This window comes from Streptomyces sp. 11-1-2, from assembly GCF_003595545.1.
In the GTDB taxonomy this organism is placed as follows: domain Bacteria; phylum Actinomycetota; class Actinomycetes; order Streptomycetales; family Streptomycetaceae; genus Streptomyces; species Streptomyces hygroscopicus_B.
The window spans coordinates 6,972,634-7,030,304 of sequence record NZ_CP022545.1 but is presented as its reverse complement, the minus strand read 5'-3'; the positions used below and the strand labels follow the sequence as shown (position 1 = coordinate 7,030,304).

47 protein-coding genes (2 of these 47 only partly in view) are annotated in these 57,671 nt (G+C 71.0%); 18 read left to right on the top strand and 29 right to left on the bottom strand.

The annotated features are described in order from the left end of the window. The 5 genes in view from CGL27_RS30220 to CGL27_RS30200 are tightly spaced (at most 26 nt apart) and all read right to left on the bottom strand, a layout consistent with a single transcriptional unit that may run on beyond the window. Window positions 1–864, bottom strand: the 5' portion of a protein-coding gene (locus CGL27_RS30220) for a CpaF family protein (RefSeq protein ID WP_119991294.1). It extends 573 nt beyond the left edge of the window; only the first 864 of its 1,437 coding nucleotides appear in the window; its start codon is at window positions 862–864; its stop codon lies off the left edge, out of view. Beyond that, a complete protein-coding gene (locus tag CGL27_RS53620; RefSeq protein ID WP_346345750.1) occupies window positions 861–1,538 on the bottom strand; it encodes a TadE/TadG family type IV pilus assembly protein in 678 nt (225 codons plus the stop codon). Before CGL27_RS53620 ends, CGL27_RS30220 begins: the two co-directional genes overlap by 4 nt. Before the next feature lies 1 nt (window position 1,539). Further along, the gene (locus CGL27_RS30210) at window positions 1,540–3,282 is read right to left on the bottom strand and encodes an AAA family ATPase (RefSeq protein WP_119991292.1); all 1,743 of its coding nucleotides are present in this window, start codon (window positions 3,280–3,282) and stop codon (window positions 1,540–1,542) included. A gap of 16 nt (window positions 3,283–3,298) precedes the next feature. Continuing rightward, a complete protein-coding gene (gene cpaB / locus CGL27_RS30205; RefSeq protein WP_119991290.1) occupies window positions 3,299–4,003 on the bottom strand; it encodes a Flp pilus assembly protein CpaB in 705 nt (234 codons plus the stop codon). Window positions 4,004–4,029: 26 nt separating this feature from the next. After that, a complete protein-coding gene (locus tag CGL27_RS30200) occupies window positions 4,030–4,935 on the bottom strand; it encodes a hypothetical protein (RefSeq protein ID WP_119991288.1) in 906 nt (301 codons plus the stop codon). Between the two features lie 281 nt (window positions 4,936–5,216). On the opposite strand from CGL27_RS30200, the gene CGL27_RS30195 reads away from it, so the two are divergent. Both CGL27_RS30195 and CGL27_RS30190 read left to right on the top strand, forming a co-directional pair. Continuing rightward, window positions 5,217–6,929: a glycoside hydrolase family 18 protein gene (locus tag CGL27_RS30195; RefSeq protein WP_119991286.1), complete on the top strand. Its 1,713-nt coding sequence runs from the start codon at window positions 5,217–5,219 to the stop codon at window positions 6,927–6,929. A gap of 217 nt (window positions 6,930–7,146) precedes the next feature. Next, a complete protein-coding gene (locus tag CGL27_RS30190) occupies window positions 7,147–8,157 on the top strand; it encodes a chitinase (protein WP_119991284.1) in 1,011 nt (336 codons plus the stop codon). A gap of 84 nt (window positions 8,158–8,241) precedes the next feature. On the opposite strand, the gene CGL27_RS30185 is transcribed toward CGL27_RS30190, so the two are convergent. After that, the gene (locus CGL27_RS30185; RefSeq protein WP_078643259.1) at window positions 8,242–9,084 is read right to left on the bottom strand and encodes a serine protease; all 843 of its coding nucleotides are present in this window, start codon (window positions 9,082–9,084) and stop codon (window positions 8,242–8,244) included. Window positions 9,085–9,209: 125 nt separating this feature from the next. Between CGL27_RS30185 and CGL27_RS30180 the strand changes: the two genes are divergently transcribed. Continuing rightward, window positions 9,210–10,565, top strand: coding sequence for a M14 family metallopeptidase (locus CGL27_RS30180; RefSeq protein WP_205587772.1), 1,356 nt, complete (start codon window positions 9,210–9,212; stop codon window positions 10,563–10,565). A gap of 94 nt (window positions 10,566–10,659) precedes the next feature. Here the strand turns inward: CGL27_RS30180 and CGL27_RS30175 are convergent, their stop codons facing one another. Then, complete coding sequence (locus CGL27_RS30175) at window positions 10,660–10,911, bottom strand: hypothetical protein (protein ID WP_119991282.1); 252 nt, start codon at window positions 10,909–10,911, stop codon at window positions 10,660–10,662. Beyond that, entirely contained in the window at window positions 10,904–11,233 is a 330-nt protein-coding gene (locus tag CGL27_RS30170) for a hypothetical protein (RefSeq protein ID WP_119991280.1), read from the bottom strand. The genes CGL27_RS30175 and CGL27_RS30170 overlap by 8 nt, the downstream gene beginning before the upstream one ends. A gap of 276 nt (window positions 11,234–11,509) precedes the next feature. Between CGL27_RS30170 and CGL27_RS30165 the strand changes: the two genes are divergently transcribed. After that, the gene (locus tag CGL27_RS30165) at window positions 11,510–12,334 is read left to right on the top strand and encodes a helix-turn-helix transcriptional regulator (protein ID WP_119991278.1); all 825 of its coding nucleotides are present in this window, start codon (window positions 11,510–11,512) and stop codon (window positions 12,332–12,334) included. After that, entirely contained in the window at window positions 12,321–12,554 is a 234-nt protein-coding gene (locus CGL27_RS30160; protein WP_119991276.1) for a DUF397 domain-containing protein, read from the top strand. Before CGL27_RS30165 ends, CGL27_RS30160 begins: the two co-directional genes overlap by 14 nt. 83 nt (window positions 12,555–12,637) lie before the next feature. Here CGL27_RS30160 and CGL27_RS30155 read toward each other — a convergent pair whose 3' ends face one another. The 7 genes from CGL27_RS30155 to CGL27_RS30125 form a co-directional block, all read right to left on the bottom strand. Continuing rightward, on the bottom strand, window positions 12,638–15,388 hold the full coding sequence (locus CGL27_RS30155) for a phosphoesterase (RefSeq protein ID WP_119991274.1): 2,751 nt from the start codon (window positions 15,386–15,388) through the stop codon (window positions 12,638–12,640). A 5-nt stretch (window positions 15,389–15,393) separates the two neighbouring features. After that, a complete protein-coding gene (locus tag CGL27_RS30150) occupies window positions 15,394–16,770 on the bottom strand; it encodes an ABC transporter permease (protein ID WP_119991271.1) in 1,377 nt (458 codons plus the stop codon). Beyond that, window positions 16,767–17,708, bottom strand: coding sequence for an ABC transporter ATP-binding protein (locus CGL27_RS30145; RefSeq protein ID WP_119991269.1), 942 nt, complete (start codon window positions 17,706–17,708; stop codon window positions 16,767–16,769). The genes CGL27_RS30150 and CGL27_RS30145 overlap by 4 nt, the downstream gene beginning before the upstream one ends. A gap of 316 nt (window positions 17,709–18,024) precedes the next feature. Further along, window positions 18,025–19,497, bottom strand: a complete 1,473-nt coding sequence (locus CGL27_RS30140; RefSeq protein ID WP_119991267.1) for a gluconate:H+ symporter — start codon at window positions 19,495–19,497, stop codon at window positions 18,025–18,027. A gap of 177 nt (window positions 19,498–19,674) precedes the next feature. Next, entirely contained in the window at window positions 19,675–20,088 is a 414-nt protein-coding gene (locus CGL27_RS30135; protein WP_014054565.1) for a RidA family protein, read from the bottom strand. Next, window positions 20,085–20,918 carry an IclR family transcriptional regulator gene (locus CGL27_RS30130; RefSeq protein ID WP_119991265.1) on the bottom strand — a complete coding sequence of 278 codons (834 nt, stop codon included), beginning with the start codon at window positions 20,916–20,918 and terminating at the stop codon, window positions 20,085–20,087. The genes CGL27_RS30135 and CGL27_RS30130 overlap by 4 nt, the downstream gene beginning before the upstream one ends. Then, window positions 20,915–22,135 carry a sugar kinase gene (locus CGL27_RS30125; protein ID WP_119991263.1) on the bottom strand — a complete coding sequence of 407 codons (1,221 nt, stop codon included), beginning with the start codon at window positions 22,133–22,135 and terminating at the stop codon, window positions 20,915–20,917. Before CGL27_RS30125 ends, CGL27_RS30130 begins: the two co-directional genes overlap by 4 nt. A gap of 147 nt (window positions 22,136–22,282) precedes the next feature. On the opposite strand from CGL27_RS30125, the gene CGL27_RS30120 reads away from it, so the two are divergent. The 3 genes from CGL27_RS30120 (at window position 22,283) to CGL27_RS30110 (ending at window position 26,517) form a co-directional block, all read left to right on the top strand. Continuing rightward, window positions 22,283–23,572, top strand: a complete 1,290-nt coding sequence (locus tag CGL27_RS30120) for an amino acid deaminase (RefSeq protein ID WP_119991261.1) — start codon at window positions 22,283–22,285, stop codon at window positions 23,570–23,572. Window positions 23,573–23,617: 45 nt separating this feature from the next. Next, a complete protein-coding gene (locus tag CGL27_RS30115) occupies window positions 23,618–25,228 on the top strand; it encodes a D-aminoacylase (protein WP_119991259.1) in 1,611 nt (536 codons plus the stop codon). 629 nt (window positions 25,229–25,857) lie between these two features. Beyond that, on the top strand, window positions 25,858–26,517 hold the full coding sequence (locus CGL27_RS30110; RefSeq protein ID WP_119991257.1) for a hypothetical protein: 660 nt from the start codon (window positions 25,858–25,860) through the stop codon (window positions 26,515–26,517). A 278-nt stretch (window positions 26,518–26,795) separates the two neighbouring features. On the opposite strand, the gene CGL27_RS30105 is transcribed toward CGL27_RS30110, so the two are convergent. The 6 genes from CGL27_RS30105 to CGL27_RS30080 all read right to left on the bottom strand — a co-directional run bounded on the left by CGL27_RS30105 (window position 26,796) and on the right by CGL27_RS30080 (window position 35,338). Further along, window positions 26,796–27,434 carry a TetR/AcrR family transcriptional regulator gene (locus tag CGL27_RS30105; RefSeq protein ID WP_240450692.1) on the bottom strand — a complete coding sequence of 213 codons (639 nt, stop codon included), beginning with the start codon at window positions 27,432–27,434 and terminating at the stop codon, window positions 26,796–26,798. Beyond that, window positions 27,431–29,443, bottom strand: coding sequence for a CocE/NonD family hydrolase (locus CGL27_RS30100; protein WP_119991253.1), 2,013 nt, complete (start codon window positions 29,441–29,443; stop codon window positions 27,431–27,433). The genes CGL27_RS30105 and CGL27_RS30100 overlap by 4 nt, the downstream gene beginning before the upstream one ends. A 519-nt stretch (window positions 29,444–29,962) precedes the next feature. Beyond that, window positions 29,963–31,801 (bottom strand): ABC transporter ATP-binding protein, encoded by a 1,839-nt coding sequence (locus tag CGL27_RS30095; protein WP_119991251.1) that lies wholly within the window; start codon window positions 31,799–31,801, stop codon window positions 29,963–29,965. After that, window positions 31,801–32,727, bottom strand: a complete 927-nt coding sequence (locus CGL27_RS30090; protein ID WP_119994617.1) for an ABC transporter permease — start codon at window positions 32,725–32,727, stop codon at window positions 31,801–31,803. Before CGL27_RS30090 ends, CGL27_RS30095 begins: the two co-directional genes overlap by 1 nt. A 17-nt stretch (window positions 32,728–32,744) precedes the next feature. Beyond that, window positions 32,745–33,704 (bottom strand): ABC transporter permease, encoded by a 960-nt coding sequence (locus CGL27_RS30085; RefSeq protein ID WP_119991249.1) that lies wholly within the window; start codon window positions 33,702–33,704, stop codon window positions 32,745–32,747. A 5-nt stretch (window positions 33,705–33,709) separates the two neighbouring features. Continuing rightward, window positions 33,710–35,338 (bottom strand): ABC transporter substrate-binding protein, encoded by a 1,629-nt coding sequence (locus tag CGL27_RS30080; protein WP_119994616.1) that lies wholly within the window; start codon window positions 35,336–35,338, stop codon window positions 33,710–33,712. Between the two features lie 265 nt (window positions 35,339–35,603). Between CGL27_RS30080 and CGL27_RS30075 the strand changes: the two genes are divergently transcribed. Together CGL27_RS30075 and CGL27_RS30070 are read left to right on the top strand one after the other, a co-directional pair. After that, window positions 35,604–36,815, top strand: a complete 1,212-nt coding sequence (locus CGL27_RS30075) for a pyridoxal phosphate-dependent aminotransferase (protein ID WP_078647628.1) — start codon at window positions 35,604–35,606, stop codon at window positions 36,813–36,815. Window positions 36,816–36,886: 71 nt separating this feature from the next. Next, the gene (locus CGL27_RS30070; protein WP_119991247.1) at window positions 36,887–37,309 is read left to right on the top strand and encodes a hypothetical protein; all 423 of its coding nucleotides are present in this window, start codon (window positions 36,887–36,889) and stop codon (window positions 37,307–37,309) included. Between the two features lie 53 nt (window positions 37,310–37,362). Here CGL27_RS30070 and CGL27_RS30065 read toward each other — a convergent pair whose 3' ends face one another. Beyond that, entirely contained in the window at window positions 37,363–39,252 is a 1,890-nt protein-coding gene (locus tag CGL27_RS30065) for a phosphoenolpyruvate carboxykinase (GTP) (protein WP_205587771.1), read from the bottom strand. 255 nt (window positions 39,253–39,507) lie between these two features. Here CGL27_RS30065 and CGL27_RS30060 point away from each other — a divergent pair, with 255 nt between their 5' ends. Together CGL27_RS30060 and CGL27_RS30055 are read left to right on the top strand one after the other, a co-directional pair. Beyond that, window positions 39,508–40,209, top strand: coding sequence for a hemolysin III family protein (locus tag CGL27_RS30060; RefSeq protein ID WP_240450689.1), 702 nt, complete (start codon window positions 39,508–39,510; stop codon window positions 40,207–40,209). 1 nt (window position 40,210) lies between these two features. After that, the gene (locus tag CGL27_RS30055; protein ID WP_119991243.1) at window positions 40,211–40,876 is read left to right on the top strand and encodes a TetR family transcriptional regulator; all 666 of its coding nucleotides are present in this window, start codon (window positions 40,211–40,213) and stop codon (window positions 40,874–40,876) included. Between the two features lie 504 nt (window positions 40,877–41,380). Here the strand turns inward: CGL27_RS30055 and CGL27_RS30050 are convergent. After that, window positions 41,381–43,417 (bottom strand): thioredoxin domain-containing protein, encoded by a 2,037-nt coding sequence (locus CGL27_RS30050; RefSeq protein WP_119991241.1) that lies wholly within the window; start codon window positions 43,415–43,417, stop codon window positions 41,381–41,383. A 588-nt stretch (window positions 43,418–44,005) separates the two neighbouring features. Beyond that, a complete protein-coding gene (locus tag CGL27_RS30040; protein WP_119991240.1) occupies window positions 44,006–45,397 on the bottom strand; it encodes a mercuric reductase in 1,392 nt (463 codons plus the stop codon). A 213-nt stretch (window positions 45,398–45,610) separates the two neighbouring features. On the opposite strand from CGL27_RS30040, the gene CGL27_RS30035 reads away from it, so the two are divergent. The 3 genes from CGL27_RS30035 to CGL27_RS30025 all read left to right on the top strand — a co-directional run bounded on the left by CGL27_RS30035 (window position 45,611) and on the right by CGL27_RS30025 (window position 50,957). Next, a complete protein-coding gene (locus tag CGL27_RS30035) occupies window positions 45,611–46,468 on the top strand; it encodes an NAD-dependent epimerase/dehydratase family protein (protein ID WP_119991237.1) in 858 nt (285 codons plus the stop codon). 45 nt (window positions 46,469–46,513) lie between these two features. After that, the gene (locus tag CGL27_RS30030; RefSeq protein ID WP_119991235.1) at window positions 46,514–47,452 is read left to right on the top strand and encodes a LysR substrate-binding domain-containing protein; all 939 of its coding nucleotides are present in this window, start codon (window positions 46,514–46,516) and stop codon (window positions 47,450–47,452) included. Window positions 47,453–47,669: 217 nt separating this feature from the next. Beyond that, entirely contained in the window at window positions 47,670–50,957 is a 3,288-nt protein-coding gene (locus CGL27_RS30025) for a tetratricopeptide repeat protein (protein ID WP_078643225.1), read from the top strand. Between the two features lie 110 nt (window positions 50,958–51,067). On the opposite strand, the gene CGL27_RS30020 is transcribed toward CGL27_RS30025, so the two are convergent. After that, window positions 51,068–51,316, bottom strand: coding sequence for a hypothetical protein (locus tag CGL27_RS30020; RefSeq protein ID WP_119994614.1), 249 nt, complete (start codon window positions 51,314–51,316; stop codon window positions 51,068–51,070). 7 nt (window positions 51,317–51,323) lie between these two features. Then, window positions 51,324–52,196 carry a mycothiol conjugate amidase Mca gene (gene mca, locus CGL27_RS30015; protein ID WP_119991234.1) on the bottom strand — a complete coding sequence of 291 codons (873 nt, stop codon included), beginning with the start codon at window positions 52,194–52,196 and terminating at the stop codon, window positions 51,324–51,326. 97 nt (window positions 52,197–52,293) lie between these two features. Here mca and CGL27_RS30010 point away from each other — a divergent pair, with 97 nt between their 5' ends. Further along, window positions 52,294–52,698, top strand: a complete 405-nt coding sequence (locus CGL27_RS30010; RefSeq protein ID WP_119991232.1) for a DUF4307 domain-containing protein — start codon at window positions 52,294–52,296, stop codon at window positions 52,696–52,698. 187 nt (window positions 52,699–52,885) lie between these two features. Continuing rightward, window positions 52,886–53,383 carry a transcription elongation factor GreA gene (greA, locus tag CGL27_RS30005; protein ID WP_078643222.1) on the top strand — a complete coding sequence of 166 codons (498 nt, stop codon included), beginning with the start codon at window positions 52,886–52,888 and terminating at the stop codon, window positions 53,381–53,383. Window positions 53,384–53,518: 135 nt separating this feature from the next. Here the strand turns inward: greA and CGL27_RS30000 are convergent, their stop codons facing one another. From CGL27_RS30000 to ilvA, 3 genes are all read right to left on the bottom strand, one after another. Next, on the bottom strand, window positions 53,519–54,382 hold the full coding sequence (locus CGL27_RS30000) for an ABC transporter permease (RefSeq protein WP_014054532.1): 864 nt from the start codon (window positions 54,380–54,382) through the stop codon (window positions 53,519–53,521). Next, window positions 54,382–55,368 carry an ATP-binding cassette domain-containing protein gene (locus tag CGL27_RS29995; RefSeq protein WP_078643221.1) on the bottom strand — a complete coding sequence of 329 codons (987 nt, stop codon included), beginning with the start codon at window positions 55,366–55,368 and terminating at the stop codon, window positions 54,382–54,384. Before CGL27_RS29995 ends, CGL27_RS30000 begins: the two co-directional genes overlap by 1 nt. Window positions 55,369–55,605: 237 nt before the next feature. Further along, window positions 55,606–57,069 (bottom strand): threonine ammonia-lyase, encoded by a 1,464-nt coding sequence (ilvA, locus tag CGL27_RS29990; RefSeq protein WP_240450688.1) that lies wholly within the window; start codon window positions 57,067–57,069, stop codon window positions 55,606–55,608. Window positions 57,070–57,297: 228 nt separating this feature from the next. Between ilvA and CGL27_RS29985 the strand changes: the two genes are divergently transcribed. Further along, window positions 57,298–57,671: the 5' portion of a MarR family transcriptional regulator gene (locus CGL27_RS29985; protein WP_203348515.1), read on the top strand. The gene runs 127 nt beyond the window's last position; only the first 374 of its 501 coding nucleotides appear in the window; the start codon lies at window positions 57,298–57,300; the stop codon falls past the right edge of the window.

Sequence of the window (57,671 nt, the reverse complement as noted above, 5' to 3'; positions counted from 1 at the left end):
GCGCATCCGCAGCGAGTTGCGGACCAGGTCGCGGATGGTGATACGGCCCTTGCCCTCGACGTTGGGCGGCCGGGACTCCAGCCGGATGACATGGGTCTGCTGCAACTGCAGCTCGGCGGCATCCTCGACGGTGATGATGCGCTCCCCGTCGGGGATCAGCCCGGAGAGGGCGTTGAGCAGCGTGGTCTTGCCGGAGCCGGTGGGGCCGGAGACCACCACGTTGAACTTGGCCCGCACCAGCGCCGCGAGCAGCATCAGCATCTGCTCGTCCAGCGTGCCCATGCCGATCAGCTCATGAAGGGTGTACGCGCGGGGGAAGCGGCGGATGGTGAGCGTGGCGCCGGTGAGGGCGAGCGGCGGGATGATCACGTTGACCCGCTCGCCGGACGGGAGCCGGGCGTCGACCATCGGATTCGACTCGTCCACCCGGCGGTTGACCGTGGAGACGATGCGCTCGATGGTCTGCATCAGCTGCTCTTCGGAGGCGAAGCGGACGGGGACCTGCTCGACCCGGCCGGAGCGCTCCACGAAGATCTGGTCCGGGCCGTTGACCATGATCTCGGTGATGGAGGCGTCTTCGAGGAGGGGTTCGAGCACCCCGAGTCCGAGCGCCTCGTCCACCACCCGGCGGATGAGCTGGGAGCGCTCGGTGGTCGAGAGCACCGGGCCCTCGCGGCTGATGATGTGGCCGAGCACGCGCTCCAGCCGGGAGCGGCGCTCGGCGGTGGAGAGCGAGGACATCTCCGCGAGGTCGATCTCCTCGAGCAGCTTGGCGCGGTAGGCGGACACGAGGTGGCCGTCCTGGCGTCCAGCGCCGCCCTCGCCGGGCCCCTCGGGCGCGGTGATACGGGCCCGCAGGCTCATCGGTCGCCTCCCATCGCCGCCGCCTCCGGACTGTCCGTACCGCCATCTCCGTCGTCGCAGGGCATCGTGGCGCTCTTCTCGGCGCTGCCGAAGTCGAAGCCGGGGATGACGGAGGGGATCTCCACGGTCGCGGTGGCCCGCGCCTCCCCGCCGCCGCAGCCGCCGCTGCTGATACCGGCGCCGTCGGCCAGCCATCCGCTCATCGCCGCCTTCCCGGCGGCCTGCGGGCTGGTCCGCGGCTCGTCCAGCGACGCCGTGCGCGCCGCCGCCCGCGCCGCGGTCCCGGCCTGCTGCGCGGTGTACGCGGCGATGCCGAGCTGCGCGGCGGCGAGTGCGACGAGGATGAGGATCGGCAAGAACCCCAGGAACTCGATCGACGCCGACCCGGCGTCGGCCCGCCACCGGCGCGACGCACCGGGGCGCCACGCACCGGGGCGCCGGTCCGCCCGGCCGAGGATCCCGCCGGGCAGGTGCCGAGCCCTCGCCCGTTCGCCCAACGGCGCGCCCGCCCCTGGGCGGTCGGCCGCCCCGGTGAGCCCGGGGGCCGCGGGCCGATCGCCCGGAGGCACAAGTCCGTCGCCCGGCACCGTGGAAGCCCCCGGGTCGTGGCGGCGGGGGGCCGTCGCGGGGCCCGCGAAGCCGGTCCGGGTGCGTGCGCGGTGACGACGGGTCATGTCACTCCCCTCCGCCCGCCAGGTCGCTCTCGTCCGCCGCCCCCGCCGTACCCGTGACCGTCCACGGGAAGTCGGCGGCGCCCGGGAAGAGGATCGGGACGTGGAGCTTGACCGTGGCCTTGTAGACCGAGCCGTCGCCGCCGGCGCAGTCGATGTCGGCGCTCCAGGAGCCGGGGATGTCCTTGCTCGCCGCGTCCTGGCAGGCGCCCGCGCCCTTGGTGGCGCCCGCGCGGGCGCCCTTGTCGGCCGAGTTGCCCGCCAGCGAGTACGTATAGCCGACCAGCACCACCTGCCAGACGACCGCGAGCACGATCAGCGCCAGCGGCAGAACGCCGAGGAATTCGACCGTCACCTGGCCGCGGTCGCCGCCGCGCTTGCGCAGGAAGCCCTTGGTGGACGGCGGGGCGATCTCGTTCAGCGCGTCGGTGCCGTCGCCCACGCTGCCCTGCGCCGGGTCGCCGCCCGCCTCTATGGCATGGCGCCGCCGCAGCCCCGACACGGCGCGCTCGCCGCCGCCCCCAGCCGCGTGGCCGCCGCGGTGGGCGGCGCGGCGACCGCCGCCCGGGGGCGCGGCGTCCACCAGGCCCAGTTCACCGGCCAGCCCCCACAGCGCCTGCTTGACGGCCGACTTGGCGTCCAGGTCCTGCATCCGGCCCGAGTCCACGGCGGGCTGCAGCTCCTTGAAGCCGGCCGGGATGGCTGTGCGCGCCACGGTCGTCCCGGTGGCCCGCTGGACGAGCTGCGGCTGGATCTCCGCGCTGCGGGTGTGCCGGTTGACCACGGTCACGGTCTCCTCCGCCTTGCGGATCTGGAGCCGGTCCCACAGCCGGACCATGCGCTTGGCGGCGCGCACCGCGACCACGTCCGGGGTGGTCACCAGCAGCGCGATGTCCGCGGTCTCCACGGCGGCGGCGCCCGCGGAGGTCATCTGCGTACCGCAGTCGACGACCACCAGCTCGAAGCGCGACCGCAGCGCGCCGATGACCTGGCGGGCGGTGCGGTCGGTCACCTCCTCGCCGCGCTCGCCCTCGCCGGGCGCGAGCAGCAGCCCGAGCCCGGTCTGGTGGGTGAACACCGCGTCCTGCAGCACCCGTGGCGAGATGTCGCTGATCTGCGCCAGATCGGCGATCGAGCGCCGGAACTGGACGTCGAGATACGAGGCGATGTCCCCGGACTGCAGGTCCAGGTCGACGAGCGCGACCTTACGGCCCGCGGCCCGCGCGGCGAGCGCGAGCTGCACGGCGGTCACGGTGGTGCCGACCCCGCCCTTGGCCCCCGCGACCGCGACCAGCTTGCCGCCGGGCTCGGCGGCCAACGGATCGCCGCCGCCCCCGAGATGGCGCCGCACGCCCGTGGCCCACTGGGCGGCGCCCTGGACGCGGGCCGCCAGCTCGTCGTGCGACAGCGGTATCCCGGCGATGCCGCGGGCCCCGGCGTCCATGGCGGCCGAGTACAGCGCGGGCCCCGCGTCGGCGGTCACCAGCACCACGCCCACCGCCGGGAAGCGCAGCGCGATCTCGCGGATCAGCTCCAGCGCCGGGGCCGGGCCGATGCGCTCATGGACGAGGACGACCTCCGGCAGCTCCTCCAGGGAGGCGGCGGCCAGCGAGGCGAGGGTGTCGAGCAGCAGGGTCGAGTCGCCGACCGGCGCCGACGGTTCGACACCGGGCAGCTGGCCGAGCAGCCCGCTCAGGGAGCGGGCGGCGTCGGGGTCGCCGGCGGCCGGCAGAATCCTGATCGTCACCGCGGCACCTCCTCACTCATTTGTCGCCGTCGAGGGTGTAGGTGCGGTCGCCGGGGCCTATGGAGGTGCCTCCGCCGGGGGCGACCAGCGCGAGCCGCACATGCGAGGCGAAGGACTCGGCGTAGGCCACGCGCTGTGCGTTCTTGGTGTCGAGCGCGAAGGTGATCGGCACGGCCTCGTCGCTCCGCCGCTTGTCGTCCTGGTTGGGCTCCAGGGCGGTGATCTTGCCGAGGTCGAGCACCTCTGCGCCCGCGACGATCAGCTTGGAGACCGCTTCCTCGCCCTGGGAGTTGCCCTCGAAGGTCGCGTAGATGTTGACCTTCGCACCGGGGGTGATCTTCCCGGCGACGCCGGTCGCCGCGTCGATCATGATGGCGATCTCCTGTTGGCCGGGCTTCAGGGCGGGCCGGTTCGCGATCATGTCCCGCTGCAGCAGCGACCCCTTGGCGAGCTGGGTCACCGCGATCTTCCCGCGTAGCTCGTCGAGATCGGTGACGGCGGTGGAGGGCACATAGCGCTTGGGCATCGAGACCTTCTCGAACTCCCCCGCGTCCAGCGCCTTGTAGGGCTTGACGTCCGAGGTGAGCTTGTAGGCGGTGGTCTCGGGGCCGACCTTCGACTCCACGTCGTTGACGACGGAGAGCACTCCGGCGAAGGCGCCGACGGCGCACAGGACCGACAGGAGCAGCAGGATGACTCCGCGGCGCTGGCGTGAATTCATGGGACGCACAACCTCGTTCGGGGACGTTACCGGCTGGTCAGGGCGGGACGTTGGGACGTGAGCAGTGCGGGGATCTCATCGCCGCGTGCCACCGGGCAGGAGCAGAAGGCACAGCGGTCGCCGATGAGTTCGAAACCGCACCAGTGGCATTCCTCTCTCCGTACGGAGGCCACGAGCTGGTAGAGGACCGAGAGGTCGGGGATGGCCGCGGCGAACTCGATCAGCTTCGGGGTGCCCCACCAGCGCGCCGACTCGGCGGGCAGCGGCACCTCCTCCACGCCCCGTACGCCCCAGGCGGGGGCGAGGGCGCCGGCGACCCAGTCGTCGTGGCCCGCGCCGCCGCCCCCGTAGCCATGGCTGTTGAGCTGGCCCCGGGCGACGGTCATGGAGGTGGCGTACCCGGGGGCGGGCAGCTCGGACGCACCGCCGACCTTCACCAGCCGCGGGGTGGGATGGGCGAGCACCCCGAAGTGGGCGCCGGGCACCCAGGACTTGACGTGCGAGGTGAGGCTGACCGGGACCCGGTCCAGCCGGGCGACGCTGCCCAGGAGGGCGCCCGCGTGGATGTAGTGGGAGAGCAGCCGGGCGGCGCACGCCAGAACGCCGGGGCTGAAGTCGGAAATGGAAAGCTGACGTAACTGACGGGCCAGTACGGCCACGGCCAGCGGGGGCAGTTCGAGCGGCAGCAGCGCCATCCGGTCGCTCTCCAGGACGGAGCGCACGATATGGAGCCGGCGGACCACGGCCGCGGGGGTGGCGGCGGGATAGAGCACGACGAGGTAGCCCTGCTGGTCGAGGAGGTTCCCGACCTCGGCGAGGGCGTCGTCGAGTGACTGTGCGTCCGGCGGGCGGAGCACGACGGCCGACGGGGTCTGCCCGTCGGGCGGCGGAAGCACCAGCTCACGGCCGGTGACTGCTATCGCGGTGGGCACGTCGGCTACCCCGTCTCACATCGGCGCCGAGCGGCGGCGGCCACAGGTCTCTACTGCCCCTGTCTCATTACTGCCCCTGTCCTGGTCGGTCGTCACTTTATCCACGAAAGCGGCGTGAGAGAACAGTTCCTCTGGGTTACGCCACCCGCGTCCGATGCGGAGTCCGCGCATCCCCTTGACAAGGTTATTGGTCTGGACCACTTTACGTTCATACGGTGGCCACCGTCCGCAATCTCCTCCTTCACACCGGCTTCCCAACGGATTCCCCCACGGAGGCAGTCATGGACCGCGCCCCACACCCCCGCCCCACCCGACTCAGACGCAGCTTCGCCCGACTGACCAGCGCATTCGCCGCAATCGCCCTGGGCGCCACCGGTCTGGTCGCACTCGGCGGCACCGCCGCGGGCGCCGCCGCCGCCAACCTCGCCCAGAACCCCGGCTTCGAGTCCGGCCTCAGCGGCTGGACCTGTTCCGCCGGGAGCGGCGCCACGGTCGCGAGCCCCGTCCACGGCGGCTCGGCCGCGCTCAAGGCCACCCCGGCGGGCGCGGACAACGCCCGCTGCGCCCAGACCGTGGCCGTCAAGCCCAACTCCTCGTACACGCTGAGCGCCTGGGTCCAGGGCAGCTATGTCTACCTCGGCGCGAGCGGCACCGGCACCACCGACGTCTCGGCCTGGACGCCCTCCGCGCCCGGCTGGCAGCAGCTCAGCACCGGCTTCACCACCGGTGCCAACACCACCTCGGTGACCGTCTACACCCACGGCTGGTACGGCCAGCCCGCCTACTACGCCGACGACATCAGCCTGGCCGGCCCCGGCGGCGACCCCGGCGACCCGGTGCCGGGCGCGCCGAGCGGGCTGCGGACCGGCGGCGCCACCTCGTCGTCCATCGATCTGTCCTGGTCCCCGGTCACCGGCGCGACCGGCTACAACGTCTACCGCGACGGCTCCAAGGTGCAGTCGGTGGGCGGCGCTTCGGCGACCGTGACGGGTCTCGCGGCCTCCACCTCGTACCAGTTCCAGGTCACCGCCACCAACGCGGCAGGCGAGTCGCCCAGGTCGTCCGCCGTCACGGGCACGACCACGTCCGGAGGCGGCGGGGGCGGCGGTGCCGTACCCAAGCACGCGGTCACCGGATACTGGCAGAACTTCAACAACGGCGCGGCCGTGCAGAAGCTGCGCGAGGTCCAGGACCAGTACGACATCATCGCGGTCGCCTTCGCGGACGCCACCGGCACCCCCGGAGCCGTCGACTTCACCCTCGACCCCGCCGTCGGCTACGGCAGCGAGCAGCAGTTCAAGGACGACATCAAGGCCAAGCAGGCGGCCGGGAAGTCCGTCGTGATCTCGATCGGCGGCCAGAACGGCACGGTGTCCATCAACGACTCGGCCTCCGCGAACAACTTCGCCAACTCGGTCTACGCCCTGATGCGCGAGTACGGCTTCAACGGCGTCGACATCGACCTGGAGAACGGCCTCAACGCCACCTATATGACCCAGGCGCTGCGTTCCCTGTCGGCCAAGGCCGGATCCGGCCTCGTGATCACCATGGCCCCGCAGACCATCGACATGCAGTCCACCTCGGGCGCCTACTTCCAGACGGCGCTGAACATCAAGGACATCCTGACGGTGGTCAACATGCAGTACTACAACAGCGGCTCGATGCTGGGCTGCGACGGCAAGGTCTACTCCCAGGGCTCGGTCGACTTCCTCACCGCCCTCGCCTGCATCCAGTTGGAGGGCGGTCTGTCGCCGTCCCAGGTCGGCCTCGGCCTGCCCGCCTCGACGCGCGGCGCGGGCAGCGGCTATGTCTCCCCGGCGATCGTGAACAACGCCCTGGACTGCCTGACGCGCGGCACGAACTGCGGCTCCTTCAAACCGGCCAGGACCTACCCGGGTCTGCGCGGCGCGATGACCTGGTCCACCAACTGGGACGCGACCGCGGGCAACGCGTGGTCGAACGCGGTGGGCCCCAAGGTCCACGGTCTGCCCTAGCGTGACGCGGCCCCTCCCGCTGGGATGGGCCAAGGGGGCCGGGGCGCAAGCGCTCGGCCCCCTCATCCGCATTTTTCACCCTCATGGACAGGGAAGATGTCGCCTGGGCTTGACAACGGCATTGGTCTGGACCACCTTATATGCACGCCACAGGGGCCCCTGAACGCACACTCGCATCACCACCCCCACACCTCTCCCCCCACGTACGGAGGCTGTCGTGGTACGCGCACAGTTCACCAAGCGGCTGCTCGGAGCCGCCGCAGTCGTCGCCATCGCCGCCGGAGGACTGATATCCGCCGGCTCGGCCAACGCGTCGGAGGACCACCCCGACGCCAAGCAGCACGCCGCCGCCGTCCCCGAGCACGCCGTCACCGGGTACTGGCAGAACTTCAACAACGGCGCGACGGCCCAGAAGCTCTCGGACGTCCCGGACGACTACGACATCATCGCGGTCGCCTTCGCGGACGCCACCGGCTCGCCCGGTGCGGTCGACTTCAAGCTCGACCCCGCCACCGGCTACAGCGACGAGCAGCAGTTCAAGGACGACATCAAGGCCAAGCAGGCGGCCGGGAAGTCCGTGATCATCTCCGTCGGCGGCGAGAAGGGCACCATCTCGGTCAGCGACGACGCCTCGGCCGACGCCTTCGCCTCCTCCATCACCGGCCTGATGGACAAGTACGGCTTCAACGGGGTCGACATCGACCTGGAGAACGGCGTCAACTCCACCTACATGACCAAGGCCCTCAAGGCCGTCCACGACAAGAAGAGCGATGTCGTGGTCACCATGGCGCCGCAGACGATCGACATGCAGTCGGCGTCCACCGAGTACTTCAAGACCGCCCTGGGGATCAAGGACTTCCTGACGGTGGTCAACATGCAGTACTACAACAGCGGCTCGATGCTGGGCTGCGACGGCAAGGTCTACTCCCAGGGCTCGGTCGACTTCCTCACCGCCCTCGCCTGCATCCAGCTGGAGAACGGCCTCGACCCGTCCCAGGTCGGCATCGGCGTGCCCGCCTCCACCAGCGGCGCCGGCTCCGGCTACGTCGAGCCGGGCGTCGTCAACAACGCGCTCGACTGCCTCGCCAAGGGCACCGGCTGCGGCTCCTTCAAGCCGTCCAAGACCTACCCCGGCATCCGCGGCGCGATGACCTGGTCCACCAACTGGGACGCGGCCAGCGGGAACGCCTGGTCGAAGGCGGTCGGCCCGCACGTTCACGGGCTGTAGACCCTCAAGGCGCGAACGACAGTTCGATGTACGCCGGTGCGCCCCGCTCACGCCATGCGGGGCGCACCGGCGTACTGGTGTTCGCTACGGCTTGGGCAGCGCACACCCCGCCAGGTTCAGGTCGATCTTGTTGCCGGTGGTCACGCACTTGGTGATGCCGTAGGTCTCCTGGGCGTAGTTGATGCCCTGGCGCACCGTCACCGCGCCGTTCTCGTCCACCTCGCACGGGTTGTTGAGGGTGCAGCGGCCGCCATCCTCGTTGCCCGTGTTGTTCACGGCCACGACCTTGCCGGACGCCGGGTCGACGACGGGAGAGCCCGAGGTTCCGCCGATCGTGTTACAGGCGGAGGTGTAGCGGACCGAGTCCTTCCAGGTCCAGTCCCCCTCCTTAAGACGGTATGCAAATCCGTCGATATTGCAGGAGTAGATCTTCTTCCAGTAGCCGGAGACCACATTGATGGCGGAGCCCTGGGTCGGGTGGCTGTCCGACAGCGGCAGCGCCTTGATGCCGTACGCCGACTGGATCTGGGCGTATGTCGACGTGAGCTGGTACAGCGAGATGTCGGTGTCGGTCATCGTCGCGTACGCGACCTTGCTGGCCCGTACGGTGCCGGCGCTGCCACCCGAAGCGGTCAGCAGGGTGAAGCTCCGGGTCGACGGCTTGTCGACGATCACCTCTCCCGCGCCGGGGAAGCCGCTCTCCAGGCAGTGGCCGTTGGAGAGCACGAGCGCGGGGTCGGTGTCGGCCGAGCCCGGCGTCCGGACGACGGAGCCGGAGCAGTTGCTGAGCGCCACCGTGCCCGCGAAGGTGACGGCCTTGGGGGCCTTGGCGGGGGATGCCGCCGCCGCGGGCGCCGCGCCCGCGCCGACGAGGGTCGCGCCGCCCAGCAACAGGGCCGAGAACGCGCCGACGAGAGATCTGTTCATGCGGGGGGTTCCTTCCCTCGATGAGAGATTCCTTCGGCTTCGACCATTTCCCACCCTTGCGCATGTCATGCGCATGGCCGAACACTGGCGCAGCAGTCGCTCGCCCCTCACCCCCAGGAGATGTCATGCGACGTCGCATCCGCGGCAGACGGGCCACCGCCCTCACCGCCTTGCTCACCCTCGCACTCGCCGCCCCCATGGCAGCTCAGGCCGACGATCCCGCTCCACGGCCCGGCACCGACCGCACCGCATCACCCATTACTGCCCAGGGCGCCGACGAGAACGTGCGGCAGTACGAGGTCTCCGGCCCCGCCACCCGGGCCGACCGCTCCGCGGTCGCCGCCACGGGCGTATCCATCGACGAGGTGGACGCCCGCTCCCTGGTCGTCACCGCCGACGCGGCGCAGGCCAAACGGCTGCGCGCACTCGGCTACCGGCTCACCGCGCTCCAGGGCCCGCCCGACCGCGCCGAGGGCAGGTCCGCCAAGCCGTTCGACTTCCCGTCGGCCGATGCGAAGTACCACAACTACGCCGAAGCGAACGCCGAGATCAACGCGGCGGTCGCCAAGTATCCGTCGATCCTCAGCAAGCGCGTCATCGGAAAGTCGTACGAGGGTCGCGACATCATCGCCCTCAAGATCAGCGACAACGTGGCCACGGACGAGAACGAGCCCGAGGTCCTCTTCACCGCCCATCAGCACGCCCGTGAGCACCTTACGGTCGAGATGGCGCTCTATCTGGTGCGCCAGTTCACCGAGGGCTACGGCAGCGACTCCCGGATCACCAACGCCGTCAACGGCCGGGAGATCTGGATCGTCCCGGATGTGAACCCGGACGGCGGCGAGTACGACATCGCCACCGGCTCCTACCGAAGCTGGCGCAAGAACCGCCAGCCCAACTCCGGCTCCTCGTCCGTCGGCACCGACCTCAACCGCAACTGGGACTTCAAATGGGGCTGCTGCGGCGGCTCCTCCGGCTCCCCCGGCTCGGAGACCTACCGCGGCCCCAGCGCCGGCTCCGCCCCCGAGGTGAAGGTCGTCGCCGACTTCGCCCGCAGCCGCGTCGTCGGCGGCAAGCAGCAGATCAAGGCCGCCATCGACTTCCACACCTACAGCGAACTGGTGCTGTGGCCCTTCGGCTGGACGTACGACGAAACCACCACCGGCATGACGCGGGACGACTACGACGCCTTCGCGGCGGTCGGCAAGAAGATGGCCGCGAGCAACGGCTACACCCCTGAGCAGTCCAGCGAGCTCTACATCACCGACGGCGCGATCGACGACTATCTGTGGGGCACCCAGAAGGTCTTCGCCTACACCTTCGAGATGTACCCGACCGACTCCGGCGACGGCGGCTTCTACCCGCCCGACGAGGTCATCGACCGCGAAACCAGCCGCAACCGCGACGCGGTGCTCCAACTCGTGGAGAACGCGGACTGCATGTACCGCTCGATCGGCAAGGAAGCCCAGTACTGCACCTGAGCCTGGGCCTGGGCCGTACGGCACGACGCGGGCGCCGCCCCGGCGGGGAGACCGTCGGGACGGCGCCTCGCGAAGACCCTGAGGGGGATCGCCTTCAGTACCGCTGTCGGCCGCCCGGGTAACGGACGGGCTGACGGCACTCGGGCGCATCGGGAGGCGGGGGCCGCTCACCGAGCGCGTAGCACAGGGCCGCGTGCAACTGCTCCGCCTCAGCGGGGGTCAGCTCCAGCTCGGCGATCGCGTGATGCCGCCCGCCCCTGCTGATCTGGAGCGGCAACGCGAGTTCCCCACCGTGCACCCGGCGCAGGCCCCGGCCCGGAACGGGACCGATCTGCCAGTCAGTCACAGCCGCCCCCTCCGGGCGCCGGACCGTCGCCTTCGTCGCACGGGGGCAGGCGGGCGCCCCTGCTCTCGGCGACCCGCAGCACATCGCGCAGCGCCTCACACAGCCGGTCCGCGAGGTAGCGAAGTTCTCGCGCGTCGGCCTTGGGGGCGGCCAGCAGCGCCCGAGCGTGCCGGAGGAGTTCCACCCCCATGGACATCTGTACGGCCTCGATCGCGTCAGCACGTCGGCTCAGCGGACTGTGCGCGTCGTCCGACGACAGGTAACACGGCTTGCCGTCGGGGTCCGTCCACGGCAGCAGGCGCAGACCGGTCATCGCGCTCATCCGGACGCCTCCACATCGTGGAGCACCCGATGACGACCGGACGGCCGTAAGGCGAAAAGTGCACTCCCCCATGCGAACAGCCACCCGATAGGTTCCTTCATGTTCATCAGCTCCGTTTAGCTGGTGGGCCACGCCCTCGGGCCGGTGCACCCCGGTCGCGAGGGTCTTGCGTTTCTTCACGCTGTGTGGCGCTTCCCTCACAGAGTGGGGGTCGTTCTGGCTACGCTGCTAGGAGGGCGGGTCTGACAGCACAGCTTTCAACTCAGGGAGTCACCCATGGAGATGGATCGGAGGCCACGCACCCCGAGGGAGAAGTACGGGGAGGAGTTGAGGATCCGGCGCACAGCGGCCGACATGACACAGGAGGCGCTGAGTGAGCGCGTGGTGTGCTCGCCCACGTTGATCAGCCATTTCGAGGCGGGCAGGCGGTTACCGAAGCCCGACGACGCGGCGCGGATCGACCGGGCACTGGGGACGGACGGGTTCTTCGCGCGGTGGCTGGAGGATCTGGAGTCGAAGTTCGCGGACCACTTCGCGGCCATGGCCGAGCTGGAGCAACAGGCCACGGTGATCCAGCAGTTCGCGCTGTCGCTGGTTCCTGGCGTGCTTCAGACCGACGACTACGCGCGCGCTCTCTTCGGTGCCTATCGGCCGAACTACACGGCCGAGGAACTTGACGAGGCGGTTGTCATCCGAACTAAACGCCGCCGCATCCTCGACGGACCCGCTCAGCCCGTCGTCTGGACGCTGCTCGACGAGGCCGTCATCCGGCGTCGCGTCGGCGGCTCACAGGTCATGGCCGAGCAGTTGCGCAGGATCGGGGACATGGCCGAGGCGGGACGGATCCGGCTGCACGTACTGCCGTACGACGTGGGGGCGCATGCGCTCCTGGAGAGTCTGCTCACGCTCATGAGCTTCCCGGACTCCGCTCCGGTGGGTTACGTCGAAGGCTTTCTCACCGGCAACTTGATGGACGATCCTGCGCTGGTGGCCGCCAGCCAGACCGCCTACGCTCTTGCCCTGAGCGACGCGTTGTCGCAACAGAAGTCACTGGCCCTCGTCAGGGCGGCAGCGGAGGAACACGCACATGGTCAGCAGTGAGCACACCGTCTCAGACGCGTCCACTCTCACCGGGTGGCACAAGTCCAGCTACAGCGGCGGAAGTACGCCTCAGGGCGAATGCCTCGAAGTAGCGCGTGGCCACGCCGACATACCCGTCCGCGACAGCAAAGACCCGCACGGCCCGGCGCTCGTATTCGAGCCGTCCGCGTGGTCGGCGTTCGTCTCCGCAGTCAAGCGCGGGGAGTTCCCCACCACCTGATCCGAGCATTCCGCCGTTCAATGCAGGCGGGCCCCTGACCGGCGATGATGCCGACCAGGGGCCGCCCTGCACGTGGGCCCGCGTCAGCCGTCGTTCTCCGCCGACGGGATGTAGGCGCCCGGCACGTCCTGAGGAGCGTAGATCTTCTTCTCACCCGGGTACGGCTTCGCCCAGTTGTGCGTCTCGTACCACGTGAGGTGGTTCATCTGGGCGGGGGGAGCGTAGTCCGGGACGGCGTTGGGACCGGTCAGCCGCTGCTTCGACTTCCACTGGTCCCACTCGGCGGCGACGTTCTTCATGTCCGTCGGCACCGAGGCCGACGGCACGGCCGCCGCCTTCAGGCTCTGCGCCGCGGGGGTGTCCAGACCACAGGACGGCGCGGTCTTCACACCGTCGGTCAGCGAGGTCCGGTTGGGCAGCACCTTGAACGGCGTGAAGTCCGGGTGCCGAGTGAACGCCGAGGCCATCGGGGTGGCCGCGGTGTCCTTCTGGTTCATCGGCTGGATCCCGAGGATCTGCTCGATGGTCCGCGCCATGTTGATCTGCGAGTAGTAGTGGCTGTCCACCGTGGAGTGCTTGGCCCAGGGGCTGATGATCTGAACCGGGGCACGGTGGCCGTCCACATGGTCGAGGCCCGCCTGGGAGTCGTCCTCGACGACGAAGATCGCCGAGTCCTTCCAGTACTTGCTGTGCGAGATCTCGTCGACGATCTGGCCCACGGCGAGGTCGTTGTCCGCGACCTGGGAGGCAGGGCTCACCGGGCCACCGGTGTGGTCGCTGGAGAGCCAGAACATGTTCAGGTTCGCCGGTCCGTTCTTCTCGAAGTCCTTCTTCCAGATCTGTGCCCGGTAGACGTCCGGGACGCTGGTGTCGAACTTCGGGAAGCCGTGCACCGACACGTCGTTGAGCGACGGGATCGGCGAGGTCGAGTTCAGCGGGTAGGCGGTGTCCTGACCGGTCGCCGCCATGTTCTTGGTGTCGCAGTACAGGTTCTGCCAGCTTGCGCCCGACGGCTTGGTCAGGAACTGCTGGAACTCACCGAAGTTCCGGACGGACTTGCGGGCCGCCTGCGCACCGGTCCAGATGAAGCCGGTCTTCTGGTGGCCGAGGGCGTCGTCCTCGGTGTCGTAGCTGCGGGTGTACTCACCGGCCGAGGACTCGGTGTACTCCGGGTCGTCGGCCTGCATCAGCCAGTTGTGACCCTCGGCGGAGTTGGTGCCGATGTCGTACGTGTTGTCGTACAGGCCGAACTGCTTGGCCAGGGCGTGCTGGTTCGGCGTGACGTTCTCACCGAACTGGGTCAGCGACGGGTCGCCGTTGCCCTCCGGCACGTCACCCAAGACCTGGTCGTAGGTCCGGTTCTCCTTGACGAGCAGGAAGACGTGCTTGATCGTCGAGGTGTCGCCGAGCTTGACCGGGACCGGCACAGGCTTGGCCGGGGTGCCGTCGGTCTTCTTGAGGGACTCGCCGTTCCAGCCGTTCTGCTTGAAGACCTTGCCGGTGTAGGACCTGATCACTCTGTCGTCGGGCAGCGTGAACTTCTGCACGCTCGACGTCGTGTCGTGGGTGCCGTGCCCGCCGGTGGCCTTACGGCGGGCGTCGACGCCACGGGTGTTGGAGACGTACACCTGGTTGCCGGAGGTGGTGATCTCCGAGGGGAAGTAGTCCGTGGGGAGCAGGCCGACATAACTGACCGGCTCCTGCGCGGAGGTGAACTTGTAGACGGCGACGGCGTTGGCGCGGCCGAGGGTCACCAGCAGGTGACCGTCGTCGGTGAGGGTCACCGCGTCGGGCTCGTAGCCCACCTTGGCCTTGGCCCACGGCTGGGTGGAGATGGTCTGGACGACCTTGTCCTTCGCCGTGTCGATGACCGACACATTGTTGTCGGCGGTGTTGGTGACGAAGACCACGCCGTTCTTGGCGTACACGGCGGTCGGGTGCAGACCGACCTCGATGCTGGAGACCGCGGCGTCCTGGTTCGCCAGGTCGATGACGCTGACCGTGCCGCTGGTGGTGGCGGCGGTCTTCTGATCGGCGAGTACCTGCGTACCGTACGAGTTGATCGTGGGCTCGCCGGGCTTGGCCGGGCGGCCACCCTCGTTGCTGACGTAGAGCTTGTCGCCGACGACGACCATGCCGCGCGGGGCGTTGCCCACGTTCCAGCTCTGCTTGATGGTCCCGGTCGCCGCGTCGATGGAGACGACCCGGTTCTGGCCGTTGACCGCGGAGTACACGGTCTTGCCGTCGGCCGAGAACGCCACCGCGCCCACCAGGGCGTGCTTGGACCCCTGCGCCGGGATGCTGACGGTCCGCGGGCTGGAGACGGTGCCGTCCGCGTTCACGGTGAACACGGTGTAGCCGTCCGGCTGACCCAGCCACAGCTCCTTGCCGTCGGGCGAGTACGTCGGGCCCTCCTGGCCCACGTTGTTGCTGCTGATGCGGGGGTTCGACGACGCGGCGTTGCTGACGAGCTGCTGCGTCTTCCAGTTCTTCAGGTCCACGATGGCCAGGGCCGCGCCACCGTCGGTGACCGACGCGGCCATGTGCGTGCCGTCCGGGCTGACCGAGGAGGACATGATCTTGCCCTGGTTGATGACAAGACGGTCGCCGTACGGGGCGATGTACTGGTTGCTGGAGACGACCTGGCCATTCTCGGTGACCTGACCGACCTGGTCCGTGCCGAACTGGTGGGTCTGCGCGAGCGCCGTGCCGGCGGCCACGAGGGCGACGGCGGTGGTGCCCGCCGTCAACAGCGGTATCCGGCGGCCGATGCGTCTGCTGATGAGGCTGATCCGGGCTTCCTCGACGAGTTTGCGGCGGCGAGTTACCTGCATTGAGGTTATCCCTTCGGGGTGGTGTCGAGCAGTTCGACATTGCCGTCGAACTGCCACAGCGGGTTCGGTGCGTCCCCATCGGGGGTCCGCACCAGGAAGTAGCCGTTCACTTCCTTCGGTCCATCGCCATCGGCCATGAACCGCCCGTCCGGAGTGACGTCGAGTTGGTAGATGGCCTGTCCTGTGGCCTCGACGCCGGGAAGATGCCAGGTCACAACGCAGCGCCAGTCATTGCCCGGGCCTTGTGCCGCGACCCTGACGCTTCCCTTGTTGCACGACGCCGTGGCCTTCAGCCGGGCCTCGGTGACGGCGGGTCGGTTGAGTTGGTCGGTCTGCATGCGATACAGGTGCGCGAACGCCGTGGCGAGCGAGCGCTGCACCTTGTCCTGCTCGATGCCGGAGCCCGTCGCCGAGGTCGTCGCGGCGACGACCGCGAACGACGCGGCGGCCACCCCGACGAGCGGCAGGACTCCGACGGTGATCGCACGGCGGCCCGAACCGTCGTGGGCCAGGTTGGTGAAGTCGCGCCGTACGAAGAGCACATACGCCAGCGCCGTCGCGACCACGGCCCATACGAGGCTGACAACGATGCCGATCAGCAGCGGGCCGAGTTGCTGGGGGCTGGTGAACAGACCGTTCCAGGAGATGAAGGCGTAGCTCGGCAGGGCGACGCGCACGGCCACCGGAAGCGGCAGCATCTGGGCGACCGCCATCGCGAGCGAGACGAGCACGGGCACCAGCAGCCCCATCGGGGACCGTCCCAGCGTGACCGACCCGAGAAAGCCGAGTGCGGCGAGCGCCAGGGTCGGAGCGAGGACGCAGACCCAGGAGAGCAGGACCTGAACGGCGGCGTCCGACGGTGCCAGGAGATGGCCGTCGAGACCGACCAGCGGCTGGTTGCCGACCACGAGGAGGCCGCCGACGGTGCTGGAGACCGCGAGCCCGGCCACGAGCAGCAGCAGGACGGTGAGACTGGCCACCGCCTTCGCCACGAAGATCCGCCGAGGCGAGCGGACCGCGACGAGCAGATGGCGCCAGGTGCCGAGCCGGTCCTCGGAGGCGAACACATCACCGGCCACGACCGAGGTCAGCAGCGGCAGCGCCCAGGTCCCCGCGAAACCGAGCATCACCAGCGGCCCGGCCCACCCGGAGGCGAGCATCCAGCGCCCGAAGAGGGTGTCGACGGGAAGCGTGCTCTGCTGGCTCACCCCGGCGACGAAGAGGGCGGGAACGACCCAGCAGGCGAGCACCAACAGGCGGATCCGCCACTGGGAGACGAGCTTGACGAACTCGAAGCGACAGGCACGGGTGACGGGGACGCGACGGCCCCCGGTCACCTGCTCGTGTTCCTGCTCCCGGCTCCGGGTGAGAGGCTCGGTCATCTGTCGGCCTCCTGCCGCTCGGTGAGAGCGAGAAACGCGGCTTCGAGCGGCGACACCACGGGAGTGAGCTCGCGCAGCGCGACGCCCCCCTCCACGAGCCGCACCACGAGTTGGTCAAGGGCGGGCATCAGGGCCCGTACGACGAGCAGTTCGGCGTCCTGCCGTACCCCGGCGTCGTCGACGACCTGGATCCCCGGCGCGTCGTCCGCCAGCCGGCGCGCGGCCTGCGGGTCGGAGGTGAGCAGCCGGTAGTCGAGTTCACGGTTCTCGGTGGCCAGCTTGGACAGCGGGCCGGAGAAGACGACGCGTCCGGCGGCGAGGATGGTCACCTCGGAGCAGAGCGCCTCGAGGTCGTCCATGTTGTGGCTGGAGAGCACGACGGCGGTTCCGTCGGCCGCGAGCCCGTTGAGGACACCGTGCACGTGCTTCTTGCCCGCCGGGTCGAGGCCGTTGGACGGTTCGTCGAGCACGAGCAGCCGGGGCTTGGTCAGCAGGGCGGCGGCGAGCCCGAGCCGCTGGCGCATGCCGAGGGAGAAGCCGCGGGTACGGTCGTCGGCGACGTCGGTGAGACCGACCTCGGCGAGTACGTCGTCGATCGCCGCCGTGCGCGCGTCGTGGCCGCGGAGTGCGGCCAGCGCGGCGAGGTTCTGCCGTGGGGTGAGCGAGGGGTAGAGAGCGGGGCCGTCCACGAAGCCGGCGACACCGTCGGGAGCGTCGAGTGCCCGCTCGACCGGTGTACCCAGGACCTCCAGGCGACCGCTGTCGGCCACCGCGAGCCCCAGCAGAAGGCCGAGCAACGTCGTTTTTCCGGCGCCGTTCGGTCCGACCAGGCCGTGGATCTGACCCTGCGTCACCTCGAGATCGATGCCGTCCAGGGCGACGACATCACCGAAGCTCTTCGTGATACCGCGAGCCCGGATTGCGCGGAGTTCTTCCATGGGTCCCTTCCTTCAAATGCCTCAAGGACCCTATGGATTGATCATGCTGCTCAGGAGGATGGAGAGTTGAATCTACGTAGAACATGAAACGACTTGGTATTCGCGACGTCGTCGCCGAGCGGGATCCCTCCCTTTCGATCAGCATTCTTTGCCATTATTTGATCAAACTTGGATGCTCCCATGAATGAGTTGCGATGGTGAATGTCGCGGTGAATGCCAACTGGGCACGGAGCGGAATTGAGCCAGAAGCGACGGCCCCCGAATCTCGGCAGTTTCTGCCGAGATTCGGGGGCCGTCGTCCTGCGGGCACCGTCCGCTAGATGACGATGCTCAGCAGGGCCGCCACCACGAAACCGGCCACCGACAGCACCGTCTCCAGCACCGTCCAGGACTTCAGCGTGTCGCTCTCGGAGATGCCGAAGTACTTCGCCACCATCCAGAAGCCGCCGTCGTTCACATGCGAGGCGAAGATCGAGCCCGCCGAGATGGCCATGATGACCAGCGCCAGATGGGCCTGGGAGTAGTCGCCTTCGGAGAGCATCGGGGTGACGATGCCCGCCGTCGTGACGATCGCGACCGTCGCCGAGCCCTGGGCCACCCGGAGCACCACCGAGATCAGCCAGGCCAGCACGATGACCGGCAGGCCCGCGCTGTCGAACGCGTCGGCCAGGGCCTGGGCGACACCGCTGCCCTTGAGGACCGCGCCGAAGACCCCGCCCGCGCCGACGACCAGCAGGATGTTGCCGACGGGCTTGAGCGAGGCGGTGGAGACGGTCTCCAGGGACTTGCGGGACCAGCCGCGCCGGATGCCCAGCAGGTAGTAGGAGAGGAACAGGGCGATCGTCAGCGCCACGAAGGGGTGGCCGAAGAACTCGATGACCGAGCGGCCGGTGCTCGGGTCCAGCGCGACCGAGGAGAAGGTGGCGCACAGGATGAGGACGAGCGGGGTGCCGATGATCGCGAGCACCGTGGCCACCGAAACCGGCCGCTCGGCCGGGGTGACGCCGGAGGCGCGCTGCTGGGCCGCGACCGCCTCCCGGGACTCCTCGGCCGCCTCGACCATGTCCTGCGGTACGGGGACGAAGATGCGCTTGCCGATCCAGGCGGCGTAGCCCCACGCGGCCAGCACCGACGGGATGCCCACGACGATGCCCATCAGGATGACCCAGCCCAGGTCGACATGGAACAGTCCGGCCGCGGCCACCGGGCCGGGGTGCGGCGGCAGGAAGGCGTGGGTCATGGACAGGCCCGCGAGCAGCGGCATCGCGTAGAGCAGGATCGACTTGCCGCTGCGCTTGGCGGCCGCGTAGACGATCGGCGCGAGGACGAAGATGCCGACGTCGAAGAAGACGGGTATGCCGAAGATCAGGCCGGTCAGCCCCATCGCGAGCGGTGACCGCTTCTCCCCGAAGATGCCGAGCAGCCGGGCGCTGAGCGCCTCCGCGCCGCCGGAGACCTCGAGTATCGCCCCGAGCATGGTGCCCAGGCCGATGATGATGGCTATGTGGCCGAGGATGCCGCCCATACCGGATTCGATGAGCGAGACGGCGTCCGACTTCTGGACCGTGCCGAAGAGTTCGGTGACCGAGAGACCGGCGGCCAGGCCGACCGCGATGGAGACGCCGAGCAGCGCCACGAAGGGCTGCAGCCGGACCTTGATGATCAGGTAGAGCAGTAGCGCGATGCCGAGGGCGGCGACGGTCAGCAGACCGGCGGTGCCGTCGATGAGCGCGAGCAGACCACCGGTGTGGGGTGGTGTCTCGGCAGCGGGAGCGGCCGCGAGCAGCATGGGGAACTCCGGGTGTGGGTAGGGGGTATCGCCGCACGGCGGGGGGCCGCGCGCTGGGTGAGCGTGGGTGCGGTTGATCAGGGCTCGAGCTTCCGACGGCGGGGACGGTGAGGACGAGTCAGGGGTGGAACCCGCGGCGGGCGGGAGGTGATCCCGCCCGCCGCGGGGTTTTCGGGGTCAGCCCAGGACGGCGAGGGCGTCGATCTCGACGAGCAGTCCGGCGGGGAGGCCGACGTAGACCGTCGTACGCGCGGCCGGGGCCTCCTTGAGGTCGGCGAAGAACTCGTTGTAGATCTCGTTGAATTCGGCGAAGTGGCCGGTGTCGGTGAGGTAGACGCGCACCATCATGGCGTCCTCCCAGCTCGCGCCGCCCTCCTCCAGCACGGCCTGCACATTGCGCAGGGTCTGCAGGGTCTGCTCGCGCAGGGTCGGCCCGACGGGGGTGGGGGCCTGGCCCGCGACGGCGGGGCCGAAGCCGACCTGACCGGCGACCTGGAGGACGTTCCCCTTCTTCACACCGTGGGAGAACTTGGCGGGCGGGGTGGTGTGCGTGGCCGGGGTGATCGGGGTCTTCTGCAGCTTCTCGGTCATGAGGAGGACTTCTCGGCTTTCTTCTCGGGTGTTTCCGCTGTTACTTGAGAGGGGTTCTGCGAGGCGTCGGACACCGGTGCCGACACCGGGGCGCCACCCGAGTATTCCCGGCTGATCTCCTCCGCCGTGCGGCGCACCAGCGGCAGCAGGGAGAGGAGTTCCTCGGCGCTGACGACGACGTTCGGCGCCGACACCGAGCAGGCGGCGACGACCCGCCCGTCCGTTCCCCGGATCGGCGCCCCGACGCAGTTGATCGACTCCTCGTGGCCGCCGAAGTCGGTGGCCCAGCCCTGTTCGCGCACGGTCGCCAGCTCCTTGAGGAACGCGGCGGCGTTCGGCGTCGAACGGGGCGTGTACGCGGGGTAGGTGAGCCGCTCGGCCAGCGTCCGCCGCTCGGGCTCGGGCAGATCGGCCAGCAGCAGCTTGGCCACGGCGGCGACGGTGATGGCGACGGGCTTGCCGATCCGCGAGTACATCCGCACCGGGTAGCGGCTCTCCACCTTGTCGATGTAGAGCACCTCGTTCTCCTCGTACACCGCGAGGTGGACGGTGTGCCCGCACCGCTCGTTGAGCGCGATCAGATGGGGGTGGGCGATCTCGCGGACGTCCAGGTTCTCCACCGCCTCCTGCGCGAGCGCGAAGAGGCGGGCGCCGAGGCGGTAGCGCTGGTCCTGCTGGCGGTAGACCATGCCGTGCTCGTGGAGGGTGCGCAGCAGCCGCAGCGCGGTCGACTTGTGCACGCCCAGTCGCGTGGCGACCTGCTCCAGATTGGCCGGGCCCTCCGCCAGCAGCGGCAGGATGCTCAGCGCTCGGTCGACGGTCTGGCTCATAGGTCGGATACCTCCACCGCTGCGGTCTCGGCCCACTTTTCGGCGGGAGTCGGCAGTTCTGTCCAGCCGGGGCCGAATCGCAGTGTCCCCCACCGCGTGGCATCGAGTGCCACCAATTGGTCGGCGTGCTCACGGGAGGGTGGGGTGCCGAGGTCGCCGGGGACGGTGAGGGCGGCGGCGGCCATGAGGTGGCCGTGGCGCAGCCGTTCGGCGACGGGCAGTCCGCGCAGGGTGCCGGAGAGGAAGCCGGCGGCGAAGGCGTCACCCGCGCCGACGGGGGCGACGACATCGACGCGCGGGGCCGGTTCGAAGGTGACGTCGTCGGTGCCGTCCGGGCGGCGGGCGTAGGCGGTGGCCCCGGCGCCGCCCTGCTTGACGACCAGCACCGCCGGTTCGGGCAGCGCCGCCCGGATCGCCGCCGGGCCGCTCACCCCCCAGACCGCCTCGGCCTCGTCCTCGCCGACGAAGACGAGGTCGCAGCCGCGGGCGAGGCCGAGCAGGACGGCGGGGCCCCGTTCGGCGTCCTCCTCCCGCTGCCAGAGGGAGACCCGGTAGTTGAGGTCGAAGGAGACGAGGGGGCGGCCGGGGGCGCGGGCGGTCAGCTCGCGCATCAGCGTGCGGCAGTCGGCGGAGAGGGCCGGGGTGATCCCGGTCAGATGGAGCACCCGGCCGGACCAGGCCCGCTCCCGGGGGATGAGCGCCGGGGACATGGCCGCGGCGGCGGATCCGGCCCGGTAGTAGACCACCTCGGCGAGCGGCTCCGGCGGCTCCGGCGACTGTGCGGCGCCCTTCCCGTCGGCGGCGCCGTCCTCATCGGCGGGTCCGGTGCTATCGGCGCCACCGGACCCGTCCACCGTCTCGGAGCCGACGGCGCGCTCGCCCGCCGTGCGGAAGTAGATGCCGGTGGGGCGGTGCGGATCGCGCTGGACGTAGGCCGTGTCCACGCCGGTGGCCGCGATCTCCCGTACGAGGTGCTCGCCGAAGCCGTCCGTGCCCACCCGGCTGATCCAGCGCGCGCGGTGCCCGGCGCGGGCCAGGCCACAGGCGACATTGGACTCGGCGCCGCCGATGCCCCGGGCGAAAGAGGGGACGTCCGCCAGCCGGCCCGGACGGGACGGCACGAAGGTCACCATCGACTCGCCGAGGCAGACGACGTCGATGTCATCGACGACATCAGCGACGCCGTCGGCGGTCTCGACGCTGGGGAGAGGGGACACGTTTGGTCTCGCTCCTCGTGGGTGGACGGATGAGGGTCAGCCACACACCGTTGACCCGGTGCTGGGCGGGATGTTAGACAGCGCTAAGCGATATGCGCAATGAACGTTGCAGAGATTGCAACCAGAATCCGTAATGGAGGCGCCTCCATGGCCACCGACCACAGCGACCAGGCTGTCGCCGCTCTCGCGCGAGAGCGCGTGGACCACCGCTTCAAGGGGCTGCCCGCGAGCGCCGAGGGCCTTACGGTCGGCGAGCTGGCCGCCGAGCGGCGGTCCCTGTTCACCGGCGGCTTCACCACGCCCGTCCTGGCACTGTCGGCCGAGGCGCTGGAGCACAATCTGGTGGCGATGGAGCGCTACTCCGCCGCCCATGGGCTCGCCTTCGCCCCGCACGGCAAGACCTCCATGGCCCCCCAGCTCTTCGAGCGCCAGCTCGCCCACGGGGCCTGGGGCATCACCGCGGCCGTCCCCACCCAGGTGCGGGTCTACCGGGCCTTCGGCATCCAGCGGATCTTCCTCGCCAACGAGGTCGTCGACGCCGCCGCCCTGCACTGGCTCGCGGCCGAGCTCGACGCCGACCCCGATTTCCGCTTCATCGCCTACGTCGACTCGGTGCGCGGCGTCGAGCTGATGGACGCGGCGCTGCGGGAGGCGGGCGCGCGGCGGCCGGTCGAGGTGGTGGTCGAGCTGGGCGGCGGCGAAGGAGCGCGTACCGGGGTCCGTACGGAGGCGGAGTGCGCGGCGGTCGCCGACGCGGTCGCGGCCACCGGGACCCTGCGGCTGGTCGGCGTGGCCGGCTACGAGGGCGAGGTGCCCAAGCCGGACGGCGAGCGGGTACGGGCATGGCTGCGCCGGCTCACCGCGCTGGCCGCGGACTTCGACGCGGCGGGCCGCTTCGAGGGCGTGGACGAGGTGGTCGTCAGCGCGGGCGGCAGCGCGTGGTTCGACGCGGTGGCGGACGTCCTCGCGGAACTGCCCACGCTGTCCCGGCCGGTGCTGAAGCTGCTGCGCTCGGGTGCGTACGTCTCCCACGACGACGGCCACTACCGGCACCTCACCCCCTTCAACCGCGTCCCGGAAGAGGGCGAGCTGCACCCGGCCTTCCGCCTGTGGGCCCAGGTCGTCTCCCGCCCCGAGCCCGGCCAGGCGTTCCTCAACGCGGGCAAGCGGGACGCGGCCTACGACCTCGACCTGCCCGCACCCCAGCTCATCCGCTCCGCCCGCGACGGCGCCACCCGCCCCGCCACGGGCCTGGCCATCACGGCCCTCTCCGACCAGCACGCCTGGGTCACCGTCGCGGACGGCACGGAGCTGGAGGTCGGCGACTGGGTGGCCCTGGGGCTCTCGCATCCGTGCACCAGCTTCGACAAGTGGCAGCTCATTCCGGTGGCGGAGGCGGACGGCACGGTCACGGACTACATCCGCACCTTCTTCTGACCCCTCCGGGGCCCCGCCCCACTCCGCGCACAGGGAGACGCACCCATGGACCTGGTCATCCGCGACGCACGCGTCATCGACGGCACCGGTGGTGCCGCCTACCGGGCCGACGTGGCCGTGGACGGCGGCCGGATCGCCGCCGTCGTCCGTGAGGACGGCGGCGGGCCGCGCCCCACCGCCCGCCGCACCGTGGACGCGGACGGCCTCGTCCTCTCCCCCGGCTTCATCGACATGCACGCGCACAGCGACCTCGCGCTGCTCCGCGACCCCGACCACTCGGCGAAGGCCGCGCAGGGCGTGACCCTCGAAGTCATCGGCCAGGACGGGCTCTCGTACGCCCCCGTGGACGACCAGACCCTCGCCCAGATCCGTACCGCCATCACCGGCTGGAACGGCGACGGTTCCGACATCGACTTCACCTGGCGCACCGTCGGCGAGTTCCTGGACCGCCTGGACCACGGCTTCGACGGCCAGGGCATCGCGGTCAACGCCGCCTACCTCATCCCCCAGGGCACCGTGCGGATGCTCGCGGTCGGCTGGGAGGACCGCGACGCGACACCGGCGGAGGTCGCCCGGATGAAGGAGCTGGTGGCGGAGGGGCTTCAGCAGGGCGCCGTCGGCCTCTCCTCCGGCCTCACCTACACCCCCGGCATGTACGCCTCCGACGCCGAACTCACCGAGCTGTGCCGGGTCGTGGCCGCGTACGACGGCTACTACTGCCCGCACCACCGCTCCTACGGCGCCGGCGCCCTGCGCGCGTACGAGGAGATGGTGGCCCTCACCCGCGAGGCCGGCTGCGCGCTCCATCTCGCCCACGCCACCATGAACTTCGGCCTCAACAAGGGCCGCGCCCCCGAACTCCTCACCCTCCTCGACACGGCCCTCGCCGACGGCGCCGACATCACCCTCGACACCTACCCCTACCTCCCCGGCTGCACCACGCTGGCCGCGATGATGCCGAGCTGGGCGGCCGAGGGCGGCCCCGACGCGGCGCTCGCGCGGCTGCGCGACGACGCGACGGCCGAGCGCATCCGCCACGTGATGGAGGTGGAGGGAGCGGACGGCTGCCATGGCGTACCGATGGACTGGGACACGATCGAGATCTCCGGCGTGAACGACCCGTCCCTCACCGGTTACGTCGGCCGGACCATCGCCACGAGCGCCCGCGAACGGGGCGAGGCCCCCTGGGTCACCGCCCGCCGCCTCCTCCTGGACGACCACCTCGGCCCGACGATCCTGCAGCACGTCGGGCACGAGGAGAACGTCCAGGCGATCATGCGGCACCCCGTCCACACGGGCGGCAGCGACGGCATCCTCCAGGGCGCCAAGCCCCACCCCCGCGCGTACGGCACCTTCCCGCAGTACCTCGGCCGCTACGTCCGCGAGCTGGGCGTCCTCACCCTGGAGGAGTGCGTCGCCCACCTCACCTCCCGCCCCGCGGCCCGCCTCCGCCTCCCCGACCGCGGCCGGATCCACGAGGGCTACCGCGCCGACCTCGTCCTCTTCGACCCGGAGACGGTGGCGGCGGGCTCGACCTTCGACACCCCGCGCACCCTGCCGACCGGCATCCCCCACGTCCTCATCGACGGCCGCTTCGTCATCGAGAACGGCCGCCGGACGGACGTCCTGGCGGGGCGTTCGGTACGGCGTGCCTAGGTCCTGATATCCGATCGCCGCCGGACTCGGCGCTCAGTCGCACCGCTGGCACAGATTCCCACGCCGCACAGCGGACCGAGCCACGACCACTCCCGGCACCGGCGCCCACCGCCCGCGGTGCGCCCGCCGCGGCGGTGGACCGTACGGCGACTGCCAGGCCGGCCGATCGCGCCGTACGACCGGGTCGGGCTCGGTGATGTCTCGGCGCCTGGTGCACAGCGCGAGGGACCAGGCGTTGATCGGGAGACAGGTGGGCACGACAGCCCAGTTCTTGGCCACAGAGTGAACCGCTTCCAGTGAGAAGACCGCAACGAAAAGCAGCACGCCGCATATGCGCGACGCGCGACGGATCAGCGCTTGGGGGGTCTCACTTGGTGTACAACGGCATGTCCTTGACAGAGCGACTGTGGGCGGGAGCACGGTAACGGCACACGGGAGTGTGGCTCCACCGATTTTCGGGCGGATGGCGACGCTGACGAGTCGAGGCAACATGCGCGTCGTTCCCCCGCCCCCGCTAACAGCCGTGTTAGCGGGGTGTTAGCGGAGCGGCAGGCTTGCGGTAGCGGCCCCGACCAGAGTGGGTGACGTACCGAGAACAACGTCACCGGCTGCCCCTGGGGGGACTCGAAATGAACGCCAACACCACTGTCCGCACCGCTCGTCGCCGCACCATTCGCATTGCCGCCGCAGCCCTGATCGCAGCCGCCAGCTTCAGCCTGACCGCCTGCAACAACGACACGGACGACACCGGCACGAAGAAGCCCGTGGCCTCCGCCGAGTCCAGCAGCGGGGGTTCCTCCTCCGGAGCGCAGGGCTCCGACGCCAAGCCCGACGCCAAGACGGGCGGGAAGACGGGCGATACGGACAAGGCGCCATCCTCGACCGGCGGCCAGAAGTTGGCGGACGGCAGCACGGCCAAGATCGACAAGCTCGGTACCCAGCACTACCGCCTCAAGATCATCAATGACGGTGCCGTCCTGGCCACGCTGGAGGCGAACCAGCGCGATGCCGGCCTCGACGCCAACGGCATGTACGTCGTGTTCACGCAGAGCGGCGAGGTCCACTCCTGGATGGGCGGCGAGCACAGCGGACCGGGCACATACAAGCTCGCGGGCGGTTGGACGGCCAAGGTCACGAAGGTCGGCGACGCCCACTTCCGCGCGGACATCATCGGCAACGAGGGCTCGGTGGACGGCACCCTGGAGGCGAACCAGCACGACGACGGGATGGACGCCAACGGCGTGTACATCGTGCTCAGCGCCGGCGGTGTGATCAGCGCCCACGAGTAAGCCCCTGCCCTGACCGCGGCGGTGGAGTTGCCTACGGCGGCTCCACCGCCGCCGCGTTTGCCACCCGTCCCGGACCCGTCGCGCGCCTCGCCCTGTGACCCAGCTCTCATCGTGGCCATGCAGCAGATGAGCGGGCCTCCCCGTCAAGGAGGGGTGACAGGAAGGGAGGACGTGTGGATCTGGCAACTGAGTGGAAGCTTGACCTGAGGCGCCCTGTCCCCGTTCCTCCGGGCACCGGTGCCGGTGCTGGTGCCCGGAGGAAACGGGGCACTTCCCGTTCAGCCCTCCAGCTCCGCCGCCACGAAGCGGCGCAGGTGACGGCGGGCGTCCGCCACGGTCAGGGCGGGGGCCTGGCGCAGGCGGCGCAGGGCCAGGCCGTCGGCCAGGGCGGAGAAGCGGAGGGCGAAGTCGGCCGGGTCGTCGCATACGAAGTCGCCCTCGTCCCGGCCCCGTTCGACCAGGGACCGGATCTCGCCGTGCCATGCCTCGTAGCGCTCGGCCTGGCCACGGGCGAAGGACTGGTCGCGTTCGCCCGCGTTCCAGTAGTCGAACCACATCCGCCAGTGCTGGTCCGTGTCGTCCGTGAAGAGCGCGTCGATGAGCAGCCGCAGCCCCTGCGCGCCGCTGGTGGCCGTCGCCGCGGCCTCGCTCAGCGCGGCGTAGTAGCGCTCTATGTGCAGCACCATCGCCTCGGAGAGGACTTCCTGCACGCTCTCGAAGTGGTACGTGACCGTGCCGACCGAGACCTCGGCCGCGGCCGCCACCTCGCGCACCCCGACCCCCTTGGTGCCGCGCTCCGCGATGAGCGGAACGGCAGCCTCCACGATGAGGCGGCGGCGCACCTCGGTGGGCTGCCGGGTGCGGCGCGAGGCGTCGACGGCGCGGCGCGGGGGGCGGCGTCCGGAGGCGGACGTCACGCGGATGTCCTCGGCGTGGTGTGGTGCCATGCGCGCGTGGCCACTGTCTCTCCGTTCGCCCGTGCCTCGATGCTGCTGTCCATGATGAATTCCTCCGCCGTGGCACGCAGTTCCACGGCGGTGATGACCTCCGTGTCCCAGGCCCCGCGTCGCAGCCGGATGGTCCACCGAGAGCTTGCCACGGCCGACAGCGGATCGTCGGAGCGGATGCGGTAGATCTCGCGGGCGCTCTCCTCGTAGCGCAGACCGTCGGGATAGGTGCGGGAGCCGCCGTAGTTGGGGTCCACGTCAAGCACCCACTCGCCCGTCGCCACGTCGTGGGTGACGGTCCGCTCGGGGCGTGGTTCAGCGGGCGGGTCGACGGTCACGGCGAGCGGCGCGGCCTGCTCGGGCTCCTCGAAGACGATGGGCGGGCGGCCCGCGTCGGCGCCCGGATCCCGTACGGGCAGCAGCAGGGCGCTGTCCCCGGGCCGTACGGTCAGCCGGCCGCGCTCGCCGTGCGGCCAGACCCACGGCCAGTACGCGTCGGAGACGGCGACCCTGATGCGGTGGCCGGGCGGGAAGGCGTAGCCGGTGGCGTTCAGCTCGAACTCCACGTCCTCTTCGCGCCCTGGCCGCCACTCCACGCCCTTGTCCCGCCCCTTCCTCGACAGGAGGTTGAGCACCCCACGGGTGACCAGGGTGGACGAGCCGTCGGGCGCCACATCGCAGACCCGGGCGATGACATGGGCGCGCGGGGTGGCGCTGTCGAGGCGTAGCCGTACGCGGGGACGGCCCAGGATCTCGACCCTTCCGGTCAGCGGCGCCGAGTCGAAGCAGACCGAGCGGCCGTCCTCCGCGCGCTGGTCGGGCGGCAGATCGGTGGCGTTGCCGAACGGGAAGAAACGGCCCGCGTCCAGCCCGGTGTGCAGCGGCGAGCGTACGATCACCGGCTCGTCGGCGGGGCCGCCGAGGGGGCGTTCGTCCCAGGCGACGGACGGCGACGGCCAGGCGTCCTCGCCGACCCAGCGGCCGGGCATGGTGTCGTACGAGGTGGCGGGCGGTACGGGGTCGTTGATCCAGGCGCGCAGCGGCGGCTCGTCCAGCACGCCGGTCGTCTCGTCCTTGAGCCAGTGGTCCCACCAGCGCAGGGTCTCCTGCAGGAAACCGATCGCCGGGCCCGGCGGCAGTCCCCGGTCCGGGTACTGATGTGACCAGGGGCCGATGAGCCCGCGCACGGGCGCGTCGAGGTGTTCCAGCAGGCGCAGCACGGTGTCCCGGTACGGATCGGCCCAGCCGCCGACCGCGAGCACGGCGGCCTCGATCGCGCCGTAGTCCTCGCAGACGCTGCCGTGCCGCCAGTAGTCGTCCCGCTCCTGGTGGGCGAGCCAGGTGTGCAGATACGGCTCGAGCGCGTCGAGCCGCTCCCGCCACATGGGCAGCCAGCGGTCCTCGCCGACGGAGGTGGGGTGCGGGGGGCGGGCGGTGAACGCCAGCATCGTCCCGGCCCAGGCGAGCATGTCGATGCCGAGGACGGCGCCGCCGGTGTAGTGGACGTCGTTGTCGTAACGGTCGTCGGTGGAGCAGACGGTGACGATCGCCTTCAGCGGCTCGGGGCGCAGGGCGGCGATCTGGAGGGAGTTGAACCCGCCCCAGGAGATCCCGAACATCCCCACCTTGCCGGTGCACCAGGGCTGCTCCGCGAGCCAGTTGACGACGTCGACGCCGTCGGCGAGCTCGGTCGCGGTGTACTCGTCGAGCATCACGCCCTCGGAGTCGCCGCTGCCGCGCAGATCGACTCGTACGGAGGCGTAGCCGTGCCCGGCGTACCAGGGGTGGCGCTGGGCGTCGCGGGGTGCGGTCCAGTCGCTCTTGCGGTACGGGAGGTATTCGAGGAGGGCGGGGACGGGGGCGGTCTCGGCATCCGCCGGGCGCCAGATGCGTGCGTGCAGCCGCGTTTTCCCGTCCCGGGTGGGGATCCATACGTCCTCGACGCGCACCTCGCGGTCGAACGTCTCGCGGTACTTCACGCCTGTCCTTACGTGGTGGATTGTCTGCGGGTCGGGGGTGGGTTGTCTGCGGGTCGGGTGCGCCTGCGGGTCGGGGGCGCCTGCGGGTCGGGTGCGCCTGCGGCGGGCAAGCCCCCACCCCGCCCCTTCCCGATACCGGGGCTCCGCCCCGGATCCCGCTCCTCAATCGCCGGAGGGGCTTGAACTGCGCCGCGCGCAGCTCGCTCAGAGGCTGAAGGCCCCGCCCAGCGAGGCTCTGGACACAGGTCCGGGGCAGTGATGCAGCCCCGGCAAGGCCCAGGGGCACAGCCCCAGCCCGCGCCCCGCGCACAACCCGGCCAAGCCCAGGACACAGCCCCGGCCGCCCCTCGGGCGCGCCTGCGGCGGCCCGGATCCCGCCCGGTTGTGGGCAATCGTTCCGCGGGGCGGAACGGGTGGGCACAACCCGCCCACCGGCCCGCACCCGGCGGCGATGCCTCAGGGGGCACCCCCCGCGGGGGCCGGGGCCGGCCCCGGTATCGGGAAGGGGCGGGGTGGGGGCTAGCCATCCGCCGGCCGCCACCTGCGCACCCGGTGGCCCCCGCCCAACTCGTCCCAGATCGCCCCCGGCTCGGCGGCGTCCGCCCACTCCTCGGCCGGGGCCGAAGCCGCCGCCCCCGCCGCCTCCGGATCCGGCTCCAGCGCCGCCGCCATCAGCGCCCGCGTATACGGATGCCCCGGCCCCTCGAACACCGCATCCGTGGGCCCCTCCTCGACCACCACCCCGTGCCGCAGCACCACCACCCGGTCCGCGATCCCCCGCACCACCGCCAGGTCGTGGCTGATGAAGAGGCACGCCAACTCCCGCTCGCGGCGCAGATCGTCCAGCAGCCGCAACACATCGGCCTGTACGGACACGTCCAGCGCCGTCGTGATCTCGTCCGCGATCAGCACTTCCGGCTCTCCGGCCAGTGCCCGCGCGATGCCGATCCGCTGGCGCTGGCCGCCCGACAGTTGCGCGGGCAGCCGGTCGGCGAAGTCGGGGTCGAGGCGGACGTCGGCGATCAGCTTCCGGGCCCGCGAGGCCGCCTCGCCCCGCGACCCCGCCGAGCCGAAGAAGCGCAGGGGCCGCCGTATCGCATCGCCCACCGAACGCCGCGGATTGAGCGAGGTGTCGGCGTTCTGGAAGACGAGCTGCACGGTGCGGCGCAGGGCGAGCGGGCGCCGCCGCGCGGGGGCGCCCAGGTCACCGCCGGACGCGCTGCCGGGCGCACCGCCGGACACACCGCCGGACGCACTGCCGGGCACACCGGCCGCCGCATCGCCCGACGTAGCCCGCATCGTCCCGCCCGACGCCCCCCGCAGTCCCGCCAGCGACCACGCGATCGTCGACTTGCCGCTCCCCGACTCGCCGACCAGGGCCAGCACCTCCCCCCTCCGTACGTTGAAGGAGACCCCGTCCACGGCGCGGCTGGTGCCGTAGTCGATCGTCACTTCCCGTACGTCCAGCGCCTCGGCCGCGTCCGCGGGCACCTCGGCCCGGGGCCGGATCTCGCGCGTGCCGTCCTCCCCCACCAGCGCCAGTCCGGCGTCCGCGACGCGCGGGACGCTGGCCAGCAGGCGGCGGGTGTACGGGTCGGCGGGGGCGGCGAAGAGCCGCCGGGTGGGGGCGGCCTCGACGACCCGCCCGGCGCGCAGCACGCACACCTCGTCGGCCATGTGCGCGACCACGCCGAGGTCGTGGCTGACCAGGACGGCGGCGAGGCCGAGTTCCTCGCGCAGGGTGCCGACCAGGTCCAGCACCCCGCGCTGGGTGATCACGTCGAGGCCGGTGGTGGGCTCGTCCAGGACGAGCACCTTGGGGCGGGCCGCGATGGCCATGGCGATGGCCACGCGCTGCTGCTGTCCGCCGGAGAGCTCATGCGGATAGCGGCGGGCGAGTTCGCGGGGGTGCGGCAGCCTGACCTGCTCCAGGAGGTCCGTGACGGGCACCTCGCCGCCCGCCTCCGCGATCTGCCGTCCGATGCGCATGCTCGGCGTCAGGGCCTGGCCCGCGTTCTGGGAGACCATCGCGACCGTACCGCCGCGCAGCCGCCGCAACTCCCGTGCGGAGAGCGCGAAGACGTCCTTGCCCTCGACGGCCACCCGTCCGCCGGTCAGCCGCGATCCGTGCCGCAGATGCCCCAGAAGCGTCGCGGCGACCGTCGACTTGCCGCTGCCCGACTCGCCGACCAGGGCCAGCGTCCGGCCGGGGCCGACCTCCAGCGACACCTCGTCCACGACGGGCACCTCGCGCCCGCCCGACCCGCCCGAACGGTAGGCCACGGACAACGCGTCCACCGAGACGATGGGCGTCGTCTCCGCCAGAACATTCGCGTCCGCCGACGTGATAGCCGTCATCAGGAGCCCTCCCGGATCCGGTCCACGCCCCACGCCTTGGACAGGCCGTCGGCCGCGAGGTTGAGCCCGACCACCAGCGTGGCCAGGGCGATGATCGGCGCGAGGCTGGCCATCGGGACGACGGTGATGGCGGTGCGGTTCTCCGAGACCATCAGCCCCCAGTCGGGGGTGGGCGGGTCGGCGCCGAAGCCCAGGAAGGACAGCGAGGAGATCAGCAGCACCACCCAGGAGGCGCGCATCGCGAACTCGACGCACACCACGTCGGTGATGTTGGGCAGCACCTCGCGCCGCAGGATCGCCCAGGTGCTCTCGCCGCGGGCGCGCGCCGCGGTGACGTAGTCCTGGGGGACGACGGCGAGCGCGGCGCCGCGCACGACCCGTACCACCTGGGGGACGCAGACGACGGCGATGGCCAGCACGATGACCGCGGATCCGGTGCCCAGCGCGGTGACGATCACCAGCAGGACGAGGATCGCGGGGATGGACAGCACCGCGTCCAGGACCCGCATGAGCAGATCGTCCAGCCAGCCGCCGCGCAGGGCGGCCGCGCAGCCGAGGACGGCGCCGAGGGCGACGGTGAGGACGGTCGCGGTGACGGTGACGCCGAGCGCGTACCGCCCGCCGTACAGCACCCGGGTCAGCACATCGCGCCCGTAGCTGTCGGTGCCCGCCCAGTGGTCGGCGCCGGGCCCGAGCAGCGCGTGCGAGGCGTCGCCGGTGGTGGGGTGGTAGGGGGTGAGCAGCGGGGCGAGCAGCGCGACCACGAGGTGGACGGCGACGATCGCGAGCCCGATGGCGGTGGGGCGGGAGGAGCGCACGGCGCGCCAGGTGCGGGCGGCGACACCGGGCCGGACGGGCGCGGGCGGTGCGGTGGCGGCCGGGGCCGCGCCCGCGGGTGCGGGTGCGGGTGCCTTCAGGGAGTTCATCGGATCTTCCAGCGAGCTCATCGGATCCTCCCTCCTCGGGTGCGGAGCTTGGGGTTGAGGGCCATGGAGCCGAGGTCGGCGGCGAGGTTGCACAGGACGTAGACGACGGCGCTGATGAGGGCGATGGCCTGGATGACGGGCAGGTCGCGGTTCTGGACGGAGGAGAGCATCAGCTTGCCGATGCCGGGGTAGTTGAAGACGTTCTCGACCACGGCGACGCCGCCGACCAGCCAGGCCACATTGAGCGCGATGACGTGGAGGGTGGGCAGCAGGGCACTGGGCAGCGCGTGCCGGGTGACCACCCGCCAGGTGGACAGGCCCTTGAGCCGGGCAGTGGTGACGTATTCGCTCGCCATGACGTCGATCACCGAGGTGCGGGCCATCCGCACGATGTACGCGGCCATGACGATCGCGAGCGAGGCGGCGGGCAGCCAGACCGCCGGGAGGAGCTGCCCGGTGCTGGCGCCCGGTCCGTACAGCACCACGGCGGGAAGCACCGGCACGGTGACGGAGAAGGCGAGCACCAGCACGGTGGCCACGACGAATTCGGGGACGCTCATCCCGACCAGGCTGACCGTGGAGATCAGGTGGTCGGGCCAGCGGTCGCGGTAGAGCCCGGCGACGATGCCGAGGACGAGGGAGCCGGTGACCGCGAAGAGGATGGTGACGACGGCGATGAGGGCGGAGTTGCCGAGGTACTGGGCGACCTCGCCGCCCACCGGTTTGGTGGTGACCAGCGACGTGCCGAAGTCGCCGTGCAGGGCGCCGCTGATCCAGTGGCCGTAGCGCTCCCACGCGGGCCGGTCGAGCCCCATCTGCTTGCGCAGCGCGGCGACCGCGTCGGGGGTGGCGTCCCGGCCGAGCACCTGTGTGGCGACATCGCCGGGCAGCGCCTGGACGGCCAGGAAGACCAGGACCGAGGAGAGCAGCAGAGTGCCCAGCGCGGAGACCACGCGGCGGACGAGGAAGGTGAGCATGTGCCTCATGCCCCCTTCAGGCCGATGCGGAGGTAGTCGAACTCGAAGCCGTGCTCGGCGTAGCCGCGCACCTTCCGGGAGATCCCGACGAGTCGGTCGGCGAACATCGGGGTGATGGCCCCGCCCCGCTCGATCACCAGCGTCTGCGCCTGTCCGTACAGCTCGCGCCTGCGGCCCGCGTCGGTCTCCCGCCGGGCCCGGTCGAGCAGCGCGTCGAACTCCTTGTCGGACCAGGCGGTCTCGTTGTACGAGGAGCCGCCGCGGAAGACCTGGTTGAGGAGCTGGTCGACGGGGCGCCCGGTGTACCAGTAGGTGGCCATCAGCGGCTTCTTCATCCAGATCTGGGTGTAGTACGAGTCGGCGGCCGCGGTCTTGACCCGGATCCGGATGCCGGCGCGCCCGGCCGACTCCTGGTAGGCGAGCGCCATGGGCGTGAAGATCGGGTCGTACGAGGAGGTGTAGAGGTCCACCGCCAGCCGCTCGTGCCCGGCCTTCTTCAGCAGATGGCGGGCCTGCTCGGGGTCGTGGGCGGGGTGGGCGGCGGTGTGGGTGGGGTCGTTCGGCGGGACGGGGTTGTCCCAGCCGGCCGTGCCCGCGCCCTGGAGGGCGGCCTTCAGGATGTGCTCGGGGTCGTAGGCGAGCTTCATCGCCTGCCGCACCCGCACATCGGTGAAGGGCTTCTCGGTGGTGAGCATCGGCAGCACGTACCACTGGGCGTTCTCGGCGCGGGCGATGGTGGCGCGGTCGGAGGCGGCGATGACCCGGGCGGTGGCGAAGTCGAGGTTGGTCTGGGAGAGCAGATCGACCTGTCCGGCGAGCAGGGCGTTGGAGCGGGCCTGCATATCGGCGACGGAGTAGAAGTCGATGGCGTCCAGCACCGGGCGCCCGGCCCAGTGGTCCGGGTAGGCGGTGACCCGACCGGGCCCGGCGGCGGCGAAGGATTCGAGCCGGAACGGGCCGGTGCCGATGCCGGTGCGGCCGATGGAACGGGCACTGCCGTCCGGGACGACGTAGCAGTTGTAGTGGGTGAGCAGGCTGGGGAACTCGGCGTGCGGGCTCTTCAGCGGGACGACGAGGGTGTGGGCGTCCGGGGTGCGCAGCCGCTTCGGGTCGACCAGCGGGGACAGCACGGGGGCCTGCGGGGAGGCGGTCGCGGTGTCGAGGATGTGGCGCAGGGTGTAGGCGGCGTCGGCGGAGGTGAAGGCGCGGCCGTCGTGGAAGGTGACGCCGCGGCGCAGCCGGAAGGTCCAGGTGGCCGCCTTGGCGTCGGGCTCCCAGGATTCGGCGAGGTCGGGGGCGGCGGTGCCGTCGGGCCCGATCCGGACGAGCCGGTTGTAGAGCGCGCCGAGGTATTCGTACGCGGAGAGCGCGCTCGCGGGGTCGAGGGTCTCGGCGTCGGAGGCGGGTGGCCGGGCGATGCGCAGGGTGCCGCCGCGGTCGGGCCGCCCGGCCGGGCCGTGGGTGGGCACCGCCCTCGTCGGGGACGCGGAGGCGGCTCCTGAGCAGCCGCTCAGCAGGGCGGAGCCGCCGAGCGCACCGCCGATCGCCGCCGCGGTGGTGAGCAGCGACCTCCGTGGCAGCCCGGCCGCGGCGGGGGCTGTTCGGTGCGAGGTCTCGGGCTGGAACGGGGACATGAACGGGGGCACCCTTCCCTTACTCGTTCAGTCGAACGATTGGGTGAAGTCCGTGAACGATAGCCACGACCCCCGTTCGGGCCAACCCTTCGTTCGCGAAAATTAACGCCGGAAACAGAGTCGTTACCCGGCGCGGAGAGCGGCCCGGCGACGGCGCGCGGGGTCGCGGATGCCACCACCCGGCGCCCCCGCACACCGTCCGCGCACCGTCCACGTGGCGAAAAACACCGAGCATCCCCGGATGCTCCGCCGTATGGTGGCCGACATGCAGGTGATCCAGTCCACGAAGCTCTCCAACGTCTGCTACGAAATCCGTGGCCCGGTGCTCGAGGAGGCGATGCGACTGGAGGCGGCAGGACACCGCATCCTCAAGCTGAACACCGGCAATCCGGCGACCTTCGGCTTCGAATGTCCCCCGGAGATCCTCGAGGACATGCTCCGCAACCTCGGCGACGCCCACGGCTACGGCGACGCCAAGGGGCTGCTGTCCGCGCGGCGCGCGGTGATGCAGCACTACCAGACCCAGGGCATCGACCTCGACGTCGAGGACATCTTCCTCGGCAACGGCGTCTCCGAGCTGATCCAGATGTCGATGCAGGGACTGCTCGACGACGGCGACGAGGTCCTCGTCCCGGCCCCCGACTACCCGCTGTGGACCGCCGCGGTCTCACTGGCCGGCGGCACCGCCGTCCACTACCGCTGCGATGAGCAGTCGGACTGGCAGCCGGACCTCGCCGACATCGAGCGCAAGGTCACCGACCGCACCAAGGCGCTCGTCATCATCAACCCCAACAACCCCACGGGTGCCGTCTACGGCGAGGAGATGCTGCGCGGGCTCACCGATATCGCCCGCCGCCATCAGCTCATCGTCTGCTCCGACGAGATCTACGACAAGATCCTCTACGACGGGGCCACCCACACCCCGACCACCACCGTCGCCCCCGATCTGCTGACCCTGACCTTCAACGGGCTCTCCAAGGCGTACCGGGTGGCGGGCTACCGCAGCGGCTGGCTCGCGGTCTGCGGCCCCAAGGCGCACGCCACCAGCTATCTGGAGGGGCTGACCATCCTGGCCAATATGCGGCTGTGCGCCAATATGCCGGCGCAGCACGCGGTGGCCACGGCGCTCGGCGGCCGTCAGTCGATCCACGACCTGGTGCTCCCCGGCGGCCGGCTGCTGGAGCAGCGGGACACGGCGTACGACCTGCTGACCCAGATCCCGGGCGTGACGTGCGTGAAGCCCAAGGGCGCGCTGTACGCGTTCCCCAAGCTGGACCCCAAGGTCTACAAGATCAAGGACGACCGGCAGATGGTGCTGGATCTGCTGCGGGCCGAGAAGATCATGATCGTGCACGGCACGGGATTCAACTGGCCGGAGCCGGATCACTTCCGCATCGTCACGCTGCCCGCCAAGAAGGATCTGGCGGACGCGGTGACCAGGATCGGGAACTTCCTGGACGGATACAGCCAACCCTGATCTTTTAGCCTCAGCCCAACTTTAGACAGAGTCTAAGCTAGGATGGTCTCCTGACCCCTTGGAGGCCATCCATGTACGAGCCGATCCGCACCAAATCGGTCCACAGCATGGCCGAGCCCACGCCCGACTTCCCGCACCGCACCCGCGAGGAAGAGCTGGACATCCGGCTGGCCGGACATCTGACCGCACTGCTCACCGTGACGGACGAGCTGCGCGCCCACACCCCGCACCCCGGCCTCGACGACGCCGCCCAGCGGCTCGCCGAGCAGGCCGCCCGGCTGCGCGACGGCCACCCCCCGCTGCGCGCGGCCCCCTCGACGCCGGAACCGGACGCGGCGCATATCGCCGCCCTCCACCAGCGCGCCCACACCCTGGCCGGATGGGCCCTGGTCGTGGCCACGTCCCGTGACGACACGGCGGCCTCGACGCTGGCGGCCGAGCGGCTGGAGGCACATGCGGCGGCACTGGGGCTCACGGACCGGAGCCCGGGCTGAGACCCGGGCCCCGGGCCCGCACCTGGGTGCGGGCCCCGGGCCTTGGGGTGTACTCAGCCCAGGCGCTTGACCAGCGCGTGGTACTCGTCCCACATCTCCTTGGGCGTGTGCTCACCGAAGGTGTTGAGGTGGTCGGGCACCAGCCCCGCCTCCTCGCGCCAGACCTCCTTGTCGACCGTGAGCAGCAGCTCGAGCTCGGCGTCGTCGAGGTCCAGACCGTCGGTGTCCAGCGCCTCGGGCGTCGGCAGCACCCCGATCGGGCTCTCCACGCCCTCGGCCTTGCCGTCCAGCCGGTCGACGATCCACTTCAGCACCCGGCTGTTCTCGCCGAAGCCCGGCCAGACGAAGTGCCCGTCGGCGTCCTTGCGGAACCAGTTGACGTAGTAGATCTTCGGCAGCTTGGCGGCGTCCGCGTTCTTGCCGACCTTCACCCAATGGGCCATGTAGTCGCCCATGTTGTAGCCGCAGAACGGCAGCATGGCGAACGGGTCGCGGCGCAGCTCGCCGACCTTGCCCTCGGCCGCGGCGGTCTTCTCGCTCGCCACGTTGGCGCCGAGGAAGACACCGTGCTGCCAGTCGAATGACTCGGTCACCAGCGGAACGGCGCTGGCCCGGCGGCCGCCGAAGAGGATCGCCGAGATCGGCACGCCCTTGGGGTCCTCCCATTCGGGCGCGATGATCGGGCACTGACCGGCCGGCACGGTGAAGCGGGCGTTGGGGTGGGCCGCGGGCGTCTCGCTCGCCGGGGTCCAGTCGTTGCCCTTCCAGTCGGTCAGATGGGCGGGCGGCTCCTCGGTCATGCCCTCCCACCACACATCGCCGTCGTCGGTGAGCGCGACATTGGTGAAGACCGAGTTCCCCCACAGGGTCTTCATCGCGTTGGCGTTGGTGTGCTCACCGGTGCCGGGCGCGACGCCGAAGAAGCCCGCCTCGGGGTTGATCGCGTACAGCCTGCCGTCCTCGCCGAACCGCATCCAGGCGATGTCGTCGCCGATCGTCTCGACCGTCCAGCCCCGGATGGTCGGCTCCAGCATCGCGAGGTTGGTCTTGCCGCAGGCGCTCGGGAACGCCGCGGCCACGTACTTGGACTGGCCCTCCCGTCGCCCGCCACCACCCTCAAACGAGGACCTTTGGTCCGCTGCCCTGTTGGGCGGCGGGGTGAGCTTGAGGATCAGCATGTGCTCGGCGAGCCAGCCCTCGTCCCGCGCCATCACGGAGGCGATGCGCAGGGCGTAGCACTTCTTGCCGAGCAGGGCGTTGCCGCCGTAGCCGGAGCCGTACGACCAGATCTCCCGCGCCTCCGGGAAGTGCGAGATGTACTTGGTCGAGTTGCACGGCCAGGGAACGTCGGCCTGGCCCGGCTCCAGCGGGGCGCCGAGGGTGTGGACGGCCTTGACGAAGAAGCCCTCGTCCCCGAGGACGTCGAGGACCTCCTGTCCCATGCGGGTCATGGTGCGCATGGAGACTGCGACGTAGGCGGAGTCGGTGATCTCGACGCCGATCGCGGACAGCGACGAGCCGAGCGGGCCCATGCAGAAGGGCACGACGTACATGGTCCGGCCGCGCATGGAGCCCCGGAAGACGCCCTGCTCCCCGGCGAAGATCTCACGCATCTCGTCGGGGTGTTTCCAGTGGTTCGTCGGGCCCGCGTCCGCCTCCTTCTCGGAGCATATGAACGTACGGTCCTCGACGCGCGCCACATCGCTCGGATCGGAGGCGGCGTAGTACGAGTTGGGGCGCTTGATCGGGTCAAGGCGTGTGAAGGTGCCCTTCTCGACGAGCTCCGCGCACAGGCGGTCGTACTCCGCCTCCGAGCCGTCGCACCACACCACACGATCGGGCTGGGTGAGGGCGGCGATCTCGCCGACCCAGGAGACGAGCTCCTGGTGGTTCGTGGGGCTCGGGGTGGTGGTGAGGGAGGAAGCCACATTGCTGGGCGCCACGATCGCTCCATCCCGCCGGAACCGCACGCGCTCCGGCGTCTTGATTGAGGGTTTTGGACGGATATGTGCACTCATATCCGTTTATGGAGACAGCTACCCCTTGGGGGCTGCGACCCGGATGCTCAGCTCATCCGGTGCCGACCGCGCTCATTTGATCATCCGACTGTGTAGGCCATCTGTCCAGTGGGCGCTTTGGTGACCATCACCACTCGACATGGACCGGTAACTTACGGTGGCGTAGGTAGCATGAGCGCCATGACTGCCGCCGCGCCCGATGCCGCCGTTGAGAACCCCCCAGGGCCCCAAGCTGCCCCGCCGCTCCCCCTGAAGCCGATGCTCCGCGGCTGGCTGCACGCCGGCATGTTTCCCGCGGTCCTGGTCTCGGGGGTGGTACTGACGGCCCTCGCCGACAGTCCTCGCGGGCGGCTGGCCTGCGCCATCTTCACGCTCACCGCATGTGCGCTGTTCGGCACCAGCGCCCTTTACCACCGCGGCAATTGGGGACCGCGCACCGCCGCGGTGCTGCGGCGGCTGGACCACGCCAATATCTTCCTGATCATCGCGGGCACGTATACGCCCTTCACGATGCTGCTTCTGCCACACGGCAAAAAACAGCTACTGCTGTGGCTGGTGTGGGCCGGGGCGCTCGCCGGAATCGCCTTCCGGGTCTTCTGGGTCGGCGCCCCGCGCTGGCTGTACACCCCGTGCTACATCGCGCTGGGCTGGGCGGCCGTCTTCTTCCTGCCCGACTTCCTGCACACCGGCGGCGCCGCCGTCATGACGCTGATCGTCGTCGGCGGGCTGCTCTACAGCGTGGGCGCGGTGATCTACGGCACCAAGCGCCCCAACCCCTCGCCCCGCTGGTTCGGCTTCCACGAGGTGTTCCACAGCTTCACGCTGGCCGCCTTCGTCGTGCACTACGTCGGCATCTCCTTGGTGGCGTATCAGCACGCCTGAGATGCCCAAGGCCACACCGCCCACGTCACAGCCAGAGCGCAGGCCCGGGCCCGGGCTGCGCGAACGGAAGAAGATCAAGACCCGGCAGGCGATCCGGCGCACCGCCCTGCGGCTCTTCGCGGAGCAGGGCTACGAGGCCACTCCGGTGGACCGGATCGCCGCGGCCGCCGACGTCTCGACCAGCACCGTCTTCCGCTACTTCCCGGCCAAGGAGGACATCGTCCTCACCGATGAGTACGACGCGCTCATGGCGGAGGCGATCCGCGAGCGCCCGGAGGACGAATCCCCGACCGCCTCCCTGCGCCATGCCGTCGTGGGGCTGCTGGGGCCCGCGGCGGGTACGGAGCGCGAGGAACTGCTGGCCCGGCTCGCCCTCGTACGGCAGGTCCCGGCGCTGCGCGCTCGGATGAGCGGCGGCCTGGCCGACAGCGGGACACTGCTGGGCGAGGCGCTGGCCGAGCGCAGCGGCCGGGCCCCGGACGACTTCGAGGTACGGGTCGCGGTGGGCGCCGTCCTCGGCGCCCTACGGGAAGCCGTCTTCCACTGCCTGGACCACCACCACCTGCCGACGGCGAGCACGGCGAGAGCCACCGCCACCCGTGCCAACGCCATGGCAACGGCCATCGACCGGGCCCTGGACCTCCTCTCCCGAGGCATCCCGCTATGACCCGCGAGGCGGGGCCCGCTGTGCCCCGCCCCCGCGCTTTGGCTGCGAGCCGCCCGGCGAATCGGGCTGTGGTCCGCCCTGCGATTCCGGCCATGCTCCCGCCCTGCGAACCCGGCTGCCGTCGCCGCCCGGCGAATCCGGCTGCCCGCCCTGCGATTCCGGCCATGCTCCCGCCCTGCGGCCCCGTGGCGATCCGCTCTCCGATTCCGGCCGGGCCGCTGGGCCGCTGGGGCTGACAGCGGGCTGACCTGGGAGGCCGTCCGGGCTGACCCGGGAGCCTGCCAGGGCTGGCTGCGGGCCGACCAGGGCTGCTCCCGAGCTGGCTCGGGGGCAGCCGGAGCTGAACCGGACGCTGACCCAGGGCCCCAGCCGGAGCCGGCCCGGACCCCAACCAGAGCCGGCCGGGAAGAGCCGAAGCCAGTCCGCAGCTCAGCCAGGAGTCGGCCCCGGGACCGACCGAAACCGACCCGGGACCTGGTCCGGCTCCCCGTCCGGCTCCCCGGCTCAGCCGCCCAGCTTCGCCGTCAGGGCCTCGACATCGGCCGTGGGTGCGTCGCAGGTGAAGCCGCGGCAGACGTACGCCGCCGGGCGTCCCTCCAACAGGGGGCGGTCCTGCAGCAGCGGGACCTCCCCGGAGCCGGGCTCGCCGACCGCGACGACCGCGCCGGGGGCGGTGGCCAGGAGTGCGGCGCGGTGCAGGGCGCGGGTCGCCGGGTCGTCGCCGGGGCCCACCACGGCCACCTCGCGCGGCCCGTCGAGCCGGGCCTCGGCCACCGCCAGGCCCCAGCCGATGAAGCGGGGCACCCGGGGGCCGAGGGCCCGCACCACGGCGAGGGCGCGCTCGGCGGCCTCGCGGTGGCGGGAGGTGCCGGTGATGGCGGCGTAGGACAGCAGGGCCCCGGCGGCGGCCGTCCAGCCGGACGGCGCCGCGTTGTCCGTCGGGTCCTGGGGGCGGCGGATGAGCGCCTCGGCGTCATCGGCGGTGTCGAACAGCGTGCCGTCCTCGGCGGTGAACCGGGTCAGCACGGTGTCCAGGAGCAGCCCGGCGAAGTCCACCCACGCACCGTCGCCGGTGACGGCGGACAGGGCGAGGAAGCCCTCGGCCACATCCGCGTAGTCCTCGAGCACGCCCGCGTGGCCGCCCGCGGTGCCGTCGAGCGAGGTGCGGGCCAGCCGCCCGCGCTGGTCCATGTGGAGGCGCATCAGCAGCTCGGCGGCCTCGGTCGCGGCGTCCACCAGGTCGGGGCGGTCGAAATAGGCACCAGTCTCGGCGAGAGCCGCGACGGCCAGCCCGTTCCAGGCGGCGACGATCTTGTCGTCGCGGCCGGGGCGGGCCCGCCGCTCCCGGGCGGCCAGCAGCCGCTCCCGCACGGAGGCGACTCGGCTCGCGTCCGCCGGCCGCTCCCCGTCGGGCAACTGGAGCACGGAGGCTCCCTGCTCGAAGGTGCCCTCCTGGGTCACGCCGAAATGCCCGGCGGCGAACTCCGCGTCGGCCTCCCCCAGCACCTCGCGCAGCCGCTCGGGCGTCCACACGTAGTACGCGCCCTCGACATGCCTGCCGGTGCCGTCGTCGCTGTCGGCGTCCAGCGCGGAGGCGAAGCCGCCCTGTGCGGTGCGCAGCTCGCGGACCATGAAGTCCGCAGTCTCCAGGGCGACACGGCGTGCGAGGTCCGAACCGGTGGCACGCCACAGATGGGCGTAGACCCGGCACAGCAGCGCGTTGTCGTACAGCATCTTCTCGAAGTGCGGCACGGTCCAGTCGGCATCGACGGAATAGCGGGCGAAACCGCCGCCGAGCTGGTCGTAGATACCGCCGCGGGCCATCGCCTCGCAGGTGGCCGACACCATCTGCAGCGCGCCCTCGGAGCCGGTGCGGGCGTGGTGGCGCAGCAGGAACTCCAGCGCCATGGACGGCGGAAACTTCGGCGCACCGCCGAAACCGCCGCGCGTGGCGTCGAATTCGCGGGTCAGGCCCATGAGCGCGGCGTGCAGATCCTCCTCACCGGGCGGCGCGGGCGCATCCGCGCCCAGCGCGATCCCGGTGCGCTGGGCCAGGTCCTCCACGATCCGCCCGGCGACGTCCATCACCTCCTCGCGGCGGTCCGCCCAGGCGGCGCTCACCCCCTCCAGTACCTGCCGGAAGGACGGCATACCGGGCCGGGGCCGGGGCGGGAAGTACGTACCGAAGTAGAACGGCTGGGCCTCGGTGGTCAGAAAGACCGTCATGGGCCAGCCGCCCTGCCCGGTCGCGGCCTGCACCGCCTCCATGTACACCGCGTCGACGTCCGGCCGCTCCTCGCGGTCGACCTTCACAGGGACGAAGTGGGCGTTGAGATAGTCGGCGGTCTCCTTGTCCTCGAACGACTCATGCGCCATGACATGGCACCAGTGGCAGCTCGAATAGCCGACGCTCAGCAGCACGGGCACCCCGCGGCGACGCGCATCCTCGAACGCCTCGTCCGACCACGGCCACCAGTCGACCGGGTTCTCGGCGTGCTGAAGCAGATAGGGGGACGTCTCGTGCGCCAGGCGGTTCGGCATGGGTCCATCCTCCCCCACCCGGCGGGGCAGACGAAGTTATCCACAGGGCGCGGCCAAGAGGTCCTCGAATCCACTGTGGACCGGAGCGGACTCGACCGGTCCACCCTGCGTGGGGATGCGGAAGGCGGCAAGCCTATGAGCGCGGGCGGGGGTGCGGCCGGGAGCGCGGAGTGGGCGCATACGGCCCCGCGGCGCGACGATGGTTATGTGAGGTTTTGACCCTCGTGTGTGGAGTTCGCGGCGGGGCGGAGCCGGGAGTCGGACGCGCTCATCGCCTCCGCGGGCGCACAGGGCAACTTCGAGCTCAGCGCCATGCGCCCGATCATCATCAACAACGTGCTGCACTCGGCCCGAATCCTCGGCGACGCGTCACCGCGCTCAGCCCCACCATCGGCTACGACAAGGCATTCGCGATCGCGCACAAGGCCGACGACGAGGGCTGCGCGAGGCCGCCCTCGCCTCGGGCGTCGCCGCCGCCGACTTCGACCGCCTCGCCGACCCCACCATCATGGTCGGCCGACCCCGAAGCGACCTGGGGCTCGGCCGGACCGACGACAAGCGGTCCGACGACAACCACACTTGACCCCTCTACTGGGCGTCGAGGCTCATAAAGAGGCTGTTCAGGCCCTCTGCCAGCAGCGGGTGCGTGAAGACGGCATTCGCCATGGCGGTATACGGGAGCTCCCCCAGCATGGCGACCTGGATGATCGTCATGATCTCGCCGCCTTCGGTGCCGAGCACGGCGGCGCCGAGGATCTGCTGGGTGTCCGCGTCGATGACCGCCTTTATGAAGCCGCGTGTCTCCCCCGTCTCGAGAGCCCGGATGACGGCGCTCATCGGCAGCTTCGCGACGCGGACCGCGCGGTTCTGCTCCGCGGCTTGTCGCTCGGTCATGCCGACGCGGCCGAGCTGCGGGTCGATGAACACGGTGTACGGGACGAGCCTGTCCCGCGTGCTCGCCTTCCCCTGGCCGAGCAGGTTGGCGCGCAGGATCCGGTAATCGTCGAAGGAGAGGTGGGTGAAGGCCGGGCCGCCTTTGACGTCCCCCATGGCGTAGACGCCGGGGACGGAGGTTTCCAGGTACTCGTCGACCTCGATGAAGCCGTTGTCGCTCAGCCGGATGCCGGCCGCCACCGGCGTGAGCGCCTCCGTGTTGGGGGCGCGGCCGATGGCCGACAGCAGGTGGGAGCCCTCGACCCGGCGCTCACCGTCCGGCGTGCGCACGGTCAGCCGCACCCGCCCGCCGCCCGCCTCCTCGCCCCGTTCCGGCGTCACCGACGTCAGGACCGTGATCCCTTCATCGCGCAAGATCGTGGCGACCTCGTCGGATACGTCATCGTCCTCGCGCATCAGCAGGCGAGGGCCGGTCTGGACGATCGTGACCTCGCTGCCGAACCTGCGGAACATCTGCCCGAGCTCCAGGCCGATGTAGCCGCCGCCGAGGATGATCAGGTGATCAGGGAGCTCGCCCAGCTCCATGATCGACGTGGAGTCCAGGACAGGGACGCTCTGCGCGCCGCTGATCGTAAGCTGCCTGGGCCTGGTGCCCGTGTCGATGACGATCACCGGCGCGCCGATCTCCCGCGTCCCGCCGTCCGGCAGGGCGATCTCGACCGTCTTGGGCCCCGTGAAACGGGCCTCACCCTCGACCAGGTCGAGCCCGTGCTGCGGCAGGCGGCTCGCGTAGTTCTCCCGCGCGCCCGCGACCATCGCCCGCTTGCGCTCCCGCACGGCGGCGAGGTCGACCGACACCGGACCGGTCCGCACGCCGTACTCCGCGCCGCGCCGTGCCTGGTGGGCGGCGCGTGCGCTGGCGACCATGGTCTTGGTCGGGGTGCACCCGGAGTTCACGCAGACGCCGCCCAGGTGGCCGCGCTCGACGAGCGCCACCTTCCTGCCCGCCTTCGCGAGATCGATGGGCAGGAACCGGCCGCCCTGGCTGGTCCCGATCACCATCACGTCATAGCTCTCGTCTGCCACACGGCGATCGTAACCCTGTGCTTTGCGATGCGCACCGAGAGTGGTCGGCGAGCGTGGGTGGAGGCGGGTGGGGTGCTTCCGGCGGCCCGCCGAGGGCACTCGTCCGGGCTGATGCCGCCGCGGCATCACAGCGCGCGGAACAGGTCTTGGACGCGGGTCCCTTCCCGGCCGCAGGGTGGAAGCGATCCCGAAACAAGCGGAAGGACGCACGTCATGAAGGTCTTCGTCACCGGCGGCTCCGGTTACATCGGCAAGGCGGTCATCGAGGCGCTGAACCGGCACGGTCACACCGTGCGCGCGCTGGCCCGCAGTGAGCACGCGGCCCAAGCGGTCCAGTCGCTCGGGGCGACCGCGGTGCGCGGGGGTCTGGGGGACCTCGCCGTTCTCAACGACGCCGCGGCCCACGCCGAGGCCGTCATCCACCTCGCCCAGGCCCAGACGGGCGAGGAAGACCTCGCCGTGGCCACCGCCCTGCAGGACGGCATCGGCCTGGGCACCTACGTCCACACCGGCGGCACCTGGGTCTACGGCGACACCGACGGCGTCGCAGATGAGGACGCTCCCTGGAACCCGCCGGCCGTGGTCGTCTGGCGCCGCCCCGTCGAGGACGCCGTCCTCGCCCGCGCCGTCCGCGGCGGCCGTCCCGTGATCATCCGCGCCGGGCTGGTGTACGGCGGCGACAACCGGCTCATCGACGTCCTCTTCACCCAGCCCGGCCGGAAAGCCGGCGCCATCGCCTACATCGGCGACGGCCTTCAGCACTGGGCCCTGGTCCACGTCGAGGACCTCGCGGAACTCTACGTGGCGGCCCTGCGTGCCAAGGCCGGTTCGGTCTACGTGGGTGTCGGCGGAGTCAATCCGACGGCCCGGGATGTCACACAAGCCGTCAGCCACGGAGTCGGGCTGGAGGGCAGGACCGTGTCCATCACCCTGGAGCAGGCCCGTGCGGAGATGGGGCCCGTAGCCGATGCCTTCGCCCTGGACCAGCGGTTCACCCCGGCCCGCGCCCGCGACGAACTCGGTTGGGCCCCCGCCTTCACCGACCCGCCGGCCGTCTTCGCGCGAGGTTGACCGGCGCGTCCCCACGGACCTCGGGTAGGAAGGACGACGGGGACGATGAGAGAGGGCACCGGCGTGGACGTCGACCTGCGCAAGCTGCGCTACTTCGTGGCGGTCGCCGAGGAACTGCACTTCGGCCGCGCCGCCGAGCGGCTGCACATCGCCCAGCCGGCTCTGTCCCGCCAGATGCGCGCGCTGGAGGACGACCTCGGCGTCCAGCTCTTGCGCCGCGACCGGCGGGGCACCGAGCTGACCGCGGCCGGAGCCCGGCTCCTGGCGGAAGCCCCCCGGCTGCTGGCGGCCAGCACGGCCATGGTCCGCGCGGTCACCGCCGCGGCCGTCGACACCCCGAGGTTCACCATCGGTTTCATGCCGGGCATCACGGTGACCCCGGCGGTGCGCGCCCTGACCTCCCGCCACCCAGGACTGGACGTCCGGCTGCTGCGGACCGGCTGGGAGGACCAGGTCGAGGTGCTGCACGACGGCCGGGCCGACGTCAGCATTGTCCGCCTCCCCGTCGACCAGCACGGTCTGCGGGTGCGGCCCCTGTTCACCGAACCCCGCGTCGTCGTGCTCCCCGCGGACCACCCCCTGGCCACGAAGCCCTCGCTCCCGGTCGGCGACCTGGCCGGCGAGCATCTGCTCCAGGATCCCGACGCCGTACCTGAGTGGCGGGATGTGGCGGACGAGCTGCGCACCGGAGAGCGCGCCGAAGTCCCGCCGATCAACAGCGTGGAGGAGAAACTCGAACTGGTCGCGGCCGGGGCCGGCATCTGCGTCATCCCGCTCTCCACCGCCAACTTCTACACCCGCCACGACGTCGTCATCCTCCCCGTCGAGGGCATCGGAGCGGGCCATGTCTGTCTCGCCTGGAGCGCCGCCCGCAGCTCACCGCTCATCACCGACTTCGCCGCCCTCGCCGATCTGCTGACCCCACCGGGCATTCCGTCCGGAGCCTCGGAGTCCGAGAACGACGGAGCCGACGGCGACCGCTGAGACCCTCAGCCCCGCCCGGGGCCCGCTATGCCGGGCCTGTTCGCGGCATGCTGAAGCGGATGGGGGGACGTCTCGTGCGCCAGACGGTTCGGCATGGGTCCATCCTCCCTCCACCCGGCGAGGCAGGCGAAGTTGTCCACAGGGGAGTTATCCACAGGACTGCCGGATAAGAGCCAGAAACGGAAGACTGAGGGCACTGCTGCAGGAGGGGGATCACATGCCGGGGTCACTGGCGGTGCTGCGGGACAGCCACCGGACGGAAGTTGAGCGGCTGCTGTCGCGGGCCGTGGAGGAGGAGGTGCGCCGCTCGGGCGGGCGCACCGATGGCGGGGTGCTGCTCAGCCGGGCGCGGGGCGCGCTGGACGAGATGGCCGCGACCGCCGCGGAGGAGTACGGGGCGTATGTGCTCGCGTTGGACGAGTCCGACGCGGGCAGCAGACCGCTCTCGGAGCGGCTGTCGCGCGGTCAGCTCGGCACCCCGGCGCTGGCCGCGACGGTCGCCGCGGCGGCGGCCTTCGGCGCGGATCTCACCTATGGCACCTCGGCGGGCACGGCGCTGGGCGCGGGGGTGACGGCCGCCGTGGCCGGATCGGCCGCCGCGGTCGTCAAGCTCACCGCGCGCCATTGGCCCGCCGCCCACCGTCAGGCCGCGCTGCGCAACCAGCCCGGCGGGCCCGAGCAGTTGCGGCTGCAGTGGCTCACGGCGGTCGAGGTGCGGGGCATCCGGCCGTTCATCGACCAGCACCGGATGACCTCGGCCGCCACCCGCCAGGGCGGCGGTTCGGCCAAGCGCTCCACCTCCTCCGCCACCGGTCAGGTGCCGAGGCTGCGCGGTGCGGACCGCAGCCAGGCGGCCCGCAGGCGCACCGTGCTGGAGCAGTCCTTCGCCCATCTCCCCGAGGCGGAGGGCCCGTTCGCCGGGCGCCGGGCGCAGCTCACCCAGATCACGCAGTGGGTGCAGCAGGGTCGTGCGTCCACCGAGACCCAGCCCACGGTGGTGCTGCTGGAGGGCCCGCCGGGCTCCGGCCGGACCATGCTGGCCGTGCGGGCGGCCCACCATCTGCGCGATCAGTTCCGCGGTGCGTGCCTGGTCGACTTGCGCGGCGACAGCCCCGAGCAGGCCCCACTGCCCACCCGTGACGCGCTGCTGCATCTGCTGAACCGGCTCGGCGCACCCCGCGACCAGCTGCTCTTCCGCGAGCGGTCCTCGCAGGACCAGCACATCAGACGGCTCACCGAGCTGTATCACCAGTATCTGACCGGGCTGCCAGTCACCATCGTGCTGGATGACGCCCACGACGCCGAGCAGGTGCGCACGCTGATCCCGGAGCGGTCCGACAGCCTGGTCCTGATCACCTCGCGCACTCCGCTCGATCTGCCGGCCGACCTCGCCGCCCGGGTGCACCGGATGGAGGTGGGCCCGCTGGACGAGCCGGGCGCCGAGGAGCTGCTGCGGACCTCAGCCGAGGAGCCCACCGGGGCGGGCCCCTATGACGGGCAGTCCGTGGAGCGGATCGCCGAGCTGTGCGGGCGGCTGCCGCTGGCGCTGCGGATCGCGGGCTCCTCGCTCGGCCCCCGCACCCCCGCCGCCCTGGTCACCGAGCTGGAGGCGTACGGCCCGGTGGGCGCGATCGAGCGCGCCCTGTGGCTGCGCTACACCGACCAGCAGGACGGCGCCCGGAAGCTGCTGCGCCGACTGGCGCTGGCCGGGCGGGCCAGCCTGGGCGGCGCGGCGGCCGCGGCGCTGCTGGGCACCGATGAGCAGGAGGCCGGCCGCCATCTGGAGGCGCTCGGCCGGGCCGGGCTGATCCAGCATGTGCGCGGCAGCCGCTACCGCCTCCATGACCTGGTGCGCTCCTTCGCCCATGCCCGGCTGCTCGACGAGGAGCAGCCGGAGCAGCGCACCGCCGCGCAGGAGCGGCTGATCCGCAGCTATGCCGAGCTCGCGGATTCGGTGATCCGGCTGGTCGACGGCAAGACATCCACCCGTGCCGACATGTTCGGCAAGGGCGCGGCGGGCGGCCATGGCTTCACCTCGCTGGACGCGGCGCTGCGCTGGCTGGACGACGAATCGAGCTTCATCACCGCCGCGCTGCGCCATGCGGAGGGCGTGGACCAGTCAGTGGTGCTGCATCTGCTGGGCGCGCTGTGCGACTACTGCCTGCTGCGCGGCGATCTCTACCGGCTGGGCGAGATCAGCGAGCTCACCCAGGCCGTGGACCAGGGCCTGCTGATGCGGTCCGTGCAGTGGCGCACCGGTATCGCGGCCCGCCAGCTCGGCGAGCTGGACCAGGCGCGCACCACGCTGTCCTCGGTGGTGGACCTGTATTTCGAGGCGCAGCACCAGGCGGGCGCGGCCCGTGCCCTGTGCAGTCTCGGCATCACCCTGCATCACCAGGGCAATCTCGGGGAGGCGGCGGCCAAGCTGCGCGAGGCGCTGGAGCTCCAGCAGGCCGAGGAGCTGCGTGGTGACCGGGGCTGGACGATGCACGCCCTGGCGGCGGTGGAGCGCGACCGCGGCGGGCTGGCCGAGGCGCTGGAGCTGCTGGACGCGGCCCTGGAGCTGCATCAGGAGAGCGAGAGCCTGCACGGCCAGGCGTGGGCGCACTTCCAGCTCGGCCAGACATGTCTGCGGATGGGCGATGTGCCGCGCGCCGAGGCCGAGCTGCGGGGCGCGCTGGACGCCTACAGCCGTACCCATGACCAGCGCGGTGAGGCATGGGCGCTCACCCAGCTCGCCCGGGCCCGGCTGGTGGCCGGGGAGGCGTCGGCGGCCGTCGACCAGTTGCGCCAGGCCCTCTCCCGCCACCGGGAGAACGAGGACGCGCGCGGTGAGGCATGGACGCTGTACTACCTGGGCCAGGCGCTGGAGGAGCGCGGCGACCATGATTCGGCGCTGCGCGAGCTGGAGCGGGCCCGCCTGATGTTCAACCGGATGCGGGATGTGTACGGGCTGGCGTGTTCCCGTCATCACTCGGCACGGGTCACCCGTGATCTGCGGGCGGCGCAGACGGGCTCGCTGCGCAACAGCGGCTTCGCCCGGCAGCTGCTCCAGGACGCGCGGCATGACTTCCGGCGGGTGGGCGTGGCCCATGGCGAGGCATGGTCCTGCGTCGAGCTGGCGGTGATCGACGCGGGAAACGGCAAGGCGACGCAGGCACTGGAGCTGGTGGACGAGGCGGCCGGGCTGTTCGCGGGGTACGGGGACCGGCGCGGCCGCTCCTGGGCCCGGTTCCTGCGCTGCACCCTGCTGCCGTTCGCCTCCGCGGGCGGTTCCGTCATCGGCACGGCGGTTGCCCAGGAAGAGCTGGCGGAGCTGGCGCGGGAGATGCGCGAGGAGGGCACGGCGGGGGATTCCCGGCTGGAGGGGTGCGCGGAGGCGTTCGCGCTGGTGCTGGAGCGCGGCGTCGAGCCGGAAACGGGGTGGCAGGCATGGCAGCTCGGCATGGTGCCGAGCCGCCACTCGCGCGAGGTCATGGCCGTGCTGCCGGAGCCTCGCGGCTAGCCACGAAGAGCGCAGAGAGCGCGGAGAGGGGGCCGGGATACGCGAGATCCCGTCGGCCGGGCCGTGAGGCCCCGCTCGCGCGGGGCACGCGGTCGGGCCCGGCCAGGGTTTCAGGCCGTGCGCTCCTCGCCCTTGGTGCCTTCGGCGGAGGCCGTCGCCGGAGCCTTGCCGGGCTCCGGCCCCTCCTCGAAGTTCACCCGCTTCATGTGCTTGTTCATGGACTTCATCAGCAGCCACACCGCCGCGCCGATCACGGCGAAGACGATGAAGCCGAGGACGCCCGGGGTCACCTTGTTCTCGTCCAGGTCCTTGGCGAGCGGGACGAGATGCGTCATGGCGAGGGTGCTGGTGGCGCTCATCATGGGCTCAATTGTTGCGGATGCCCGCGAAGAGGTCGTCCTCGGGGAGGGAGGTGTCCACAAGTGACTTGGCGAGCTCGTACTCCTCGGTGGGCCAGACGTCCCGCTGGACGTCCATGGGCACCCGGAACCAGCCGCCATCGGGATCGATCTGCGTACGGTGCGCGATCAGCGCCTTGTCGCGGATCTCGAAGAAGTCGGCGCAGGGCACATAGGTGGTCAGGGTGCGCTCGGGCCGGTCGAAGCTCTTCCAGCGCTCCAGCCACTCCGCGTACGGCGAGTCCAGACCGCGGGCCAGCAGCGCCTCATGCAGGGCGACGGTGCGCGCCCGGTTGAAGCCCTGGTTGTAGTAGAGCTTCTGCGGCTGCCAGGGCTCCCCCGCCTCCGGGTACTTCTCGGGGTCACCGGCCGCCTCGAAAGCCACCATCGTGATCTTGTGGGTCATGATGTGGTCGGGGTGGGGATAGCCGCCGTTCTCGTCATAGGTGGTGATCACCTGCGGCTTGAACGAGCGGATCAGCCTCACCAGGGGCTCCGCCGCCGCCTCGACGTCCTGCAGCGCGAAGCAGCCCTCGGGCAGTGGCGGCAGCGGATCGCCCTCGGGCAGTCCGGAGTCCACAAAGCCCAGCCACTCCTGCTTGACGCCGAGGATCTCGCGCGCCTCGTCCATCTCCTTGGCGCGGACCTCGTGGATGTTCTCCTCGATGTAGGGATCACCCTGGAGCTTGGGATTGAGGATGGAGCCGCGCTCTCCACCTGTGCAGGTCGCGACCAGCACGTCCACCCCCTCAGACACGTACTTGGCCATGGTGGCCGCGCCCTTGCTCGACTCGTCATCGGGGTGCGCATGCACGGCCATCAAACGAAGCTGCTCAGTCAAGTTCGATCCTCAGTGATTCGTCGTGGAAGACGGCTTCTATAGTGACCTAAACCAGGGACAAATAATTCCGATGTCTCTCCCAGCAGGAGGAACGCCCATGGCCGCCGTGCGCGAGGGTCTGCCCGACGGGCGTTACGGCCGGTCCGCGGACGCGCGTGCCGACCGCACGCTGAAGATCGTCGGTGCGGTGCTCGGTGCCGGGCTGCTGGCCGTGATCACGTGGTTCGGATACGACTACATCACCGGTCAGGACGTCAGCGGCCGGTTGACCGGTTTCAAGGTGGTCGCCGACGACGCCGTCGACGTCCGGCTGGAGATCACCAAGGACAAGGACGCTACCGGTGTCTGCACCGTGCGTACCCTGGATGAGTACCACGACGAGGTGGGCCGGAAGGACTTCACCTTCAGCCAGCGCGAGGGCGACCTGGTCAAGGTGGTGACCGTGCGCACCACGGCCCGGGCGACCAGCGCCGAGCTGATCGGCTGCGAGTCCGGACGATAATCGGACCGGACGTGTCGGCGGCTGCCCCGATCTGACCAGCACTGACGGCTTTCCTGCGCATTGCGCCCAGTTCCCTCCTCCCTGTTTCTTGCCGGAATTGTTAGGCTCGTGGTTTCGCCCCGCTTTGAAGGCGCACCCTTCTGAGTAGGGCGTTCATTTGTATTCCCAGCACCGACGAGGAGCACCTGTGACCCAGACCAGCGAGAACGTCACCTGGCTGACCCAGGAGGCGTACGACCAGCTCAAGGCCGAGCTGGAGTACCTGTCGGGTCCCGCACGTGTCGAGATCGCGAAGAAGATCGAGGCTGCCCGGGAGGAAGGTGACCTCCGGGAGAACGGGGGCTACCACGCCGCCAAGGAGGAGCAGGGCAAGCAGGAGCTCCGAGTGCGTCAGCTGACGCAGCTCCTGCAGCATGCGAAGGTCGGCGAGGCACCCGCGGACACCGGCGTGGTCGCCCCCGGCATGGTGGTCACCATCGCGTTCGACGGCGACCCGGACGACACCCTGACCTTCCTGCTCGCCTCTCGTGAGTACGCGAGCGCGAACATCGAGACCTACTCGCCGCAGTCCCCGCTGGGCTCGGGTGTGAACGGCAAGAAGGTCGGCCAGGACGCGGAATACGAGCTGCCCAATGGCCGCACCGCCTCAGTGCGGATCCTGGAGGCCAAGCCGTACCAGGGCTGAGCGCCCGGTGTGGAGCCCCGGCCGGGCGGCCGGGGCTCCTCCACGATCACCACACCCCTCAGCGGGGCCGCTCTCGATCTCCACGATCCCCGGCCGGGCCACTCAGGCGGTCCGGCCGGGGATCGTCCGGGCCGCTCAGGCGGTCGCCGAGCGGTATTTGCGCACCGCCAGCGTCCGGAAGAGCACGATGATCAGCAGCGACCAGAGGACCGACGCCAGCGCCGGATGCTGCATCGGCCAGGCGTCCGAGACCACGCCCTCCGGATTGCCGAAGAGCTGCCGGGACGCCTGCACCGTCGCGCTGAAGGGGTTCCAGTCGGCGATATGGCCCAGGACGGCGGGCATCTTGCTGGACGGCACGAAGGCGTTCGAGATGAACGTCAGCGGGAACAGCCAGATCAGCCCGCCCGAGGTGGCCGCCTCCGGCGTCCGTACCGACAGGCCGATCAGCGCGCCGATCCACGAGAAGGCGTAGCCGAGCAGAAGCAGCAGCCCGAACGCGCCCAGCGCCTTCAGGGCGCCGTCATGAATCCGCCAGCCCACGATGACCGCGACGATCGCCAGCACCACCAGCGTCAGCGCCGTCTGGACGAGATCCGCGAGCGTACGGCCGGTGAGTACCGCGCCACGCGCCATCGGCAGTGAGCGGAAGCGGTCGATCAGCCCCTTGTTCATATCGTCGGCGATCCCCGCCCCCGCGCCCGCCGTGGCGAACGTCACGGTCTGCGCGAAGATCCCGGCCATCAGGAACTCGCGATACACCGTGGCGTCCGCGCTGGCCTGCCCCGGAACCATGATCGCGCCACCGAACACATAGCTGAACAGCACCACGAACATGATCGGCTGCACCAGGCCGAACACCACCATCTCCGGGATGCGCATCATCCGCAGGAGATTGCGCTTGGCGACCACCAGCGAGTCCCGGACGGAGCGCAGCGGTCCGCCGCGCGGCCGGGGGGCCGCCGCGACGGTGGCACCGGTCTCCTCGACGACGGCCATCATTCGACTCCCTTGCTCTCGGCCTCGCCGCCGCCCTGGAGTCCGTCCTCGGTCCCATGGCCGGTGAGGGAGATGAACACGTCGTCCAGGGTCGGGCGGCGCAGCCCGATGTCGTCGATCTCCACACCGCGGGTGTCCAGTTCGCGGATGACCTCGGCGAGCAGCTTGGCGCCGCCCACGACCGGGACCGTGACCTGACGGGTGTGCTCCTGCACGGTCGTCTCGCCCTTGCCGAGGACCCGCAGGACCTCCTGGGCGACCGCGATGTGCTCGCGCTCATGCACCACGACCTCCACCCGCTCCCCGCCCGTATGGGCCTTGAGCTGGTCGGAGGTGCCGCGGGCGATGACCCGGCCGCGGTCGATCACGCAGATGTCATGCGCCAGATGGTCCGCCTCCTCCAGATACTGCGTGGTCAGCAGCAGCGTCGTGCCACCGGCCACCAGCTCCTGGATGACCTCCCACAGCGCCTGCCGGTTGCGCGGGTCCAGACCGGTGGTCGGCTCGTCCATGAACATCACGGGCGGGCTGACCACCAGGGCCGCGGCGAGGTCCAGCCTCCGGCGCATCCCGCCGGAGTACGTCTTGGCGGTGCGGTCGGCCGCCTCGGCGAGGCTGAACCGCTCCAGCAGCTCACTCGCGCGGGCTTTGGCCGCCCGCGCTCCCATCTGGTAGAGCTGGCCGACCATCTGGAGGTTCTCACGGCCGGTCAAATACTCGTCCACGGCGGCGAACTGGCCGGACAGCCCGATGGAGCGGCGGACCTCGTCGGGGTTCTTCAGCACGTCCACCCCCGCGACCACCGCCGTTCCGCTGTCCGGGCGCAGCAGCGTGGTGAGCACGCGCACCGCGGTGGTCTTGCCCGCGCCATTGGGGCCGAGCAGTCCGAGCACGGTTCCTTCCGGTACGTCGAGGTCGACGCCGTCCAGAGCCCTTACGTCGCCGAAGGTCTTCACCAGACCCTCGGCGTGAATAGCGCCTGGCATGTTGGCACTCCCGGGGTTGGGGCCGTTCCACACTTAATCAAGGCATAAGTCCGCCCATATGGGCAGCGCTCGACAGCAACTGGACGGCAATGGTACCGGGAACGCGATACATCGCGACATACGCGAGGCAAGGAAAATAAGACCGAGGGCGACGGTCGACAGGTCTGCCCGGGGGCGATGGCGGCCCCCGGGCAGTCAGGCATCAGTCCCGCCGCGGGGGCGGGCCGTCTCCCGTCGTCAGGCCATCACCGTGTACCCGGCCCCGCGCAGCGCCTCCCGGACCTCCTCGCAGTGGCCCGTCCCCTTCGTCTCCAGGTGCAGCTCCACCTCGGCCTCGCTCAGCCCGAGCCGCGGATTGGTGCGTACATGGCTGACATCGAGCACATTGGCGTCCAGCGTCGACAGCACCCCCAGCAGCGTGGCCAGCGCCCCCGGCCGGTCGGTGAGCCGCAGCCGCAGCGACAGATAGCGCCCCGCCGCGGCCATGCCGTGCCGCAGGATGCGCTGCATCAGCAGCGGATCGACATTGCCGCCCGAGAGCACCGCGACCACCGGCCCCTCGAAGGACTCCGGCGCCGACAGCAGCGCGGCCACCGGGCTCGCGCCCGCCGGCTCCACCACCAGCTTCGCCCGCTCCAGGCAGAGCAGCAGCGCGCTGGACAGCTCGTCCTCGGTGACCGTACGGACCTCGTCGACGAGATCGTCGATGATCCGGAACGGCACATCGCCCGGCCGCCCCACCTTGATGCCGTCCGCCATCGTCACGGGCGCCTCGATCGAGACCGGCCGCCCGGCCGCCAGCGACGGCGGATACGCCGCGGCGCCCTCCGCCTGCACCCCCACCACCCGCACATCCGGCCGCAGGGCCTTCACCGCCACCGCGATCCCGGCCGCCAGCCCGCCCCCGCCGATGCCCACCACCACGGTGCGCACCTCGGGGCACTGCTCCAGGATCTCCAGCCCCACCGTGCCCTGCCCCGCGATGATGTCGGGGTGGTCGAAGGGGTGGATGAAGACCGCGCCCGTGCGCTCGGCGTACTCCTGCGCCGCCCGCATCGTCTCGTCCACGATCTGGCCGCGCAGCCGCACCTCGGCGCCGTAGTCCCGGGTGGCCGCGATCTTGGGCAGCGGGGCGCCCTCGGGCATGAAGACCGTCGAGCGCACCCCCAGCAGCGAGGCCGCGAGGGCGACGCCCTGCGCATGGTTCCCGGCGCTCGCCGCGACCACCCCGGCCGCGCGCTCCTCGGGGCTGAGCCCGGAGATCCGCACATAGCCGCCGCGCAGCTTGAACGACCCGGTGCGCTGCAGGTTCTCGCATTTGAGGTGGACCGGCGAGCCGACCAGACCGGACAGATAGCGGCTGCCCTCCAGCGCGGTGAGCCGGGAGATCCCCGACAGCGTCTTCTGCGCCCCGCGGATGTCGTCGAGCGTGATCGTCTTGATCGTCTCGGGTCCCTCGGAGGCGGAAGCGGAGGCAGAGCCCCCGGGGGCGGAACCCTCGGAGCCGGACCCCGCGGAGCCAGAAGCGGACCCCTGGGAGCCAGAAGCGGAGGCGGACCGCCCGGAGCCGGAAGCAGGGCTGGAAGCGAGGCCAGACCCCGCGGAACCCGTGGAGGCGGAAGCAGAAGCGGAGGAGGTGGGGGGCGAGGCCGGGCCGGACCCGGAGCCGGGCCCGTCCTCGTCGCCGTGTCGTGCAGCCATGGTCCCCAGTCTGGCAGCTCACCCCCGGCAGGCCCCCGTGGCCCGGGCCGGTGCCGGTCGGGTACCGGGCCAAGGCCCACCGGCGGGCTACGGCGACGGAGAACGGCTCAGAACGGCAGGTTGTGGCTCGGAGGTCGTCAGGTTTCTGCAGCCCCCGTACGGGCAGGGCCCCGGCCGCGTACTCTGTGCCACATCCCACAGACCACCGCATGAAGTGAGCCCTAGGCCATGCCCACCCAATCGGACATGACGACTCAACTCGACACCGGCGTACTGGACACGCTCCAGCATCAGGTCGCCGTCTTCGCCCGCCGTGCGGAACAGACCCGGCTCGGCGGCGTCGGCCAGGCCCGCAACTCCATGGACCGAGCCGCGTATCTGCTGCTCAACCGGCTCGACCAGGAAGGCCCGATGGGAGTCAAGGCGCTCGCGGGGAGCATGGGCATCGACTCGTCCACCGTGACCCGCCAGGTCGCCCCGCTGGTCGACTCCGGCATGGTCAAGCGCACCTCGCACCCCGAGGACGGCCGCGCGGTCGTGCTCCAGCTCTCCCCGCGCGGCAAGGCCCGCCTGGAGGAAGTGCGCTCCTCACGGCGCGACCT

Excerpts from the sequence above, each read along its gene's own strand:
- CGL27_RS53620 (WP_346345750.1), bottom strand. The coding sequence starts at position 1,538 with ATGACCCGTCGTCACCGCGCACGCACCCGGACCGGCTTCGCGGGCCCC.
- cpaB (WP_119991290.1), bottom strand. The coding sequence starts at position 4,003 with ATGAATTCACGCCAGCGCCGCGGAGTCATCCTGCTGCTCCTGTCGGTC.
- CGL27_RS30195 (WP_119991286.1), top strand. The coding sequence starts at position 5,217 with ATGGACCGCGCCCCACACCCCCGCCCCACCCGACTCAGACGCAGCTTC.
- CGL27_RS30185 (WP_078643259.1), bottom strand. The coding sequence starts at position 9,084 with ATGAACAGATCTCTCGTCGGCGCGTTCTCGGCCCTGTTGCTGGGCGGC.
- CGL27_RS30180 (WP_205587772.1), top strand. The coding sequence starts at position 9,210 with ATGCGACGTCGCATCCGCGGCAGACGGGCCACCGCCCTCACCGCCTTG.
- CGL27_RS30170 (WP_119991280.1), bottom strand. The coding sequence starts at position 11,233 with ATGAGCGCGATGACCGGTCTGCGCCTGCTGCCGTGGACGGACCCCGAC.
- CGL27_RS30165 (WP_119991278.1), top strand. The coding sequence starts at position 11,510 with ATGGAGATGGATCGGAGGCCACGCACCCCGAGGGAGAAGTACGGGGAG.
- CGL27_RS30160 (WP_119991276.1), top strand. The coding sequence starts at position 12,321 with ATGGTCAGCAGTGAGCACACCGTCTCAGACGCGTCCACTCTCACCGGG.
- CGL27_RS30155 (WP_119991274.1), bottom strand. The coding sequence starts at position 15,388 with ATGCAGGTAACTCGCCGCCGCAAACTCGTCGAGGAAGCCCGGATCAGC.
- CGL27_RS30150 (WP_119991271.1), bottom strand. The coding sequence starts at position 16,770 with ATGACCGAGCCTCTCACCCGGAGCCGGGAGCAGGAACACGAGCAGGTG.
- CGL27_RS30145 (WP_119991269.1), bottom strand. The coding sequence starts at position 17,708 with ATGGAAGAACTCCGCGCAATCCGGGCTCGCGGTATCACGAAGAGCTTC.
- CGL27_RS30140 (WP_119991267.1), bottom strand. The coding sequence starts at position 19,497 with ATGCTGCTCGCGGCCGCTCCCGCTGCCGAGACACCACCCCACACCGGT.
- CGL27_RS30135 (WP_014054565.1), bottom strand. The coding sequence starts at position 20,088 with ATGACCGAGAAGCTGCAGAAGACCCCGATCACCCCGGCCACGCACACC.
- CGL27_RS30130 (WP_119991265.1), bottom strand. The coding sequence starts at position 20,918 with ATGAGCCAGACCGTCGACCGAGCGCTGAGCATCCTGCCGCTGCTGGCG.
- CGL27_RS30120 (WP_119991261.1), top strand. The coding sequence starts at position 22,283 with ATGGCCACCGACCACAGCGACCAGGCTGTCGCCGCTCTCGCGCGAGAG.
- CGL27_RS30115 (WP_119991259.1), top strand. The coding sequence starts at position 23,618 with ATGGACCTGGTCATCCGCGACGCACGCGTCATCGACGGCACCGGTGGT.
- CGL27_RS30110 (WP_119991257.1), top strand. The coding sequence starts at position 25,858 with ATGAACGCCAACACCACTGTCCGCACCGCTCGTCGCCGCACCATTCGC.
- CGL27_RS30095 (WP_119991251.1), bottom strand. The coding sequence starts at position 31,801 with ATGACGGCTATCACGTCGGCGGACGCGAATGTTCTGGCGGAGACGACG.
- CGL27_RS30090 (WP_119994617.1), bottom strand. The coding sequence starts at position 32,727 with ATGAACTCCCTGAAGGCACCCGCACCCGCACCCGCGGGCGCGGCCCCG.
- CGL27_RS30085 (WP_119991249.1), bottom strand. The coding sequence starts at position 33,704 with ATGCTCACCTTCCTCGTCCGCCGCGTGGTCTCCGCGCTGGGCACTCTG.
- CGL27_RS30080 (WP_119994616.1), bottom strand. The coding sequence starts at position 35,338 with ATGTCCCCGTTCCAGCCCGAGACCTCGCACCGAACAGCCCCCGCCGCG.
- CGL27_RS30075 (WP_078647628.1), top strand. The coding sequence starts at position 35,604 with ATGCAGGTGATCCAGTCCACGAAGCTCTCCAACGTCTGCTACGAAATC.
- CGL27_RS30070 (WP_119991247.1), top strand. The coding sequence starts at position 36,887 with ATGTACGAGCCGATCCGCACCAAATCGGTCCACAGCATGGCCGAGCCC.
- CGL27_RS30060 (WP_240450689.1), top strand. The coding sequence starts at position 39,508 with ATGACTGCCGCCGCGCCCGATGCCGCCGTTGAGAACCCCCCAGGGCCC.
- CGL27_RS30055 (WP_119991243.1), top strand. The coding sequence starts at position 40,211 with ATGCCCAAGGCCACACCGCCCACGTCACAGCCAGAGCGCAGGCCCGGG.
- CGL27_RS30050 (WP_119991241.1), bottom strand. The coding sequence starts at position 43,417 with ATGCCGAACCGCCTGGCGCACGAGACGTCCCCCTATCTGCTTCAGCAC.
- CGL27_RS30035 (WP_119991237.1), top strand. The coding sequence starts at position 45,611 with ATGAAGGTCTTCGTCACCGGCGGCTCCGGTTACATCGGCAAGGCGGTC.
- CGL27_RS30030 (WP_119991235.1), top strand. The coding sequence starts at position 46,514 with ATGAGAGAGGGCACCGGCGTGGACGTCGACCTGCGCAAGCTGCGCTAC.
- CGL27_RS30025 (WP_078643225.1), top strand. The coding sequence starts at position 47,670 with ATGCCGGGGTCACTGGCGGTGCTGCGGGACAGCCACCGGACGGAAGTT.
- CGL27_RS30020 (WP_119994614.1), bottom strand. The coding sequence starts at position 51,316 with ATGAGCGCCACCAGCACCCTCGCCATGACGCATCTCGTCCCGCTCGCC.
- CGL27_RS30010 (WP_119991232.1), top strand. The coding sequence starts at position 52,294 with ATGGCCGCCGTGCGCGAGGGTCTGCCCGACGGGCGTTACGGCCGGTCC.
- CGL27_RS30000 (WP_014054532.1), bottom strand. The coding sequence starts at position 54,382 with ATGGCCGTCGTCGAGGAGACCGGTGCCACCGTCGCGGCGGCCCCCCGG.
- CGL27_RS29995 (WP_078643221.1), bottom strand. The coding sequence starts at position 55,368 with ATGCCAGGCGCTATTCACGCCGAGGGTCTGGTGAAGACCTTCGGCGAC.
- ilvA (WP_240450688.1), bottom strand. The coding sequence starts at position 57,069 with ATGGCTGCACGACACGGCGACGAGGACGGGCCCGGCTCCGGGTCCGGC.